The 56086-nt window shown below is 63.7% G+C and carries 52 protein-coding genes (2 of these 52 cut by a window edge); 25 read left to right on the forward strand and 27 right to left on the reverse strand.

Features of this window, described 5'->3' with window-relative positions; all coding sequences use genetic code 11:
- From rsfS to ACZIRK_RS26165, 7 genes are all read left to right on the forward strand, one after another.
- Nucleotides 1–305 carry the 3' portion of a ribosome silencing factor gene (gene rsfS / locus ACZIRK_RS26135; RefSeq protein WP_028166267.1) on the forward strand. The gene continues 46 nt to the left of window position 1, outside the view, so only the last 305 of its 351 coding nucleotides appear in the window; the start codon falls outside the window, past its left edge; its stop codon occupies nucleotides 303–305.
- A gap of 48 nt (nucleotides 306–353) precedes the next feature.
- Nucleotides 354–836, forward strand: coding sequence for a 23S rRNA (pseudouridine(1915)-N(3))-methyltransferase RlmH (gene rlmH / locus ACZIRK_RS26140; RefSeq protein WP_130225355.1), 483 nt, complete (start codon nucleotides 354–356; stop codon nucleotides 834–836).
- A 29-nt stretch (nucleotides 837–865) separates the two neighbouring features.
- The gene (locus tag ACZIRK_RS26145; RefSeq protein ID WP_463328380.1) at nucleotides 866–2242 is read left to right on the forward strand and encodes a murein hydrolase activator EnvC family protein; all 1377 of its coding nucleotides are present in this window, start codon (nucleotides 866–868) and stop codon (nucleotides 2240–2242) included.
- Entirely contained in the window at nucleotides 2239–3603 is a 1365-nt protein-coding gene (locus tag ACZIRK_RS26150; protein WP_028166264.1) for a S41 family peptidase, read from the forward strand. The genes ACZIRK_RS26145 and ACZIRK_RS26150 overlap by 4 nt, the downstream gene beginning before the upstream one ends.
- A 257-nt stretch (nucleotides 3604–3860) precedes the next feature.
- Nucleotides 3861–5057 (forward strand): divergent polysaccharide deacetylase family protein, encoded by a 1197-nt coding sequence (locus ACZIRK_RS26155; protein WP_130225354.1) that lies wholly within the window; start codon nucleotides 3861–3863, stop codon nucleotides 5055–5057.
- Nucleotides 5058–5250: 193 nt separating this feature from the next.
- Nucleotides 5251–5754, forward strand: a complete 504-nt coding sequence (locus ACZIRK_RS26160) for an RNA pyrophosphohydrolase (protein WP_130225353.1) — start codon at nucleotides 5251–5253, stop codon at nucleotides 5752–5754.
- Nucleotides 5755–5756: 2 nt separating this feature from the next.
- Nucleotides 5757–6260 (forward strand): RNA pyrophosphohydrolase, encoded by a 504-nt coding sequence (locus tag ACZIRK_RS26165; RefSeq protein ID WP_130225352.1) that lies wholly within the window; start codon nucleotides 5757–5759, stop codon nucleotides 6258–6260.
- A 140-nt stretch (nucleotides 6261–6400) separates the two neighbouring features.
- Here ACZIRK_RS26165 and glgX read toward each other — a convergent pair whose 3' ends face one another.
- Complete coding sequence (glgX, locus tag ACZIRK_RS26170) at nucleotides 6401–8635, reverse strand: glycogen debranching protein GlgX (RefSeq protein ID WP_130225351.1); 2235 nt, start codon at nucleotides 8633–8635, stop codon at nucleotides 6401–6403.
- A gap of 289 nt (nucleotides 8636–8924) precedes the next feature.
- Here glgX and groL point away from each other — a divergent pair, with 289 nt between their 5' ends.
- From groL to ACZIRK_RS26195, 5 genes are all read left to right on the forward strand, one after another.
- Nucleotides 8925–10547, forward strand: coding sequence for a chaperonin GroEL (gene groL / locus ACZIRK_RS26175; RefSeq protein WP_028166259.1), 1623 nt, complete (start codon nucleotides 8925–8927; stop codon nucleotides 10545–10547).
- A 234-nt stretch (nucleotides 10548–10781) separates the two neighbouring features.
- Nucleotides 10782–11234 carry an Hsp20 family protein gene (locus ACZIRK_RS26180; protein WP_130225350.1) on the forward strand — a complete coding sequence of 151 codons (453 nt, stop codon included), beginning with the start codon at nucleotides 10782–10784 and terminating at the stop codon, nucleotides 11232–11234.
- A gap of 79 nt (nucleotides 11235–11313) precedes the next feature.
- Entirely contained in the window at nucleotides 11314–11811 is a 498-nt protein-coding gene (locus ACZIRK_RS26185) for an Hsp20/alpha crystallin family protein (RefSeq protein WP_130225349.1), read from the forward strand.
- Nucleotides 11812–11888: 77 nt separating this feature from the next.
- Nucleotides 11889–12215, forward strand: coding sequence for a hypothetical protein (locus ACZIRK_RS26190; RefSeq protein WP_130225348.1), 327 nt, complete (start codon nucleotides 11889–11891; stop codon nucleotides 12213–12215).
- A gap of 190 nt (nucleotides 12216–12405) precedes the next feature.
- Nucleotides 12406–13458, forward strand: a complete 1053-nt coding sequence (locus tag ACZIRK_RS26195) for a trypsin-like peptidase domain-containing protein (protein WP_463328381.1) — start codon at nucleotides 12406–12408, stop codon at nucleotides 13456–13458.
- 205 nt (nucleotides 13459–13663) lie between these two features.
- Here the strand turns inward: ACZIRK_RS26195 and ACZIRK_RS26200 are convergent, their stop codons facing one another.
- The 6 genes from ACZIRK_RS26200 to ACZIRK_RS26225 all read right to left on the reverse strand — a co-directional run bounded on the left by ACZIRK_RS26200 (nucleotide 13664) and on the right by ACZIRK_RS26225 (nucleotide 19282).
- The gene (locus ACZIRK_RS26200; RefSeq protein WP_130225347.1) at nucleotides 13664–14071 is read right to left on the reverse strand and encodes a F0F1 ATP synthase subunit epsilon; all 408 of its coding nucleotides are present in this window, start codon (nucleotides 14069–14071) and stop codon (nucleotides 13664–13666) included.
- Between the two features lie 110 nt (nucleotides 14072–14181).
- Nucleotides 14182–15624: a F0F1 ATP synthase subunit beta gene (atpD, locus tag ACZIRK_RS26205; RefSeq protein WP_028166254.1), complete on the reverse strand. Its 1443-nt coding sequence runs from the start codon at nucleotides 15622–15624 to the stop codon at nucleotides 14182–14184.
- A gap of 120 nt (nucleotides 15625–15744) precedes the next feature.
- On the reverse strand, nucleotides 15745–16146 hold the full coding sequence (locus ACZIRK_RS26210; RefSeq protein WP_028166253.1) for an organic hydroperoxide resistance protein: 402 nt from the start codon (nucleotides 16144–16146) through the stop codon (nucleotides 15745–15747).
- A 15-nt stretch (nucleotides 16147–16161) separates the two neighbouring features.
- The gene (locus tag ACZIRK_RS26215; RefSeq protein ID WP_028166252.1) at nucleotides 16162–17040 is read right to left on the reverse strand and encodes a F0F1 ATP synthase subunit gamma; all 879 of its coding nucleotides are present in this window, start codon (nucleotides 17038–17040) and stop codon (nucleotides 16162–16164) included.
- A 152-nt stretch (nucleotides 17041–17192) separates the two neighbouring features.
- The gene (gene atpA, locus ACZIRK_RS26220; protein WP_130225346.1) at nucleotides 17193–18722 is read right to left on the reverse strand and encodes a F0F1 ATP synthase subunit alpha; all 1530 of its coding nucleotides are present in this window, start codon (nucleotides 18720–18722) and stop codon (nucleotides 17193–17195) included.
- Nucleotides 18722–19282: a F0F1 ATP synthase subunit delta gene (locus ACZIRK_RS26225; RefSeq protein ID WP_130225345.1), complete on the reverse strand. Its 561-nt coding sequence runs from the start codon at nucleotides 19280–19282 to the stop codon at nucleotides 18722–18724. Before ACZIRK_RS26225 ends, atpA begins: the two co-directional genes overlap by 1 nt.
- A gap of 621 nt (nucleotides 19283–19903) precedes the next feature.
- Between ACZIRK_RS26225 and ACZIRK_RS26230 the strand changes: the two genes are divergently transcribed.
- The gene (locus ACZIRK_RS26230; RefSeq protein WP_130225344.1) at nucleotides 19904–20404 is read left to right on the forward strand and encodes a septal ring lytic transglycosylase RlpA family protein; all 501 of its coding nucleotides are present in this window, start codon (nucleotides 19904–19906) and stop codon (nucleotides 20402–20404) included.
- A 245-nt stretch (nucleotides 20405–20649) separates the two neighbouring features.
- Here ACZIRK_RS26230 and ACZIRK_RS26235 read toward each other — a convergent pair whose 3' ends face one another.
- Nucleotides 20650–22857, reverse strand: a complete 2208-nt coding sequence (locus ACZIRK_RS26235) for a primosomal protein N' (protein WP_130225343.1) — start codon at nucleotides 22855–22857, stop codon at nucleotides 20650–20652.
- A 156-nt stretch (nucleotides 22858–23013) separates the two neighbouring features.
- On the opposite strand from ACZIRK_RS26235, the gene ACZIRK_RS26240 reads away from it, so the two are divergent.
- Both ACZIRK_RS26240 and ACZIRK_RS26245 read left to right on the forward strand, forming a co-directional pair.
- Nucleotides 23014–23985, forward strand: coding sequence for a tyrosine recombinase XerC (locus ACZIRK_RS26240; RefSeq protein WP_208829777.1), 972 nt, complete (start codon nucleotides 23014–23016; stop codon nucleotides 23983–23985).
- A 146-nt stretch (nucleotides 23986–24131) separates the two neighbouring features.
- Nucleotides 24132–24722 carry a DUF4337 domain-containing protein gene (locus ACZIRK_RS26245; RefSeq protein WP_130231554.1) on the forward strand — a complete coding sequence of 197 codons (591 nt, stop codon included), beginning with the start codon at nucleotides 24132–24134 and terminating at the stop codon, nucleotides 24720–24722.
- Between the two features lie 80 nt (nucleotides 24723–24802).
- Here ACZIRK_RS26245 and ACZIRK_RS26250 read toward each other — a convergent pair whose 3' ends face one another.
- The 12 genes from ACZIRK_RS26250 to ACZIRK_RS26305 form a co-directional block, all read right to left on the reverse strand.
- Nucleotides 24803–25333: a hypothetical protein gene (locus ACZIRK_RS26250; protein ID WP_130231552.1), complete on the reverse strand. Its 531-nt coding sequence runs from the start codon at nucleotides 25331–25333 to the stop codon at nucleotides 24803–24805.
- 74 nt (nucleotides 25334–25407) lie between these two features.
- Complete coding sequence (gene lpdA / locus ACZIRK_RS26255) at nucleotides 25408–26808, reverse strand: dihydrolipoyl dehydrogenase (RefSeq protein WP_463328372.1); 1401 nt, start codon at nucleotides 26806–26808, stop codon at nucleotides 25408–25410.
- 35 nt (nucleotides 26809–26843) lie between these two features.
- Nucleotides 26844–27590: an SDR family oxidoreductase gene (locus ACZIRK_RS26260; protein ID WP_130231550.1), complete on the reverse strand. Its 747-nt coding sequence runs from the start codon at nucleotides 27588–27590 to the stop codon at nucleotides 26844–26846.
- Nucleotides 27591–27661: 71 nt separating this feature from the next.
- Nucleotides 27662–28921 (reverse strand): 2-oxoglutarate dehydrogenase complex dihydrolipoyllysine-residue succinyltransferase, encoded by a 1260-nt coding sequence (gene odhB / locus ACZIRK_RS26265; RefSeq protein ID WP_463328373.1) that lies wholly within the window; start codon nucleotides 28919–28921, stop codon nucleotides 27662–27664.
- A 155-nt stretch (nucleotides 28922–29076) separates the two neighbouring features.
- On the reverse strand, nucleotides 29077–32034 hold the full coding sequence (locus tag ACZIRK_RS26270) for a 2-oxoglutarate dehydrogenase E1 component (protein ID WP_130228375.1): 2958 nt from the start codon (nucleotides 32032–32034) through the stop codon (nucleotides 29077–29079).
- A 136-nt stretch (nucleotides 32035–32170) separates the two neighbouring features.
- Nucleotides 32171–33055, reverse strand: a complete 885-nt coding sequence (gene sucD / locus ACZIRK_RS26275; RefSeq protein WP_028166240.1) for a succinate--CoA ligase subunit alpha — start codon at nucleotides 33053–33055, stop codon at nucleotides 32171–32173.
- Between the two features lie 60 nt (nucleotides 33056–33115).
- On the reverse strand, nucleotides 33116–33595 hold the full coding sequence (locus ACZIRK_RS26280; RefSeq protein WP_130228374.1) for a DUF1579 family protein: 480 nt from the start codon (nucleotides 33593–33595) through the stop codon (nucleotides 33116–33118).
- Between the two features lie 2 nt (nucleotides 33596–33597).
- The gene (gene sucC, locus ACZIRK_RS26285) at nucleotides 33598–34794 is read right to left on the reverse strand and encodes an ADP-forming succinate--CoA ligase subunit beta (RefSeq protein WP_463328374.1); all 1197 of its coding nucleotides are present in this window, start codon (nucleotides 34792–34794) and stop codon (nucleotides 33598–33600) included.
- 129 nt (nucleotides 34795–34923) lie between these two features.
- Entirely contained in the window at nucleotides 34924–35892 is a 969-nt protein-coding gene (mdh, locus tag ACZIRK_RS26290) for a malate dehydrogenase (protein WP_463328375.1), read from the reverse strand.
- A 252-nt stretch (nucleotides 35893–36144) separates the two neighbouring features.
- Nucleotides 36145–37332 (reverse strand): cell division protein ZapE, encoded by a 1188-nt coding sequence (gene zapE / locus ACZIRK_RS26295; RefSeq protein WP_463328376.1) that lies wholly within the window; start codon nucleotides 37330–37332, stop codon nucleotides 36145–36147.
- Between the two features lie 136 nt (nucleotides 37333–37468).
- A complete protein-coding gene (gene thpR, locus ACZIRK_RS26300; protein WP_130228370.1) occupies nucleotides 37469–38005 on the reverse strand; it encodes an RNA 2',3'-cyclic phosphodiesterase in 537 nt (178 codons plus the stop codon).
- A gap of 174 nt (nucleotides 38006–38179) precedes the next feature.
- Nucleotides 38180–38884: an arylesterase gene (locus ACZIRK_RS26305; protein ID WP_130228378.1), complete on the reverse strand. Its 705-nt coding sequence runs from the start codon at nucleotides 38882–38884 to the stop codon at nucleotides 38180–38182.
- Between ACZIRK_RS26305 and ACZIRK_RS26310 the strand changes: the two genes are divergently transcribed.
- The 4 genes from ACZIRK_RS26310 to ACZIRK_RS26325 all read left to right on the forward strand — a co-directional run bounded on the left by ACZIRK_RS26310 (nucleotide 38883) and on the right by ACZIRK_RS26325 (nucleotide 43939).
- Nucleotides 38883–39602 carry an ABC transporter ATP-binding protein gene (locus tag ACZIRK_RS26310; RefSeq protein ID WP_130228369.1) on the forward strand — a complete coding sequence of 240 codons (720 nt, stop codon included), beginning with the start codon at nucleotides 38883–38885 and terminating at the stop codon, nucleotides 39600–39602. The genes ACZIRK_RS26305 and ACZIRK_RS26310 overlap by 2 nt on opposite strands.
- Nucleotides 39599–42169: an ABC transporter permease gene (locus tag ACZIRK_RS26315; protein ID WP_130228368.1), complete on the forward strand. Its 2571-nt coding sequence runs from the start codon at nucleotides 39599–39601 to the stop codon at nucleotides 42167–42169. The genes ACZIRK_RS26310 and ACZIRK_RS26315 overlap by 4 nt, the downstream gene beginning before the upstream one ends.
- 238 nt (nucleotides 42170–42407) lie before the next feature.
- Nucleotides 42408–43199 carry a Bax inhibitor-1/YccA family protein gene (locus ACZIRK_RS26320; protein ID WP_028166231.1) on the forward strand — a complete coding sequence of 264 codons (792 nt, stop codon included), beginning with the start codon at nucleotides 42408–42410 and terminating at the stop codon, nucleotides 43197–43199.
- A gap of 194 nt (nucleotides 43200–43393) precedes the next feature.
- The gene (locus ACZIRK_RS26325; RefSeq protein WP_130228367.1) at nucleotides 43394–43939 is read left to right on the forward strand and encodes a GNAT family N-acetyltransferase; all 546 of its coding nucleotides are present in this window, start codon (nucleotides 43394–43396) and stop codon (nucleotides 43937–43939) included.
- 121 nt (nucleotides 43940–44060) lie between these two features.
- On the opposite strand, the gene ACZIRK_RS26330 is transcribed toward ACZIRK_RS26325, so the two are convergent.
- The 3 genes from ACZIRK_RS26330 to acnA form a co-directional block, all read right to left on the reverse strand.
- Nucleotides 44061–44432, reverse strand: coding sequence for a DUF2794 domain-containing protein (locus ACZIRK_RS26330; RefSeq protein ID WP_130228366.1), 372 nt, complete (start codon nucleotides 44430–44432; stop codon nucleotides 44061–44063).
- A 445-nt stretch (nucleotides 44433–44877) separates the two neighbouring features.
- Complete coding sequence (locus ACZIRK_RS26335) at nucleotides 44878–45636, reverse strand: DUF1223 domain-containing protein (RefSeq protein WP_028166228.1); 759 nt, start codon at nucleotides 45634–45636, stop codon at nucleotides 44878–44880.
- A 160-nt stretch (nucleotides 45637–45796) separates the two neighbouring features.
- Nucleotides 45797–48517 carry an aconitate hydratase AcnA gene (gene acnA, locus ACZIRK_RS26340; RefSeq protein ID WP_130228365.1) on the reverse strand — a complete coding sequence of 907 codons (2721 nt, stop codon included), beginning with the start codon at nucleotides 48515–48517 and terminating at the stop codon, nucleotides 45797–45799.
- A 312-nt stretch (nucleotides 48518–48829) separates the two neighbouring features.
- Here acnA and ccmA point away from each other — a divergent pair, with 312 nt between their 5' ends.
- From ccmA to ACZIRK_RS26365, 5 genes are all read left to right on the forward strand, one after another.
- The gene (ccmA, locus tag ACZIRK_RS26345) at nucleotides 48830–49432 is read left to right on the forward strand and encodes a heme ABC exporter ATP-binding protein CcmA (protein ID WP_130228377.1); all 603 of its coding nucleotides are present in this window, start codon (nucleotides 48830–48832) and stop codon (nucleotides 49430–49432) included.
- Nucleotides 49429–50097, forward strand: coding sequence for a heme exporter protein CcmB (ccmB, locus tag ACZIRK_RS26350; protein WP_130228364.1), 669 nt, complete (start codon nucleotides 49429–49431; stop codon nucleotides 50095–50097). Before ccmA ends, ccmB begins: the two co-directional genes overlap by 4 nt.
- Nucleotides 50098–50169: 72 nt before the next feature.
- Nucleotides 50170–50901, forward strand: a complete 732-nt coding sequence (locus tag ACZIRK_RS26355) for a heme ABC transporter permease (RefSeq protein WP_130228363.1) — start codon at nucleotides 50170–50172, stop codon at nucleotides 50899–50901.
- A complete protein-coding gene (gene ccmD, locus ACZIRK_RS26360) occupies nucleotides 50898–51080 on the forward strand; it encodes a heme exporter protein CcmD (RefSeq protein WP_028166223.1) in 183 nt (60 codons plus the stop codon). Before ACZIRK_RS26355 ends, ccmD begins: the two co-directional genes overlap by 4 nt.
- 44 nt (nucleotides 51081–51124) lie before the next feature.
- Entirely contained in the window at nucleotides 51125–51718 is a 594-nt protein-coding gene (locus ACZIRK_RS26365; protein ID WP_130228362.1) for a DsbE family thiol:disulfide interchange protein, read from the forward strand.
- A gap of 121 nt (nucleotides 51719–51839) precedes the next feature.
- Here the strand turns inward: ACZIRK_RS26365 and ACZIRK_RS26370 are convergent, their stop codons facing one another.
- Nucleotides 51840–52442 carry a septation protein A gene (locus tag ACZIRK_RS26370; RefSeq protein WP_028166221.1) on the reverse strand — a complete coding sequence of 201 codons (603 nt, stop codon included), beginning with the start codon at nucleotides 52440–52442 and terminating at the stop codon, nucleotides 51840–51842.
- Nucleotides 52443–52444: 2 nt separating this feature from the next.
- Nucleotides 52445–53383: a signal recognition particle-docking protein FtsY gene (ftsY, locus tag ACZIRK_RS26375; protein ID WP_130228361.1), complete on the reverse strand. Its 939-nt coding sequence runs from the start codon at nucleotides 53381–53383 to the stop codon at nucleotides 52445–52447.
- Between the two features lie 48 nt (nucleotides 53384–53431).
- On the opposite strand from ftsY, the gene ACZIRK_RS26380 reads away from it, so the two are divergent.
- Nucleotides 53432–54133 carry an RluA family pseudouridine synthase gene (locus ACZIRK_RS26380; protein WP_165435416.1) on the forward strand — a complete coding sequence of 234 codons (702 nt, stop codon included), beginning with the start codon at nucleotides 53432–53434 and terminating at the stop codon, nucleotides 54131–54133.
- Nucleotides 54134–54238: 105 nt separating this feature from the next.
- Here ACZIRK_RS26380 and mtaB read toward each other — a convergent pair whose 3' ends face one another.
- Entirely contained in the window at nucleotides 54239–55504 is a 1266-nt protein-coding gene (gene mtaB, locus ACZIRK_RS26385) for a tRNA (N(6)-L-threonylcarbamoyladenosine(37)-C(2))-methylthiotransferase MtaB (RefSeq protein ID WP_130228360.1), read from the reverse strand.
- Between the two features lies 1 nt (nucleotide 55505).
- On the reverse strand, nucleotides 55506–56086 hold the 3' portion of the coding sequence (dapF, locus tag ACZIRK_RS26390) for a diaminopimelate epimerase (protein WP_130228359.1). It continues 298 nt past the right edge of the window; only the last 581 of its 879 coding nucleotides appear in the window; the start codon falls outside the window, past its right edge — the gene reads right to left on this strand; the stop codon is at nucleotides 55506–55508.

A 56086-nucleotide genomic window follows, 5' to 3' on the forward strand; every position in this document is an offset into this window, starting at 1 on the left:
CCCGCCTCGACGATATGAAGGCGGAAGAAACGGTCACCATCGACCTTCGCGGCAAATCAGCATACTCCGACTACATGGTCATCACCTCGGGCCGGGCCAACCGGCACGTCGGTGCGATCGCGGAGAACGTCACGAAAGCCCTGAAGGAAAACGGCATCAGCAAAATCCATGTCGAAGGCTTGCCCAATTGCGACTGGGTGCTGATCGATTCCGGCGATGTGATCGTGCACGTGTTCAGGCCCGAGGTGCGCGAGTTCTACAATCTCGAGCGGTTGTGGACGCAAAGCCCGGTCGCGGCGGTCTAGATCTCTGAGCCGATGCAAATCGGCCGATGCGCATGCTAACATGCGTTAATGCGGTTAGTTGTCATCGCGATCGGCCGATTGAAGCAGGGCCCGGAGCGGGAACTGGCGGAGCGCTATCGCGAGCGCTTCGACGATATCGGTCGCAAGCTCGGCTTCCGCGGCCTGGACGTTCATGAAATTTCGGAAAGCCGTGCGCGCGACGCCGCCACAAGGATGGCCGAGGAAGCGGCGGCGATCTCGGCGCTGATCCCGGAAAAACACCTGCTCGTGGCGCTGGATGAGCGCGGCGAGAACGTCGACAGCGCGGCTTTTGCCGGGTATCTCGGGCGCTGGCGGGACCAATCGGTCGCCAACACTATTTTCGTCATCGGCGGCGCCGACGGACTTTCGCCTGATTTGCAGCGCAAGGCCAAGCTGCGCGTCGCATTCGGCGCGGCGACTTGGCCGCACCAGATGGTCCGGGTCATGCTTCTGGAACAGATTTATCGGGCGGCGACCATTTTGGCCGGCCACCCCTATCATCGCGCGTGAACCGTCAAGAGAAAGCGCTGAACAATCCGATGCCGTCGCTGCGCGACCTTCACCGTTATCCCGACGCCGCGCACCGCGGCCGGTATCCGGCATCCTGGCTTCCCCTTCCGGTCGTGTTGCTGTCGGCAACCCTTGCCACAGCCGCGATCGCGCAAACACCGCCGCAACAGCAACAGACCGCGGCAACCGCGCCTTCGCCCGATATCATCAAGCAGCGGGAGCAGGAGCTTGAGGCCGCCCGCGAACAGCAACGAAAAGCCACCGAGCTGCAGGAGAAATTGAAGGCCGACATTGCCGCGATCGGTCAGGACCGCAGCAAGCTCAACCAGCAGATCATCGACATTGCGGGCCAAGTGCGCGGCGTCGAAGGCCGGATCGTCGATGCGGAGGCGCGGCTGCGCCCGCTCGACGGCCGCGAGCAGGAGATCCGCGCCTCGCTCGATTCTCGCCGCGCCGAGATCATCGAGGTGCTGGCGGCGCTGCAACGTGCCGGCCGGCGCACGCCGCCGGCGCTCCTGGTGCGGCCAGAAGACGCACTGCAGTCGCTGCGGACCGCGATGCTGCTCGGTGCGGTCGTGCCTGAATTGCGGGGGCGCGCGGAAAAGCTGACCGCCGACCTCGGCGAGCTGGTTGCGCTGCGCAAAACCATCGCCAGCGAGCGCGATGCAATGGCGCGCGACCGCGACAAGCTCAGGGAAGACCAGGTCCGGCTCGCGGCGCTGGTCGAGGAGCGGCAACGCCAGCAGAGCGCGATCGAAAAGGACATGGCAGCGGAAGGCGCGCGGGCCATCGCCCTGTCCAAGCAGGTCGACGACCTGCAGGGCCTGATCGCCAAGATGGAACAGGATCTGAAGAGCGCCGCGAAAGCGGCCGCCACCGCCAACCTCCAGGGCACGCCCGCCGCCCCGAACGGCAAGCCAAATCTGGGCGCTTTGAAGGATTCGGCGCGGCTGAGGCCGGCGGTCGCCTTTGCCTCGGCCAAGGGCCTGTTCGCCTACCCTGTTAACGGTACCAGGATTCGTGATTTTGGCGGGTCTGACGGTGCTGGCGGCGTGCAAAAAGGCATTTCTTTGGCAGCGCTGCCCGGTGCCCAGGTCACAACCCCGTGTGACGGCTGGGTCGTCTATGCCGGACCCTTCCGAAGCTACGGTCAACTCTTGATCCTCAACGCCGGGGGCGGGTATCATGTTTTGATCGCCGGGATGGAGCGTATTTCGGTAAACATCGGCCAGTTTGTACTTACGGGGGAGCCGGTCGCGACCATGGGGTCTACGTCCCAGGTTGCCTCTATTTTCGCTACAAACGCGAGCCAACCCGTGCTCTACGTCGAGTTCCGTAAGGACGGCACTCCAATCGATCCAGGCCCATGGTGGGCCGCAAATGAAGGCGAAAAGGTTCGCGGATGATGCGCAAGACTTCTGTAGTTCTCCTCAGCGCCGCATGCGGTGCAGCGTTGACGCTGTTCGTTACCCAACCGCGCGCCGTGCTGATGGGATCAAGCGCGCGCGCCGCGACCTCGGATACCTACCGCCAGCTCAATCTGTTCGGCGACGTGTTCGAGCGCGTGCGCAGCGACTATGTCGAGAAGCCCGATGACAGCAAGCTCGTGGAATCCGCCATCAGCGGCATGCTGGCCGGGCTCGATCCGCACTCGAGCTACATGGACGCCAAGAGCTTCCGCGACATGCAGGTGCAGACGCGCGGCGAGTTCGGCGGCCTCGGCATCGAGGTCACGATGGAAGACGGGCTGATCAAGGTCGTCTCCCCGATCGACGATACCCCCGCGTCGAAGGCCGGCATCATGGCCAACGACATCATCACCACCCTCGACGACGAAGCCGTGCAGGGTCTGACCCTCAACCAGGCCGTCGAGAAGATGCGCGGGCCGGTGAACACCAAGATCCGGCTGAAGATCGTCCGCAAGGGCCAGGACAATCCGATCGAGGTCACGCTGGTGCGTGACAACATCCGCGTCCGCTCGGTGCGCGCCCGCGTCGAGGCCGACGACATCGCCTATATCCGCATCACCACCTTCAACGAGCAGACCACCGAGGGCCTGAAGAAGGAGATCGCCAATCTCTCTAACCAGATCGGCGACAAGTTGAAGGGCTACATCATCGATCTCCGCAACAATCCCGGCGGTCTGCTGGAGGAAGCCGTGACGGTCTCCGACGCCTTCCTGGAGCGCGGCGAGATCGTCTCGACCCGCGGCCGCAATGCCGAGGAAACCCAGCGCCGCGCCGCCCATGCGGGCGACCTGACCAAGGGCAAGCCGGTCATCGTGCTGATCAACGGCGGCTCGGCCTCGGCCTCGGAAATCGTCGCCGGCGCGTTGCAGGACCACAAGCGGGCGACGCTGGTCGGCACCCGCTCCTTCGGCAAGGGTTCGGTCCAGACCATCATCCCGCTCGGCAGCGGCAACGGCGCGTTGCGGCTGACCACCGCGCGCTACTACACGCCGTCAGGCAAATCGATCCAGGCCAAGGGCATCGTGCCGGATATCGAGGTGCTGCAGGATGTGCCGGATGAACTGAAGGCCCGCACCGACACCAAGGGTGAGGCCTCGCTGCGCGGCCATCTGAAATCCGACGGCGACGAGAAGACCGGCTCGCAGTCCTACGTGCCGCCGGACGCCAAGGACGACAAGGCACTCAAGCTGGCCGACGACCTCCTGCATGGCATCAAGTCCACCGCAAGCTCGGCGCCGCCGCCCGGCGGTGACAAGGCTGCGGTCGACAACAAGCCAGGCAGCAAGGCCGCGAACTGATCGGCCATCGCGAATTCAGACCAAGGGCGGCCCTTTCGGCCGCCCTTTTTATTTGGGAGCCCGTAGTCCCGTAGCCCGCGTGAAGCGCCAGCGTAACCCGGGACCGCTCGTAGACACGGATACAGCCCCCCGGGTTGCGCGGAGCCTGTCATCGGGCGCGCGTTCGCGCGACCCGTTGGCTTCACCCCGGGCTACGGGGTCCAGCCTTCCCCTTGAAGCGGCTGTGCTATCGTCGGCACATCTGATTCGGGGGGTTCATGGCAGAGGCGGCCGACGAACTGAGCGCACCGCTCGGACAGGAAACCGTGGCCAAAAAACGCCGGTTCCAGGTGCCGTTCACGGCCACGCAGGTGCTGGCGGTGATGCTCGGCCTGATCCTGGTCACTTTCGCCGGCATCGCCTTGTTCAACGATGATCCGCTCGGCGGCGAGCCGATCGCCCATATCGCCTTGCGCAAGGCGCCGATGGCGGAGGAAAAACCCGCAGCGGCCGGCCCTGCCGCCGAGCCCATGGCGAAATCGCCGCCCAGGCAGGCTGCCGGCGAGAGCAAGACGGTCACCATCATCGACGGCTCGAGCGGCGCGCGGCATGACGTCGTCGTCAGCGGCGATGCCGCCGACAAGGCCGAGTCCGACGCCGCGCCAGGGCCGATGGCCGGCGTAGACCAGCGCCTCCTGGAAAAATCGCGCTATGGCATGATCCCTGTGGTCGCCGACGGCTTGAGGCCGTTTACGGTCTATGCGGCCGATGCCGACCGCGCCAAGGCGGCAAAAACACCCGTGGTGGCGATCGTGGTCGGCGGGCTCGGCGTCGGCGCCGCCAAAACCACCGACGCCATCATGAAACTGCCGCCGGCGGTGACGCTAGCCTTCACGCCCTATGGCGCCGACCCGACCAAGCTTGCCGAACGGGCGCGTGCGCAGCGCCACGAGATCCTGCTGCAGGTCCCGATGGAGCCGTTCGACTACCCGGACAATGACCCGGGCCCCCAAACGCTGCTGACGACCCTGAACGCGGAACAGAATCTCGACCGGCTTTATTGGCACTTCAGCCGCATCCAGGGCTATGCCGGCATCGCCAATTTCATGGGCGCCCGTTTCGTGGCGACCGATCCGGTGATGCAGCCGATCATGCGTGAAGCAGCCAAGCGCGGCTTGAGCTATTTCGACGACGGCGCCACGCCACGCAGCGTCGCGGCCTCGCTCGCCGCCGGCCAGGCGCTGCCCTTTGCCAAGGCCGATTTCACCATCGATGCGGTTCCGACGTCGGTGGAGATCGACCGCGTGCTGGTCAAGCTCGAGACGCTCGCCAAGGAACGCGGCGTCGCGGTCGGCGTGGCCTCGGCGCTGCCGATTTCGATCGAGCGCCTCGCAGCCTGGACCAAGACGCTGGAGGCGCGCGGTATACTGCTTGTGCCATTGACAACCGCGATGCTGAAATCAAAATCGGGCTAGAACTTCAACCTGATGGCGCGACTTCGGACTTCCGGACCCGCCCGTCTTCCAGATCATGATCCGCCAGGTGAATCGGGTCATGGTCTCGTCTTTTTGTTGGAGCGTGATCTTCCCACGCGAACGCTTTACGTTTGTCGCGAGGGAGAAACGATTTCCGACTGGTTCCGGATCACGCTCTGGGAGTCCTGATCGAATGACGCGTTACGAGGAACTGCCCTACCGGACCTGCGTCGGCGTGATGCTGCTCAACCGAGACGGGCTGGTCTTTATCGGACGCCGCGCCGGCGGCATTGAGCATGTCGACGACACCCACATCTGGCAGATGCCGCAAGGCGGCGTGGATCCCGGTGAAGACGTCTGGGAAGCCGCCAAGCGCGAGCTCTACGAGGAGACCAGCGTCCGATCGGTCGAGAAACTCGGTGAGGTCGAGGACTGGCTGATCTACGATATTCCGCGCACGGTCGCAGGGCGCGCCTGGAAGGGCCGCTACCGCGGCCAGCGCCAGAAATGGTTCGCGGTTCGCTTCACCGGCAAGGACAATGAGATCGACGTGGAAAATCCCGGCGGCGGCCACAAGGCCGAGTTCTCGAACTGGCGCTGGGAGCCGATGAAGAATCTCCCCGAATTGATCGTGCCGTTCAAGCGGCCGGTGTATGAGCGCGTCGTGCAGGAGTTTTCCAGGCTCGCGGGCCGATAGGAATGTCCGAGGAAAAACTATACCGCCCCAATGTCGGGATCGCGCTGTTCAACACGTCCGGCCACGTGCTGATCGGCCACAGATTCAGGGACGATGGTCCGGAAATCATCCTTCCCGGGCTTGAATGGCAGATGCCGCAGGGCGGCATCGATGCTGGCGAGGAACCGCGCCAGACGGTGATGCGTGAACTCTGGGAGGAGACGGGCGCCGTTTCCGCCGACTATCTCGGCGAGACCGATTGGGTCACTTATGAATTCCCGCCCTACAATGGACCGCCGCATCGTCTCGGCAAATTCCACGGACAGCGGCAAAAATGGTTCGCGCTGCGATTCACCGGGCGCGACGAGGAAATCGACCCGCTGACACCGCGCAACGGACAACCGGCCGAATTCGACGCCTGGCGCTGGGAGCGGCTCGACCGCGTCCCGGATCTCGTCGTGCCGTTCCGCCGCGAAGTGTACCGGCATGTCGCCCGCAGCTTTGCCGCCTTTGCGCAAGCGCGCTGAGACCGGATTGCAGAACCTCACCTCGTCTAAAGCGCGATGAGATGAGGATGAATCATTATCGCGCTTTAGGTTATTGTTTGAGCATGATCTTTTCGGAAAACCGCTTCACACTTTTCCGGATCATGCGCTAGGTGAACGCATTACTCGGATAGCGGGAACTCGGCGACATCAAGGATGCTGCCGATGCCATGCCGCAAGCGGCGCACGGCGCTGTCTTCGCTCGCAAGACCGAACGCCAGCATGGAGCGTCCGGTCACGGCGTAGACGTGGCCGAACGGAAAGCTTGGCAGTTGCCCCTCCGGCTGGTTGGTGTCGATCAACCCCTGCCAGTGCTGTCCTTCCGGAACTTCCGGCAGCGTAAAGTTCACGACGTCATAATGGGCGTTGTAGATCAACAGCAGGGTCGCGTCCGATCCGCGACGTTTGATTCCGGTTTCCTGGGCGCGACCATCAAGCAGCATCCCGAAGCAGCGCACATTGCCGTCCTGCCACTGCTCGACGGTCATTTCTTCGCCCGACGGGGCAAGCCAGGTCACGTCCTTGACGTCGAGCTCCTCATTATGCGTGCCGATCAGGAAACGGCTCCGATAAAGGATCGGAAACGCCTTGCGCATCGCGATCAGCTTTCGCGTGAATTCGCGCAAGGCACGTCCTTCAGGCGATATCTTCATCCAATCGAGCCAGGTGGTCTCGTTGTCCTGCGCATAGGCGTTGTTGTTGCCCTTCTGGCTGTGACCGAATTCGTCGCCGGCGAGCAGCATCGGCGTGCCGTGCGACAGGACCATCGTGGCAAGGAAATTGCGCTTCTGCCGCTCGCGTAACGCGACAATCTCCGCATCCGATGTTGGACCTTCGACGCCGTGATTCCACGAGTGATTGTTGGAATGGCCGTCCTGGTTTTTCTCGCCATTGGCCTCGTTGTGCTTGTCGTTGTAGGAGACGAGATCGTTGAGGGTGAAGCCGTCATGGGCGGTGACGAAGTTGACGCTCGCCCACGGTTTGCGGCCGCGCTTGTTGAACAGGTCTCCCGACCCGGTAGTGCGCTTGACGAAATCAGCGACCTGCCCGGCGTCCCCTTTCCAGAAGCGTCGCGCCGTATCGCGGAATTTGTCGTTCCATTCCGCCCAGCCCGGCGCGAACTGGCCGACCTGGTAGCCGCCGGGGCCGATGTCCCATGGCTCCGCGATCAGCTTGACGCTGGAGAGCACCGGGTCCTGCCGACAGGCATCGAGGAAGCTGCCGCCTTCATCGAAGCCGTAGGGTTCGCGCGCGAGAATGGTGGCAAGATCGAAACGAAAGCCGTCGACGCGCATCTCCGTTGCCCAGTAGCGAAGAGAGTCGGCGACCATCTGCAGCACGCGCTGGTGCGATAGATTGATGGTGTTCCCGGTGCCGGTATCGTTGATGTAGTAGCGCTTCTGATCGGGCAGCAGCCGATAATAGTTCGCGTTATCAATGCCCTTGAAGGACAGCGTCGGTCCGAGTTCGTTGCCTTCGGCGGTGTGGTTATAGACCACGTCGAGGATCACCTCGATGCCGTGGGCATGGAACTGGTTGACCATCTCCTTGAACTCGGTCGCCAAGCCAGTCCGCAGGTAGCGCGGATCCGGAGCGAAGAAAGCGAGCGAGTTGTAGCCCCAATAATTGCGCAGGCCTCTGTCGACCAGATAGCTGTCGTCGACGAAAGCATGAATCGGCAACAGCTCCGCGCTGGTGACGCCGAGCGAGCGCAGATACGCCGATACGTTCGGGCAGGCGAGGCCCGCGAACGTGCCGCGATCGGCTTCCGGCACCAATGGATGCAGCTTGGTGAAGCCCTTCACATGCATCTCGTAGATGATGGTGCGCTCCCACGGCGTCGCGGGCTTGCGGTCACGTCCCCAGGTGAAAGCGGGATCGATCACCCGGCACTTCTGCACCAGATGGATATTGTCGCGGTCATCAAACGATTTGTCCTTGTCGGCATCGCCGATCTTGTAGCCGAACAGTTCGGGACCCCATTGCAACTGCCCGACCAATTGCCGGGCGTAAGGGTCGATCACCAGCTTGTTCGGATTGAAGCGATGGCCGGCATCGGGTTCATAGGGACCATGGACGCGATAGCCATAGACCAATCCTGGCCGCGCGGTCGGCAGATAGCCGTGCCAGACTTCGTCGGTATATTCGGGAAGCTCGATCCGCTCGACCTCGGTTTGGCCGGCGTCATCGAACAGGCATAGCTCCACCTTGGTGGCATGCGCTGAAAACAGCGCGAAGTTGACACCCAGGCCGTCCCAGGTGGCGCCCAGGGGAAACGGCCTGCCTTCGCGAACAGCGGAGCGCCGCAGCAACTGGGCTGCCTGCGCGAGCTCACGACCTGCGGCTGATCTATCCATCAGAAGGCCTGCCCTTCGGTGACATAAACGCCTGCACCTCACCATCGTTCCTCTGGTCGGGCGGCCCGGCTCACCCGATCTCCGCCGCCGGAACGGGTTCCCGGCCTCCTGGTCCTGTGACATCATGGAGCAGAGCAACCCTCTCGGCCCAGGCCGGACGGCCGAGGCCGCGCGGAAGGCCGCTTAGAGTACGATCCGGAAAAGCGGATACCGCTTTCCCGAAAATATCGATGCTCAGACAAGGACGAGAGAACGCAGTTGATCCATCAAGGGGAGAGGAGAAAACGTCATGGCCGCGAAAGACGTGAAGTTCTCAACCGAAGCCCGCGAGCGCATGTTGCGTGGTGTAGATCTGCTGGCGAATGCGGTCAGGGTGACGCTCGGACCGAAGGGCCGCAACGTCGTGCTGGAAAAATCCTTTGGAGCACCGCGCATCACCAAGGATGGCGTCACCGTCGCCAAGGAGATCGAGCTCGAGGACAAGTTCGAGAACATGGGCGCACAGATGGTGCGGGAAGTCGCGTCCAAAACCAGCGACATCGCGGGTGACGGCACAACCACCGCCACTGTGCTCGCACAGGCAATCGTCAGGGAGGGCGCCAAATCGGTCGCCGCTGGCATGAATCCTATGGACCTGAAGCGCGGCATCGACCTCGCGGTCGAAGCGATCGTCGCTGACCTCAAGACCCATGCCAGGAAGATCACCTCCAATGATGAGATCGCCCAGGTCGGCACCATCTCCGCCAACGGAGATGCCGAGATCGGCCGCTTCCTTGCCGATGCCATGCAAAAGGTCGGCAATGAAGGCGTGATCACGGTCGAGGAGGCGAAGAGTCTCAACACCGAGCTGGAAGTGGTCGAGGGCATGCAGTTCGACCGCGGCTATGTCTCGCCCTATTTCGTCACCAATGCGGAGAAGATGAAGGTCGAGCTCGAAGAGCCCTATGTCCTGACCAATGAGAAGAAGCTGACCACGCTGCAGTCGATGTTGCCGCTGCTGGAAGCGGTGGTGCAGTCCGGCAAGCCGCTGCTCATCGTCGCGGAGGACATCGAGGGCGAGGCGCTGGCGACGCTCGTCGTCAACAAGCTGCGCGGCGGCCTGAAGGTCGCCGCGGTGAAGGCGCCGGGTTTCGGCGATCGCCGCAAGGCGATGCTCGAGGATATCGCCATCCTCACCGGCGGCACCGCGATCTCCGAAGATCTCGGCATCAAGCTCGAGAATGTCACGCTGAACATGCTCGGCCGTGCCAAGAAGGTCGTGATCGAGAAGGAGAGCACGACCATCGTCGATGGCGCCGGCGCCAAGAAGGACATCGAGGCACGCACTGCCCAGATCAGGACGCAGATCGACGAAACCACTTCTGACTATGATCGCGAGAAGCTTCAGGAGCGGCTCGCCAAGCTCGCCGGCGGCGTCGCCGTGATCCGGGTCGGCGGCGCGACCGAAATCGAGGTGAAGGAGCGCAAGGACCGGGTCGAGGACGCGCTGCACGCCACCCGCGCAGCCGTCGAGGAAGGCATCCTTCCCGGCGGCGGCGTGGCGCTGCTGCGTGCCTTGAAGGCGCTGGACAAGATCAAGACCGCCAATGCCGACCAGAAGGCGGGCGTCGATATCGTCCGTCGTGCCTTGCAGATACCGGCGCGCCAGATCGTCGAGAATGCCGGCGAGGACGGTTCACTGGTGGTCGGCAAGCTCCTGGAGCGCGGCGACTACAATTGGGGCTTCAATGCCGCGACCGGCGAGTACGAGGACCTGGTGCGCGCCGGCGTGATCGATCCGGCGAAGGTGGTTCGCACCGCATTGCAGGACGCGGCATCCGTTGCCTCGCTCCTGATCACGACGGAAGCATTGGTCGCCGACAAGCCGAAGAAGTCCGAGCAGACGCCCACCCCGCCGCCGATGGACTTCTGATCGACAACAAGGGCGGCCCGCGGATAATGCCGCCGGTCGCCTTACGCGATTGGCGAACTTTCCTGAGTGGCCGGAAAATTTCGGACACCCCTCTTGAAAGTTCGCGCCGGTTTTCTAATTCGATTTTGCCGCCAAGAAAGGTGGTGCCGGATGCCAGCTTGGGTCCGGCGAACTGGGCGGCGGACAGTGTCCGACGCTCCTTCGTATCCATCTTGCTCTGAGGAGGACTTGGTTATGAGGACCTTTGACTTCTCGCCCCTGTGGCGCTCCACAGTCGGCTTTGACCATCTTGCGGATTTGCTCGATGCGAGCCTACGGCAGTCCGCCGACGACAACTATCCCCCTTACAATATCGAGCGGTCCGGCGAGGACAGCTATCGGATCTCGCTGGCAGTTGCCGGCTTTGGCGTGAATGACATCACCGTCACCGCCGAGCAGGACATGCTCACGATCGAAGGCAGGAAACCTGAGGGACCGGCGCGCGATTATCTCTACCAGGGCATCGCCGCGCGACCGTTCCGGCGGGTATTCAGCCTCGCTGACCATGTGCAGGTTAGGCAGGCCTCCATCAAGGATGGCCTCTTGATCGTCGATCTCGTCCGCGAGGTGCCGGAATCGATGAAGCCGCGACGCATCCCGATCGCGGGTACGGGCTCCCAAGCAATCGAGCAGAAGCAGGCGGCCTGACTTTGCCTGATGCTTGACGAGGCCACGCGTGGGCCAAGCCGCCCGCGCGGGAGATCGTAGCTGAGACAAGGAGGATAAGATGGCTTTTCGTGATCTCATTCCCTGGTCGAAGAACCAGGAGCTTGCGCCGACGCGCGAGAATTTCGATCCTTTCATCACGCTTCACCGCGAGATGAACCGGCTGTTCGACGACGTGTTCCGCGGTTTCGGCTCCTTCGGTCCCATCAGCAGCCCGCTGTTGGAAGGCCGCTTCGGTTGGCCGAAGATCGAGCTCAGCGAAACCGACAAGGAGCTTACCGTCTCCGCAGAGCTTCCGGGCATGACGGAGAAGGACGTTCAGGTCGAGATCGCCAATGGCGTGCTGACGCTCCGGGGCGAGAAGAAAGCCGAGCGGACGGACAACGGAAAGTACTTCTCCGAACGCTACTACGGCGCGTTCGAGCGGCGGATCGCCCTTGATGGTGTTGCCGAAGACAAGGCGCAGGCTTCCTTCCGCGACGGCGTATTGACGATCACGCTGCCGAAATCGGAGGAAGCGCGCGAGAGCGTCAAACGCATCCCGATCGGCAAGCAATAACATGAAAGGCGGCGCGTCCGGCGCCGCCTTTCAACTCAAACGGTGTCCTTGGAAAGGAGCGTAAAGGAGACACTTCGATGAGCGAGACCAGTGTTAGCGCCGCCACACCCCCCCTCTTCCACCCCGCCGCCCATTGCGACTCACCCGCCCAGGTCCTGGCGGACCCGCGGCTATCCCGATCCGAGAAGCGCGTCATCCTATCGTCCTGGGCATCCGACATGTTCGCGGTGGAATCCAGCCCCAGCCTGCGCGACATCCCGGGGATCGACCACAGCATTCGCCTGGCCGATATCCTTTCCGCGCCGCGGCAGCTAGATGACGACGACGATCCGCCGCCACGCGGCGGCGCTGCGCTGCCGCGGCCTTCGCGAACCAATCTCTCCCATGAGGCCCCGCCTTGTTGACGCCAACTATTTTGGCTTTGGCATGGGTCAATCAGGCGTCCGCGCTGCTGGTGATGCCATGGTTCGCATGGCAGCGGGATTTGCTTTCTCGCGACATCTTGCGCGCCGGATTCCAGCTGGACCGATAGAGAGAGCGGACGTGAAGCGAGCAATATCGACTGCATTCGGCGCCGTGCTCGGCGCGCTCATCATGATCGTGCCGGCGGCAGGTCAGGTCCCGAATCTGAAAACCGGGGGCACGGTGCCGACGCTGGCGCCCCTGGTACGCGAAGTGACTCCCGCGGTCGTCAATATCTCCGTGCATGGCAAAATCCGCGAGGACAACCCGCTTTATCGCGATCCGCTGTTCCGCGAATTCTTCGATGTGCCGAAGCAACTCGAGAAGGAGATCAGCGCAACCGGCTCCGGCGTCATCGTCGACGGTGAGCGGGGCTACATCCTGACCAACAATCACGTGGTGGATCAGGTCTCGGCGGTCCAGATCACAACCAAGGACGGTCGTCAGTTCTCTGCCAAGGTAATGGGCCGCGATCCCGCGACCGATATCGCGGTCCTGAAAATCCACTCCCCGACCGCACTCAAGGCGATTGCACTGGGCGACAGCGATGCGCTTGAAGTCGGCGATTTCGTCATTGCCGTCGGCAATCCCTTCGGCCTCGGCCAGACCGTGACATCGGGGCTTGTAAGCGCGCTCGGCCGCACCGGGCTGGGCAAACAGGGCTATGAGGATTTCATCCAGACCGACGCCGCGATCAACCCCGGCAACTCCGGCGGCGCGCTGATCAATCTGAAGGGCGAACTGATCGGCATCAACTCGGCGATCATTTCGCCGGCCGGCGGCAATGTCGGCATCGGCTTTGCGATCCCGATCAACATGGCACGCCGCGTGATGGACCAGATCGTCGAGAACGGCAAGGTCGTGCGCGGCCGGATCGGTGTCTCGCTGCAGGATATGCATCCCTCGACGGACGGCGGGCGCAGCGAGGGGGCCAGGATCGCCGACATCAGTCCGGGATCGCCTGCGGAGGCCGCCGGTCTGCGCAAGGGCGATGTCGTGCTGCGAGCCGACGATCGTCCGATCCGCAGCGCTGCGCAGCTCCGTAACCGTGTCGGCCTCGCTCGCATCGGGGAGCAGGTCAGGCTGACAATCGAGCGCGGCGGCGGGACCCAGAATGTCACGGTCGCAGTGGCGCCGATGGTGGACGCCAATGCTGCGGTTTCAAGCAGGACGCAGCGCCGTTAGAGCGTTTTCGAGCGAAGTGGATACCGATTCGCGTGAAGAACGCGTCAAAACAAGAATCTAGAGCTTCGGTTCTGATCCAATCAGAACCGAAGCTCTAAGCCCGCGCAATGTTTGGAATTCGGCATCCAAAAACCCTCGTCCGCCACGATGTGACAGACGAAGGTCGTTCAAGTTTTTGTTCGGCCCCGGCGCGGTGCACCGGGGCCTAGTGCATAGCCGTCGCGTTGAGGATGTTCTCGATGCTCTTGAAGTGGTCGAGCCGCTCGATCTCGCGGTCGAGCTCCGAGCCGTGCTTCTCTTTCAGGTTCTCTTCCATCTCCGCGATGGTTTCCCTGAACTCGGCGCGATCGACTTCCTGGATCGAGGTCGCGACATCAGCGAGCACGGTCAGGCGATTGTCGGAGACCTCGGCAAGACCGCCGAGCACCACCATCTTCTGATGCGCCCCGCCGGTCGTGATGGTCAGGATACCCGGACGGATCGCCGCCACGACCGGTGCGTGACCGGCGAGCACGCCGAAATCACCTTCCACGCCGGGAACATCGACCTGATCGACCTCGCCGGAGAAAGCGAGCGCTTCGGGGGAGACGAGGTCGAAGTGGAAGGTGGCCATGGTCTTTCCGTTCTTTCCGCTGTCACCCGCGGGCGTGACCCGCGGGTCCATCGATCAAAGAGTTCTGCCTTGATGGAGTGCCGGGCCAAGCCCGGCAATGACGAGTGTGCTCAAGCTGCTTCGGCAGCCAGCTTCTTGCCCTTCTCGACCGCCTCTTCGATGGTGCCGACCATGTAGAAGGCAGCCTCCGGCAGGTGGTCGTACTTGCCTTCGCACAAGCCGCGGAAGCCCTTGATGGTGTCGGCGAGCTCGACGAACTTGCCCGGCGAACCGGTGAAGACTTCGGCGACATGGAAGGGCTGCGACAGGAAGCGCTCGATCTTGCGGGCGCGAGCCACCGTCAGCTTGTCCTCTTCCGAAAGCTCGTCCATGCCGAGGATGGCGATGATGTCCTGCAGCGACTTATAGCGCTGCAGCACCTGCTGCACCATGCGCGCAGTGTTGTAATGCTCCTCGCCGACGACCAGCGGCGACAGCATGCGGGAGGTCGAGTCGAGCGGGTCCACCGCCGGATAGATGCCCTTCTCCGAGATCGCACGCGACAGCACGGTGGTGGCGTCCAAGTGGGCGAAGGAGGTCGCCGGCGCCGGGTCGGTCAGGTCGTCGGCCGGCACGTAGATCGCCTGCACCGAAGTGATCGAGCCCTTCTGGGTGGTGGTGATGCGCTCCTGCAGCGCGCCCATGTCGGTCGCAAGCGTCGGCTGGTAACCCACCGCCGACGGGATGCGGCCGAGCAGCGCCGACACTTCGGAGCCGGCCTGCGTGAAGCGGAAGATGTTGTCGACGAAGAACAGCACGTCCTGACCCTGGTCGCGGAAGTGCTCGGCCACCGTGAGGCCGGTGAGGCCGACGCGCGCGCGTGCGCCCGGCGGTTCGTTCATCTGGCCGAACACGAGCGCGCATTTCGACTGTACGCTCGGATCGGGATTGCGCGGGTCCGCGTTGACCTTGGACTCGATGAACTCGTGATAGAGGTCATTGCCTTCGCGGGTACGCTCGCCGACGCCGGCGAACACCGAGTAACCGCCGTGCGCTTTCGCAACGTTATTGATCAGTTCCTGAATCAGCACGGTCTTGCCGACGCCGGCGCCGCCGAACAGGCCGATCTTGCCGCCCTTGGCGTAAGGCGCGAGCAAATCGACGACCTTGATGCCGGTGACGAGAATTTCCGCCTCGGTGGACTGGTCGGTATAGGTCGGCGCTTCCTGGTGGATCGCGCGAACGCCTTCGGCCTTGATCGGGCCGGCCTCGTCGATCGGCTCGCCGATGACGTTGATGATGCGGCCGAGCGTACCGACGCCGACCGGCACCCGGATCGGCTCGCCGGTATCGGTCACTTCCTGGCCGCGCACCAGACCCTCGGTCGTATCCATCGCGATCGTCCGCACGGTGGATTCGCCGAGATGCTGCGCCACCTCGAGCACGAGACGGCTGCCGCCGTTCTTGGTTTCCAGCGAGTTGAGAATCGCCGGCAGGTGGCCCTCGAACTGGACGTCGACGACGGCGCCCATAACCTGGGTGACGCGACCGATCTGGTTGGCTGCTGTAGCCATTTACTCTGTCTCCTTCGATCCGAATTTCCAGATCATGATCCGACGGGTCGGATCATGATCGCATCTTTTTTTGCGCATGATCTCTTCGGAAAACCGGTCCCCACTTTTCCGGATCATGCTTTAAACCACGGTCAGCTTGACCGGGATATTACCTTTGGTGGCCTTCGAATACGGGCACACCGTGTGAGCTTCCTCGACCAGCGCCTGGACCTTGGCCTTATCAGCGCCTGGGATTGAAACCTTGAGTTCGACGGCGAGCGAAAAGCCGCCATCGGTATTGAGCGTCACGTCGGCCGTGACCTTTGCCGCCTGGCCGTCGACGCCATGGTTCTTGGCGACCACGAGGATGGCCTGGCCAAAGCAGGCCGAATAGCCCAGCGCAAAAAGCTGCTCGGGATTGTGGCCATCGCCGGCGCCGCCCAATTCCTTCGGCAGCGCCATTGCGAGCGCCAGCCCGCCGTTGTCGAGCACGGAGCGGCCGTTGCGTCCGCCCTTGGTGGTAGCCGATGTGACGTAAGCCATTTCGCGCTCCCTTGGTTAGACCGCCTCGGCGCCGGAAATGATTTCGATCAGTTCCTTGGTGATCATCGCCTGACGGGTTCGGTTGTAGACCAGCGTCTGCTTGCGGATCATTTCACCGGCGTTGCGCGTCGCGTTGTCCATCGCGCTCATCTGCGCGCCGTAGAACGAGGCGTTGTTTTCCAGGAGTGCACGGAATACCTGCACGGCGAGGTTGCGCGGCAACAGGCTGGTGAGGATCTCGTCCTCCTCCGGCTCGTACTCGTAGGCGGTCGCCGGACCGCCGTTTCCGGCCGGCGTTTCCACCACCAGCGGAATGACCTGCTGCGCGGTCGGGACTTGCGCGATCACCGATTTGAATTGTGAATAGAACAGCGTGCAGACGTCGAATTCGCTGGCATCGAAGCGCGCCAACACTTTCTTGGCGATGTCCTCGGCATTGACGAAGCCGAGCTGCCGCACCGCACGCAGGTCGACATGCTCGACGATCTGCCGTTCGAACAGGCGGCGAAGCTGCTCATAGCCCTTGCGGCCGACGCAGAAGAATTTGACTTCCTTGCCCTGACCGAGCAGCGACAGCGCGTGCTCACGCGCCAATCGCACGATCGCGGAGTTGAATGCACCGCAAAGGCCACGTTCGCCGGTGCAGACCAGGAGCAGATGCACCTGGTCCCTGCCCGTCCCGGCGAGCAGCGCCGGCGCGCCGGGCGAGCCTGCGGCGGCGCTGGCGATATTGCCGATCACGGCGCCCATCTTGTCTGCATAGGGCCGAGCGGCCTCGGCAGCGGTCTGCGCGCGGCGCAGCTTTGACGCCGCCACCATCTGCATGGCCTTGGTGATCTTCTGCGTCGCCTTGGTCGAGGCGATGCGGACCCGCATGTCTTTTAGTGACGCCATTCTTCGTCCACCCCGGCGATCCGATCGAGCGATCCGACCGCTAGCCTATCCCATTGTTCTGCCCGGCGCCTGCGCCGGGCATCCGCTTCTCGTCGGCCGGGAGCCGCAGGCGCGAAGACCAGCTCCGCACCCTTGTCCGGCCGCGACGACGTTTAGGCAAACGTCTTGGCGAAACCTTCGACCACGTTCTTCAGCTTGGCGGCAACGTCGTCGTTGAGGTCGCGGCTATCGCGGATCGCGTCGAGGATGTCGGCATTCTTGCCACGCAGCAGCGACAGCAGGCCATCCTCGAAGGCGCGCACCTTGTTGAGCGGCAGCGGATCGAGATAGCCGTTGGTGCCGGCCCAGATCACGCAGACCTGTTCTTCCATCTTCAACGGCGAGAACTGCGGCTGCTTCAACAGCTCGGTCAGGCGCGAGCCGCGGTTGAGCAGGCGCTGGGTCGAGGCGTCGAGGTCGGAGCCGAACTGCGCGAACGCCGCCATTTCGCGGTACTGCGCGAGCTCGCCCTTGATCTTGCCGGCGACCTTCTTCATCGCCTTGGTCTGCGCCGACGATCCGACGCGCGACACCGACAGACCGACGTTCACCGCGGGACGGATGCCCTGGAAGAACAGGTCGGTTTCCAGGAAGATCTGACCGTCGGTAATCGAGATCACGTTGGTCGGGATGTAGGCCGACACGTCGTTGGCCTGGGTTTCGATCACCGGCAGCGCGGTCAGCGAGCCCAAACCGTGCTCCTTGTTGAGCTTGGCGGCGCGCTCGAGCAGGCGGGAGTGCAGATAGAACACGTCGCCCGGATAGGCTTCGCGGCCCGGCGGGCGGCGCAGCAGCAGCGACATCTGGCGATAGGCGACGGCCTGCTTCGACAGGTCGTCATAGATGATGACGGCGTGCATGCCGTTGTCACGGAAAAATTCGCCCATCGTGCAGGCGGTGAACGGCGCGATGTACTGCATCGGCGCTGGATCGGACGCGGTGGCCGCGACGACGATCGAATATTCCAGCGCGCCCTGCTCTTCCAGCACCTTCACGAACTGGGCAACGGTGGAACGCTTCTGGCCGATCGCGACGTAGACGCAATACAGCTTGATATTCTCGTCCGGCTGCGCGTTGAGCGGCTTCTGATTGAGAATGGTGTCGAGCGCGATCGCGGTCTTGCCGGTCTGACGGTCGCCGATGATCAACTCGCGCTGGCCGCGGCCGATCGGGATCAGCGCATCGATCGCCTTGAGGCCGGTCGCCATCGGCTCGTTCACCGACTTACGCGGAATGATGCCGGGCGCCTTGACGTCAACGCGCATGCGCTTGTCAGCCTGGATCGGACCCTTGCCATCGATCGGATTACCGAGCGCATCGACGACGCGGCCGAGCAGGCCCTTGCCGACCGGCGTGTCGACGATGGCGCGGGTGCGCTTGACGGTCTGACCTTCCTTGATCTCGCGGTCGGCGCCGAAGATCACGATGCCGACGTTATCGGTTTCGAGGTTGAGCGCCATGCCGCGGGTGCCGTTCTCGAACTCGACCATTTCACCGGCCTGGACATTGTCCAGCCCGTAGACGCGGGCGATACCGTCACCGACCGACAGCACCTGGCCGACTTCGGTGACCTCGGCCTCCTGGCCGAAATTCTTGATCTGGTCCTTGAGGATCGCGGAAATTTCCGCGGCGCGGATGTCCATCAGCCTGCCTCTTTCATCGCGTGCTTGATCGAATTGAGTTTGGTGCGAAGCGAGCTATCCACCATGCGGCTACCGACCTTGACCACAAGGCCGCCGATGATGGAGGGATCGATCTTCACGTTGAGCGCGACGTCCTTGCCCGTCACCGACTTCAGTGCGGCCTTCAGCGCGTCGAGATTCTTGTCATTGAGCGCTTCCGCGACGGTGACTTCGGCGGTCGCCTCGCCCTTGAAGTTCGCCACCAGCGCGTTGTAGGCGCGGATCACGTCCGCGACCGCAAACAAGCGGCGATTGGAGGTGAGCACTTTCAGGAACTTGGCGGTGATGCCGGAGATACCGGCCTTGTCGAGCACCGCGGAGAGCGCCTTCAATTGCGCTTCGGCGGAAAACACCGGGCTGCGAACGAGGCGCTTCAGATCTGCGCTCTCATCTAGAAGGGCATTGAATTTATCGAGATCGGACTTCACGGCATCGACGGACTTTTCGTCGCGAGCCAGATCGAACAGGGCCGTTGCGTAACGACCGGCAACTCCCGAAACGGACGGATCTTCAGCAGCCACAGACGCGCTCTTTTTTGCTGTCAAATTCGCAAGGGAAAAACCGTCGCCGCTGCAGCGGCGCCTAGCGATCCAAGCCCTTGGAATTCAAGCGGGACTTCGATTTTCGACCGACACGCGGAGTGCCGGGATCGTTAAAATCGCGGCTTTGCTAGCATGGCAGGCGCGCAGGTGCAACACGACGTCACATCTAGGTGATGCCTTGCCGCACGGCCGCAACGAAGCGCCGCGAGGACCTTGCCGAGCAAAATTCTGCGCGCAGGAATTTTCACCGCCAAGCAGGAAGACCGCCGATCGTTCCATTGGCAATCGCAGACCAGGCCGCAGTTCCCGCGACGGAACAAAACCGCCGCTCGCTCTCCATTTCGTGATTACTTGCGGAAACCTTTCCTAGACGTAAATTAAACAGTATTCGTAAGTATTACGACGGTTAAAGTTTGGTTAAATCTAAAGAATAGCTGAAGCTGTCCGGCAGCACTCCGGCAGTAACAAGATATTTCAGTCTGATACATTCCGAATTTACTGCCCAATTCATGCCTCATTGCGAAATCACACGGCCTTGGTCGACGAAGGGACGGGGGTTCCATTTGCCACGTATGTGGCAATACTGTTTGAGGGTCTTGAATGTTGAAATACAAGAAGCCGGCTCGGGGCAACGCAACCCGGCCGTCGCGCGCGGCGCTGGCTGTCGTCGCCGCAACTTTCCTGGTTGGTGGAAGCATCACCGAAGCGTCGGCTAAATCCCGGCACCACCATCATCGCCATCACCATCACCAGGCCCGTGCCGCAACCGACGCGGCGTCGCGCGATGCCAATGCGGCGTTTGCGCCCAGCACCGGCGGGCGGAGCTTCTCGGGCATGGCGTCCTTTTACGGCAACGAGTCCGGCAGCCGCACCGCGTCCGGTCAGCGCTTCAACCAGAACGCCATGACCGCGGCCCACCGCAGCCTGCCGTTCGGCACCAAGCTGCGCGTGACCCATGGCGGCCGCAGCGTGGTCGTCACCATCAACGACCGCGGCCCGTTCATCCGTGGCCGCGTGCTTGATCTCTCCACGGGCGCCGCCCGTGCCATCGGCCTGACTGGTGCCGGCGTCGGCCGTGTCACCGCCGAGGTCGTCTCCTAAAGGCGCCCTTCAGGCGCCGTTTCCGACCAGTTTCGGTAAGCGTTGCGTAGAGTACGGCCGCGGAACTTTCCGCGCACCGATGAGAGCCTGCCGTCAGAAATGACGGCAGGCTTTTTCATGAGTTCGCCGCCGTCATTCCGGGGCACGCGTAGCGTGAGCCCGGAATCCATCGCGCCACCTGCGCGCGCGGTCCGATGGATTCCGGGCTCGCGACTTCGTCGCGCCCCGGAATGACGGCGAGAGGGCTACAAAAAGCTCTGCGGATCGACGTCGACCTCGAGCTTGAGGTTGCCCGTGGTCTTCGGCCCGGCCGCCAGCCATTCGCGCAAGTACTGCGACAGATCGACCGAACGCAGCGACTTCACCAGCAGGCGGAAGCGGTAGCGGCCCTTGATGACCGCAAGCGGCGCCTCCGCCGGGCCGAGCACCTGGATGCGCTCGTCGAGCGGCGCGACCGAGGCCAGCTTGCGCCCAAAGCCTTCCGCCGTGGGCCGGTCGCCCGCCGAGATGATCAGGCTCGCCAATCGCCCGAATGGCGGATAGCCGGTGCGCTCGCGCGATTCGATCTCGCTGGCGTAGAACGCCTCGCGGTCGCTCGCGACCAGCGCCTTCATCACGGGATGCTCGGGCTGATGGGTCTGCAGATACCCGACGCCGCGGCCCTGCTCGCGGCCGGCGCGCCCGATCACCTGGTTGAGGAGCTGGAACGTGCGCTCGGCCGCACGCGGATCGCCATTGCCGAGGCCGAGATCGGCATCGACCACGCCGACCAGATTGAGGCGCGGGAAGTTGTGGCCTTTCGCCACAAGCTGCGTGCCGATGATGATGTCGACCCGGCCTTCGGCGATCTCGTTCAGTTCGCTGCGCATGGTCTCGATCGAGGTGATGAGGTCGCTGGAGAGCACCATGGTGCGCGCGCCGGGAAACAGCGCCGCAGCCTCTTCCTGCAGCCGCTCCACGCCCGGGCCGACCGCCACCAGCGATTCCTCCGCCGCGCAATGTGGGCAGATGTTCGGGCGCGGCATCGAGAAACCGCAATGGTGGCAGACCAGGCGCTGGCGGAAGCGGTGATCGACCAGCCAGGCATCGCAGATGGTGCAGGCAAAGCGGTGTCCGCAGGCGCGGCACAGCGTCAGCGGCGCATAGCCGCGGCGATTGAGGAATAAAAGCGCCTGCTCGCGCCGTTCCACCGCGTAGCGGATCTGCTCGGCGAGCCGCGGCGAGATGAAGCGGCCACGCGAGGGCGGCTCGCGCCGCAAATCGATGGCCTCGATCTGCGGCATGTGCTGGCCGCCGAAGCGCGAAGGCAGCGCAATGCGCTGATAACGCCCCTTGCGCGCATTGACCTCGCTTTCGATTGATGGCGTGGCGGAGGCGAGCACGATCGGGATCTTGGCGATATGCGCGCGCACCACGGCCATGTCGCGGGCATGGTAATGCGCGCCATCGTCCTGCTTATAGGCCTGGTCGTGCTCTTCATCGACGATGATGAGCCCGAGATCGGCATAGGGCAGGAACAGCGCCGAGCGCGCGCCGACCACCACCGGCGCCTCGCCGCCCGAGATCGCCGCCCAATTGCGGGCGCGGGTGCGCGGCGAGAGCTCGGAATGCCATTCCAGCGGACGCACGCCAAAGCGCTGCGCGAAGCGATCGAGGAACTGGCCAGTCAGCGCGATCTCCGGCATCAGGATCAACGACTGCCTGTTACGGCGGATATTTTCGGCGATCGCCTCGAAATAGACCTCGGTCTTGCCCGATCCTGTGACGCCATCGAGCAGGGCCACATGAAAACTGCCGCTCGCCGCCAGCGTCCGCATCGCATCGGCGGCGGCGCGTTGCTGGCCCGAGAAGTCCGGCTGCGCGCAATCCGGATCGGGCATGGGCGGCGCTGGTGGCGGCGGCATCGGCTCGACCGTCAGCGTGCCCTCATCGACGAGGCCGTCGATCACGCCACTGCTCACGCCGGCTTCCCTCGCCGCTTCCGACTTGCCATGCAAGAGGCGGTCGGAGAGCAATTCGATCACCCGATGCCGCGCCGGCGTCATTCGCCGCGGCGGCTCGCCAACCAGCCGTACGCCCAGGCGCATCCGCTCGGGGCCGAGATTTTCGCCCATGCGCAGCGTCATCCGCAGCACCATGCCGCGGGCGGACAGCGTGTAATTGGCCACCCAATCGACGAGCGCGCGCAGCTCCGGTTTCAGCGGCGGCACGTCGAGCTTCTCGCTGACATCCTTCAGCCGGTTGTGCAGCCGCGGATCGGGCTTGGCGTTTTCCGCCCAGACCACCGCCATCACCTCGCGCGCACCGAGCGGTACCGCGACGACATCGCCGGCCTTCAGATCCATGCCGCGCGGCACGCGATAGGAATAGGTCTGGTCGAGCGCGACCGGGACCAGTACATCGACCATGGAGGTCGGCGTGAGCGAGGAAGCGTGGCTGCGCGCGGTGTCCATTCAGGAGATCGTAAGTTCCGATTGCAGGTGAGGGTAGAGCCGCTGGCGCAAGTTAGCGAACGGTAAACGAAAGCGATGCGATATAATGGCTTAAACCATCGCCTCCAAGATCGCCTCCAAGACAGGTCCGTCAAGACAGGTCCATAAGACAGGTCCATGGCCAAAGCGCTTCCCGCCGTTCCCGTGATCGAACTCGACTGCGCCGACGAAACCGTCACGCAGGAGATGGCGCACTGGCTATCGCATCTGCGTGCCGAACGGCGATTGTCGCCGAAAACGCTGGAGGCCTATGCCCGCGACGTCCGCCAATGCCTCGCCTTTCTTGCCCAGCACTGGGGCACGCGGGTAACGCTGCAAGGTTTTGCGGCCCTCGAGGCCACCGATATCAGGGCGTTCATGGCGATGCGCCGCGCCGACGATGTCGCCGGACGCTCGCTGATGCGGGCCCTGGCTGGCCTGCGCTCGTTCGGCCGATTCCTCGAGCGCGAAGGCAAGGGCAAGGTCGGCGCCCTCTCCGCGATCCGCGCGCCCAAGGTTGCAAAGAGCCTGCCGAAGCCGATCCACGTGGCGGCGGCAAAACGCTTCGCCGATGCCGACGAGCGCGCCGGCGAGGAACGCGAGACCTGGATCCTGGTACGTGATGCGGCGGTGATGGCACTGCTCTATGGCTCGGGCCTGCGCATCTCCGAGGCGCTCGGCTTGAAACGTCGCGACGTGCCGAAACCCGGCGAAGGCGACGTACTGGTCGTGACCGGCAAAGGCAACAAGACCCGCATGGTGCCGGTGCTGCAAAACGTGTTGCAGCTCATTGCCGACTACGCGGCGACCTGCCCGCATCCGCTGCCGCCCACCGGCCCGATGTTCGTCGGCGCCCGCGGCGGCCCGTTGAGCCCGCGCATCATCCAGCTCGCCATGGAGCGGCTGCGCGGCGCGCTCGGCCTGCCCGACAGCGCCACCCCGCACGCGCTGCGGCATTCGTTCGCGACCCACCTGCTCAGCCGCGGCGGCGATTTGCGCGCGATCCAGGAATTGCTCGGCCACGCTTCGCTCTCGACCACGCAAATCTATACCGGCATCGATTCGGAACGACTGCTCGAGGTCTATCGCTCCGCGCATCCGCGGGGCTGACTTCGCTCACGTATTGACGCGTTTTTCCTCGTGTGAGGGGCGATGCCGGGTTCATCCTGACACGCTCACGTCACATCCGCTTGGCACTTGCGTAAGCGATGTCGTTTCGGCAATCGTGACGGCGGGTCATATCGGAGAGGGGAATCATGAGCGCACATGAGAGTATGGAGCATGCGGAGCACGCCGAGCATGCATCCGGCGAGAACAAGAAGATCGCGCTGTTGATTGCCGTGATCGCGCTGTTCCTGGCGCTCTCGGAGACGCTGGGCAAGGGGGCGCAGACCGAATCGATCAGCAAGAACGTCGAGGCGTCGAACCTGTGGGCGTTTTTCCAGGCCAAGAGCATCCGCCGCACCGCGGTGCAGACGGCCGCCGAGCAGGGCAAGCTGACCCTTGCCACCACCACAGACGATGCCATCAGGGCGACGATTCAAAAGCAGCTCGATGACTGGCAGAAAACGGCAGCGCGCTATCGCTCCGAACCCGAGACCGGCGAAGGCACCGAGCAGCTCGCCGAACGCGCCAAACATGCCGAGCACCAGCGCGACGAAGCGACGGCAAAATACCACCACTTCGAGATCGCCTCCGCCGCCTTCCAGATCGCGATCGTGCTGGCATCGGCGACCATCATCACAGGCATCATCGCGCTGGCCTGGATTTCAGGCCTGCTGACGCTCGCCGGCATCGTCATCGCCGCGCTGGGCCTGTACTCGCCGCATCTGCTGCATCTGCATTGAGTCACTAACTGCCGCGCCGACTTCACCTCTCCCGAAGGGAGAGGTGAACCGAGCCCGCGGCTAGGGTTTGCGACGAGTCGTCACCGCGCTTGCTGTACGCTCCTGCGGAAGCGGGCGATCAGCCGGATCGTTCGCGCCGACCAGCCGTTACCGTCGCCGCGCAGGGTCTCCACGATGCGCAGCTTGATCGGATCGATCAGCGCGACGGCTTTCGCGCGCATCCTCAGCACGAAATCATAGAGCGCCTCGAACCAGCGCATCTCCAGAAGCTTCGGGCGGGTCACGTCGAAGATAAAAGCGGTGACGCCGACGCCGAGAAACTTCGCGAACAGGAGGGTGCCGATCGCGCTCAGCCAATGTTCGTGGGCGAGCAGCCAAAGGCCGACCAGCTTGAGCGGAAACAACGGGATCACCGGCACGATGAACACGATCAGCGTCATTGCCGGCGACAACGAATCGACCCGATCGGCAAGCCACTGCTTGAACGCGCGCAGCGGGATCAGCGCCACCACGCGCGCCACGATCGGCTCGAGGTGATCCCAAAGCCACGCCTCGATCAGGAAGATGATCGCAAGCAGGACCCAGAAAGGCTGAAGCAGGCGGCGCAGCATCTGTTGTCTCGACCCCGGCCAGATTTTACCTTCGAGCATAATCCTTTACGGACCCTGCTCAGGCCGGGCGTCGATCACATATGGATGGCCCGCTTGCCGACCGCAAGCGCAGCTTCCTTGATCGCCTCGGAGCGGGTCGGATGGGCGTGGCAGGTGCGCGCCAGATCCTCGGCGGAGCCGCCGAATTCCATGAGAACCGCGGCTTCATGGATCATTTCGCCGGCTTCGCGGCCGATGATGTGCACGCCAAGCACCCGATCGGTCTTCGCATCTGCGAGAATCTTGACGAATCCTTCCGTGGTCTGGTTGACCTTGGAGCGGCCGTTGGCGGTGAACGGAAATTTCCCGACGGTATAGGCAATGCCGGCCTGCTTGAGCTCTTCCTCGGTCTTGCCGACGGAAGAAACTTCCGGCGTGGTATACACGACTCCTGGGATAACATCGTAGTTCACATGGCCGGCCTGGCCTGCGATGATCTCGGCAACCGCCACGCCTTCATCTTCGGCCTTGTGCGCCAGCATCGGCCCGGCAACGACGTCGCCGATCGCATAGATGCCTTTCACGGTGGTCGCGAAATGCGGGTCGATCTGCACCCGGCCGCGATTGTCGAGCGCGACGCCGGCTTCCTTCAGGCCGAGGCCATCGGTAAAGGGCACGCGGCCGATCGCAACCAGTACCACGTCGGCTTCGATCGTTTCCGAAGCCCCGCCCGCGGCGGGCTCGACCTTGGCCAATAGAGTCTTGCCCGAGGTATCCACGGCGGTCACCTTGGTGCCGAGCTTGAACGCAAAGCCCTGCTTTTCAAGGATGCGCTGGAACTGCTTGGCGATCTCGCCATCCATGCCGGGCAGGATGCGGTCGAGGAATTCGACCACCATGACCTCCGCGCCGAGGCGCTTCCACACCGAGCCGAGTTCGAGTCCGATCACGCCCGCACCGATGATCAAGAGCCTTTCCGGCACCTTCTCCAGCGACAGCGCGCCGGTTGACGACACGACGCGCTTTTCGTCGATCTCGATGCCCTTCAGCCGCGCGATATCGGAGCCGGTGGCAATGACGATGTTCTTGGTCTCGACCGTCTGCGTGCTGCCATTGGCGGAGACCTCGACCTTGCCCGCGCCAAGAATCTTGCCAGCGCCCTTCAGCACGTCGATCTTGTTCTTCTTCATCAGGAAGTCGACGCCCTTGACGTTGCCGTCGATGCCCTGCTGCTTGAAGTTCATCATCGATGGCAGATCGAGTTTCGGCGCCGATACGCTGACGCCCATCTTGGCGAAGGAATGCGCGGCTTCCTCGAACATCTCGGAGGCGTGCAACAGTGCCTTGGACGGCATGCAGCCAACGTTGAGGCAGGTGCCGCCAAGCGTCGGGTTCTTCTCGACCACCGCGACCTTCATGCCAAGTTGCGCCGCGCGCACCGCGCAGACATATCCACCGGGCCCGGTGCCGATGACGACGAGATCATAAGAAGCCATTTCGAAGATCCTGCTGCTGAAGTCCGTGACAGGTATTAGCGGCCGCCTGAGACATCAAGGATGGCGCTTGTCACATATGAAGCCTCGTCCGACATTAGCCAGACGATGGCGTTGGCGATTTCCTCCGCGGTGCCGACGCGCTTCATCGGCACCATGTGAGCGAGACGATGGGCACGATCGGGCTCACCGCCGGAGGCGTGGATTTCGGTATCGATCAGGCCCGGGCGGATCCCGGCGACGCGGATGCCTTCGGCCGCGACTTCATGACCAAGGCCGATGGTGAAGGAGTCGATCGCGCCTTTCGAGGCGGCGTAGTCAACGTAAGTGTTGGGCGAGCCGAGCTTGGCCGCGACCGACGACAGGTTGACAATGACGCCGCCCTGTCCGCCATTGCGTGTCGACATTCGCTTCACCGCCTCGCGCGCGCACAGAATGCTGCCGGTGACGTTGACCGCCATCATGCGCTCGATGCGCTCGGCCGACATGTCCTCGACCCGGATCGACGGACCGACGATGCCGGCATTGTTGACGAGCGCGCCGAGCGCGCCGAATTCGTCGGCCGCCTTGAACAGCGCAAGAATGTCGGCCTCGCTGCCGACATCGCATTTCACCGCGATCGCCTTGCCGTTGCTGGCCTCGATTGCGGAGACGACTTCGTTGGCCGCCGCCTGGTTGCTGGCGTAGCCGACAACGACGCGAAAGCCTCGCGCCGCCGCGGCGATGGCGGTAGCGCGACCGATGCCGCGGCTGCCGCCGGTGATGACAACGACCTTGTCCGTCACATTCGCCCCTGAACGTTCATGCGACACCGGTCACGACGCCCGAGAAAGTCGGGCGCCGCACGAAAGCAAGCTCAGAGATCCAGCACCAGCCGCGCCGGGTCTTCCAGGCTTTCCTTGACGCGCACCAGGAAGGTCACGGCTTCCTTGCCGTCGATCACGCGGTGATCGTAGGACAGCGCCAGATACATCATCGGGCGGATCTCGATCTTGCCGCCGATCACGACGGGGCGCTCCTGGATCTTGTGCATGCCGAGGATACCGGACTGCGGCGCGTTCAGGATCGGCGTCGACATCAGCGAACCATAGATGCCGCCATTGGTGATGGTGAAGGTGCCGCCCTGCATCTCCTCGATCTTGAGCTGGCCATCGCGGGCCCTGCGGCCGTAATCGGCGATTCCCTTCTCGATCTCCGCGATCGACTTGGTGTCGCAGTCCCGCACCACGGGCACGACCAGGCCCTTGTCGGTGCCGACGGCTATGCCGACGTGGTAGTAGTTCTTGTAGATCAGGTCGGTGCCGTCGATCTCGGCGTTCGCTGCCGGGATCTCCTTCAAGGCCTGCACGCAGGCCTTGGTGAAGAAGCCCATGAAACCAAGCTTGACGCCATGCTTCTTCTCGAACGCGTCCTTGTACTGGGAGCGCAGCGCCATGACGTGGCTCATGTCGACCTCGTTGAAGGTCGTCAGCATCGCCGCCGTGTTCTGCACATCCTTCAGCCGCCGCGCGATGGTCTGGCGCAGCCGCGTCATCTTCACGCGCTCTTCGCGCGCGGCATCGTCCGCCGGCGACGGCGCCCGCACCTGCACCGAAGCCGCCGGCTGAAAGACCGGCGTCGGCGCGGAAGCCGCCCGCTCGATCGCCGCCAGCATGTCGCCCTTGGTCACACGGCCATCCTTGCCGGAGCCCGGCACGGTGGAGGCATCGATCCCGCTTTCAACCGAGAGCTTGCGCACCGACGGCGCCAGCGGCGTATCCGCAGGCAGTGCCTTCGGTGCTGACGGCGCTGGCGCGGCAGCAGCCGGGGGAGGCGGCGGAGGTGCAGCCGCGGGCTTGGCCGGCGCCGGCGCAGCGGCCGGCTTGGCGGCAGCGCCAGCGGCGCCATCAGTGATCTGGCCGAGCAGCGCGCCGACCGCGACGGTTTCGCCGTCCTTGGCGATGATTTCGCCCAGTGTGCCGGCGGAAGGCGCCGGCACCTCGATCGTAACCTTGTCGGTCTCGAGCTCAACCAAGGGTTCATCGACGGCAACGGCATCGCCGGCCTTCTTGAACCAGCGGCCGATGGTGGCCTCGGTCACGGATTCGCCTAGCGTCGGGACGCGAATTTCAGTCATGGTCTCGTTTCCTTAAAACAACCTGTGCGGTCATAAACTCTAGCTGTCATCCTCCGCGAAAGCGGAGGATCCAATAGCCCGCGGCGGCTGCAATCAAGCAGCGGCAGCGCGGGTTACTGAATGCCTCGCTTTCGCGGGGCATGACGGATCGAATGTCAGTTCAACGCCTCGTCCAGGAACGCCTTGAGCTGCGCGAGATGCTTCGACATCAAGCCCGTGGCGGTCGCCGCAGCGGCCGCGCGGCCGGCGTAGCGCGGACGCCTGTTCGGCGCATGGATCTGGTTCAGCACCCACTCGAGATAGGGCTCGATGAAGTGCCAGGCACCCATGTTGCGCGGCTCTTCCTGGCACCACACGATCTCGGCGCCCTTGAAGCGGCCAAGCTCCTGCACCAGCGCCTTCAACGGCACCGGATAGAGCTGCTCGATGCGCAGCAGATAGATGTCGTCGATGCCGCGCTTCTCGCGCTCTTCGTAGAGGTCGTAATAGACCTTGCCCGAGCACAGGATGACGCGGCGGATCTTGGCGTCCGGCTGCAGCTTGATCTTTTCATCCGGCAGCATCTGGGCGTCATCGTAGAGGATGCGGTGGAAGGTCGTACCCTTGGCCAGCTCCTCGAGCCGCGAGACGGCGCGCTTGTGCCGCAGCAGCGACTTCGGCGTCATCATGATGAGCGGCTTGCGGATCTCGCGATGCAACTGCCGCCGCAGCACGTGGAAATGGTTGGCCGGCGTGGTCGGATAGACCACCTGCATGTTGTCCTCGGCGCACATCTGCAGGTAGCGCTCGAGACGGGCCGAAGAATGTTCCGGACCCTGCCCTTCGTAGCCATGCGGCAGCATGCAGACGAGGCCGGACATGCGCAGCCATTTGCGCTCACCCGACGAGATGAACTGGTCGAACACCACCTGGGCGCCGTTGGCGAAGTCGCCGAACTGCGCCTCCCAGATCGCCAGCGCATTCGGCTCGGCGAGCGAATAGCCGTATTCGAAGCCGAGCACCGCTTCTTCCGACAACAGCGAGTTGATGACCTCGTAGTGTCCCTGGTCACCGCCGAGATGGTTGAACGGCGTGTAGCGGCTCTCGTCCTCCTGGTCGATCAAGACCGAGTGGCGCTGCGAGAAGGTGCCGCGCTCGGAATCCTGGCCGGACAGGCGGACGTGATGGCCTTCCTCCAGCAGCGAGCAGAATGCCAGCGCCTCAGCGGTCGCCCAGTCGATGCCGACACCGCTGTCGATTGCCTTCGCACGGTTATCGAGGAAGCGCTGGATGGTGCGGTGGACGCGGAAGCCATCCGGCACCTTGGTGATCTTGCGGCCGATGTCCTTGAGCACGGCGGCATCGACGCCGGTGACACCCCGGCGCGCGTCCTCTTCCTGGTCCGCGATCTTGAAGCCGGCCCATTTGCCGTCGAGCCAGTCGGCCTTGTTCGGCTTGTAGCTGGCGCCGGCCTCGAATTCAGCATCGAGCCGGGCGCGCCAGTCGGACTTGGCCTTCTCGACCTCGCCCTCGGTGACGACACCCTCGGCGATCAGCCGCTTGGCATAGATATCCAGCGTGGACGGATGCGAGGCGATCTTCTTGTACATCACCGGCTGGGTGAAAGCCGGCTCGTCGCCCTCGTTGTGGCCATGCCTGCGGTAGCAGAACATGTCGATGACCACGGGCTTGTGGAACTTCTGGCGGAACTCGATCGCGACCTTGGCCGCGAACACCACCGCTTCCGGATCGTCGCCGTTCACATGGAAGATCGGCGCGTCGATCATCTTCGCCACGTCGGACGGATAGGGCGAGGAGCGCGAGTAGCGCGGATAGGTGGTGAAGCCGATCTGGTTGTTGACGATGAAGTGCAGCGAGCCGCCGGTGCGATACCCCTTGAGGTCGGACAGGCTGAAGCATTCCGCCACCACGCCCTGGCCGGCGAACGCCGCGTCGCCATGCATCAAGAGCGGCAGCACGGAAATACGCATGTCCGGCGGATCGCCATGCTGGTCCTGCTTGGCGCGCACTTTGCCGAGCACCACGGGGTCGACGATCTCGAGATGCGAGGGGTTCGCGGTCAATGACAGATGGATGCTGTTGCCATCGAACTCGCGATCCGAGGAAGCACCGAGGTGGTACTTCACGTCGCCGGAGCCTTCGACGGCGTCGGGATTGGCCGAACCGCCCTTGAATTCGTGGAACAGCGCGCGATGCGGCTTGCCCATCACCTGGGTCAGCACGTTGAGGCGGCCGCGATGCGGCATGCCGACCACGATCTCCTTCACACCGAGATTGCCGCCGCGCTTGATGATCTGCTCCAGCGCCGGAATCAGCGATTCGCCGCCATCGAGGCCGAAACGCTTGGTGCCGGTGAACTTGACGTCACAGAATTTCTCGAAGCCCTCGGTCTCGATCAGCTTGTTCAGGATCGCGCGGCGCCCCTCAGGGGTGAAGCTGATCTCCTTGTCCGGCCCCTCGATGCGCTCCTGAATCCACGCCTTCTGCGCGGCATTGGAGATATGCATGAACTCGACGCCGAGCGTCTGGCAGTAGGTGCGCTCGCAGATCGCGACGATTTCGCGCAAGGTGCCGTATTCGAGCCCGAGCACGTGGTCGAGGAAGATCTTGCGGTCGAAATCGGCTTCCGTGAACCCGTAGGTGCGCGGATCGAGCTCTTCGCGGTCGCGCGGCGCCTCGATGCCGAGCGGGTCGAGCTTGGCGTGGAAGTGGCCGCGCATGCGGTAGGCGCGGATCAGCATCAGCGCACGGACCGAATCGCGCGTCGCCTGGTTGACGTCGGCTGGCGAGAGTTCGGCGCCCTTGGCCTGCGCCTTGGCGGCGATCTTGTTGCCGACGGCCTTCTCGACCTGCGCCCAATTGCCGTCCAGCGCCGAGGTCAGGTCGTCACGCGGCGTTACCGGCCAGTTGGGACGGCTCCAGGACGGCCCTTCGGCGTTCTTCTGGACGTCCGCCGGGGTGTCCTTCAGGCTCTTGAAGAAATCCTGCCAGTCAGTGTCGACCGACGCCGGGTCCTGCTCGTAGCGGGCGTAGAGATCGTCGATGTAGGTGGCGTTGGTGCCCTGCAAAAAGGAGGAAAGGGCAAAAGCGGCGTTCGCGTCCTGGCGAGACATGATAGCGTCCTGGTGATTTTCGGTTCGCGCGCAAGTGACGGCGCAAGCAGCCGGCCCGGAAGGACGGCTGGCTGAGATTAGGATGGTTTACCCTATTTAATCCTAAACTTCGCGCCGAAAAGAACCAAGGACTGAATCAAGACTTCAATTTCTCGGCAAGTGTATGCCCAAGGCGTGCGGGCGACGGAGAAACAGTGATTCCGGCCGCTTCCATGGCTGCGGTCTTGGAACCGGCGTCGCCCTTGCCGCCGGAGATGATCGCACCGGCATGACCCATGCGGCGGCCGGGAGGGGCGGTAACGCCGGCGATGAAGCCGACCATCGGCTTCTTGCGGCCCCGCTTGGCCTCGTCCTTGATGAACTGGGCGGCGTCCTCCTCGGCCGAGCCGCCAATCTCGCCGATCATGATGATCGACTTGGTAGCGTCGTCCTTCAGGAACATTTCCAGTACATCGATGAACTCGGTGCCCTTGACCGGGTCGCCGCCGATGCCGACAGCCGTGGTCTGGCCGAGCCCCTCCTGCGAGGTCTGGAACACGGCCTCGTACGTCAACGTGCCCGAGCGCGAAACGATCCCGACGCTGCCGGGCCGGAAGATGTTGGCCGGCATGATCCCGATCTTGCACTCGCCGGCGGTCATGACGCCCGGGCAGTTCGGCCCGATCAGCCGCGACTTCGAGCCTGACAGCGAGCGCTTGACGCGCACCATGTCGAGCACCGGGATGCCCTCGGTGATGCAGACGATCAGCGGGATCTCCGCATCGATCGCCTCGCAGATCGCGTCCGCCGCGCCCGGCGGCGGCACATAGATCACCGACGCATCGGCGCCGGTCTTCTCGCGCGCCTCGCGCACGGTGTCGAACACCGGCAGGCCGAGATGGGTCGAGCCGCCTTTGCCGGGCGACGTGCCGCCGACCATCTTGGTTCCGTAGGCGATCGCCGCTTCCGAATGGAAAGTGCCGTTCTTGCCGGTGAAACCCTGGCAGATGACCTTGGTGTTGTTGTCGATCAGGATGGACATGTCTTCAGATGCTTTCGCGAAACGCCGGTGACAGGTTTAGTTGTTTGAGCCGGATCAGGCTTAGTGGACACGCCGATACACGCCGGTGAGCACGTCTGCCCATCCTTCCGCGTCGGGCGAGAACTGGATCTTCATGGTGTAGCTGTTGTCGTCGACGACCTCGTAGAGGTGACGCGCGTTGCCGCGCAGCGAGCCCCGAACGAGCGTCAGCGTCTTGCCGACCCAGCTTCCGGACGCCGGCGACGGCGGATAGTAGCCGAGCGAATCGTGCCAGAACAATTTGTAGAGCCGGTCGTCGCGGTCATAGGTGAACAGGGCATGGGTAGCGAATATCTCCTGGCCGTCTCGCGTCTGGCGCGAGTCCTGGATCAGGTAGAAGCCGTTGAGATCGATGCGCGCCACCACATGCGAGGTGGCGGGACCGCCCGGGTTCCAGCGCGACGGGTAGACCACCTCCTCGCCGGCCCATTCACCCGCGAAGACTCCGAGCTTCTTGTGCTCCGGAAGCGGTGACGGTGCGGCGAGATGGTCCTGAGCCATTGCTAGCCTCCCTTGACGGCATTCACGATTTTCTGCGCGGCGTCATCGAGATTGTCAGCGGGCAGGACATTGAGACCGCTATTGTTGATGATCTTCTTGCCCTGCTCGACGTTGGTGCCTTCGAGCCGCACCACCAGCGGCACCTTCAGGCCGACCTGCTTAACCGCAGCGACGACACCCTCGGCGATCACATCGCACTTCATGATGCCGCCGAAGATGTTGACCAGGATGCCCTTCACATTGGGGTCCGCGGTGATGATCTTGAACGCCGCGGCCACCTTGTCGACACTAGCACCGCCGCCGACGTCGAGGAAGTTCGCGGGCTCCATGCCATAGAGCTTGATGATGTCCATGGTCGCCATGGCAAGCCCGGCGCCGTTGACCATGCAGCCGATGGTGCCGTCGAGCGCAACATAGTTGAGGTCATATTTCGACGCCTCGATCTCCTTGGCATCCTCCTCGGTCTCGTCGCGCAGCGCCGCGACGTCGGGATGGCGGAACATGGCGTTATCGTCGAAGGACACCTTGGCGTCGAGCACGCGGAGCTGCCCCTGCTTGGTGACGACGAGCGGATTGATCTCCAGCATCGCCATGTCCTTGGCGGTGAACGCGGCATAAAGCTGGCTCACGAGCTTTTCCGCCTGCTTGGCGAGATCGCCGGAAAGGTTCAGCGCCTTCGCGACGGTGCGGCCGTGATGCGGCATGATGCCGGTGGCCGGATCGACCGAGAAGGTAATGATCTTGTCCGGGGTCGAGTGCGCGACGTCCTCGATGTTGACGCCGCCTTCGGTCGAAACCACGAACGAGACCTCGGAGGTCTCGCGGTTGACCAGGATCGAGAGATAGAACTCCTTGTCGATCTCGGAGCCTTCCTCGATGTAGAGGCGGTTGACCTGCTTGCCATGCGCCCCGGTCTGCACCGTCACGAGCGTCGCGCCGAGCATCTGCTTGGCGAACGCAGCAACCTCGGCCACCGACTTGGCGATGCGGACGCCACCCTTGTCGCCGGCGGAGGCCTCCTTGAACTTGCCTTTGCCGCGGCCGCCGGCGTGGATCTGGCTCTTCACCACCCAGATCGGGCCGGGAAGCGTCTTGGCCGCCACCTCGGCATCCTCAGGCTTCAGCACGGGTACGCCGCGCGAGATCGGCACGCCGACGTCGTGCAGCAATGCCTTGGCCTGATATTCGTGGATATTCATCGGGACGCTCCCCAAAACCCTCTACGGCGAAGTTCTACAGTTCACCTTGGTAGTTGGCATACCACATACCAAAAGAACTGCAACCCAGAAACGCTTTCGGCCCCGATCGGGGCCGAAAACTGAACGAAATCAATGACCGAGCAGATCGGGCGCGATCTTCTTGCAGGCGTCGACCAGACCCTGCACCGCGCCAACCGACTTGTCGAACGCCTCCCGGTCCTTGCCGGCCAACTCGATCTCGACCACGCGCTCGACGCCCTTGGAGCCGATCACCACGGGCACGCCGACATACATATCCTTCACGCCGTATTCCCCGTTGAGGTAGGCGGCGCAAGGCAGCACGCGCTTCTTGTCCTTCAGATAGCTCTCGGCCATCGCGATCGCGGATGCCGCCGGCGCATAGAAGGCCGAGCCGGTCTTCAGGAGGTTGACGATCTCGGCGCCGCCATTGCGGGTGCGGTCGACGATCTCGTCGATGCGCGCCTGCGAGGTCCAGCCCATCTTGACCAGATCGGGCAGCGGGATGCCCGCGACCGTGGAGTAGCGCGTCAGCGGCACCATGGTGTCGCCGTGACCGCCAAGCACGAAGGCGGTGACGTCCTCAACACTGACGTTGAACTCGTCGGCGAGGAAATAGCGGAAGCGCGCCGAATCGAGCACGCCGGCCATGCCGACAACTTTCTTGCTCGGCATGCCGGAGGCCTTCTGCAGCGCCCAGACCATGGCGTCGAGCGGGTTGGTGATGCAGATGACGAAGGCATCGGGGGCATACTTCTTGATGCCGGCGCCGACCTGCTCCATCACCTTCAAATTGATGCTCAAGAGGTCATCGCGGCTCATGCCAGGCTTGCGCGGCACGCCGGCGGTGACGATGCAGACTTTGGCGCCATCGAGCGCCTCGTAGGAATTGGCGCTGACCAACTTGGAATCGAAGCCGTCGACCGGCGAGGACTGCGCGATATCAAGCGCCTTGCCCTGCGGCACGCCCTCGGCGATGTCGAACAGCACGACGTCGCCAAGCTCTTTCAGGCCGATCATGTGAGCCAGCGTTCCGCCGATCTGGCCGGAGCCAATCAAAGCAATCTTGTCGCGCGCCATGGGAAATCTGTCCTTTGAGCACAAAGAGGAGGATGGATAGCAGATCGGATCGCTGGTTATCCCTTTCGAATGATCCATTCAAGTCGCGGCCATGCCCAATTGTCGGGCCGGCCGCGCATTCGCATCAGAGGCATACCAGCGTGCCCCCCGTCATTCCGGGGCATCGCGCAGCGATGAACCCGGAATCTCGCGCGGCCATCTCAAGATTCCGGGTTCGCGCTGACGCGCGCCCCCGGAATGACGAGTGAGGCGCTACGTCTCCACCAGCCCCGTGCTCGCGCCGCTGGCCGTGGAATCCTTTCGCTTCCCGTGCGGAAGCGCCAGATAGGAGGCCGAGCTCATTTCGATCAGGCGCGAGGATGTGCGCTTGAATTCGTTGGCCTCGACACCTTCGGTCGCGAGGTAAAGCGACACCGGGTTGGCTTGGGCAGAGGCCATCAGTTTCACGGCATTGTCATAGAGCGTATCAATCAGCGAGATGAAGCGCTTGGCAGCGTTCCGATCGGCCAGATCCATCACCGGGATCCGATCGATCAGAATGGTGTGATAATCGTGCGCGAGTCTCAGATAGTCGGAGGCAGCCAATGGCCTCTCGCAAATCTCGGCAAAGCTAAAACGCGCCACGCCATGCGACGAGCAGGGCACCTGCAGGATGCGACCCTTGATCGGAATGTCGCGCGGCTTGCAGGGCGCATTGCCGGTCATCCTGGCCCAGGCCGTATTCAGCGCGGCCTCCGCCTCCTCATCGGCCGGCACCAGCCACATCTTCCCGCCGGCAAGTTTTTCCAGACGGAAATCGGTGCGCGCATCGAGCCGCAGCACGTCCATATGCTCGGAGATCTGCGCGATGAAGGGCAGGAATAGCGCGCGGTTGAGGCCGCCTTTGTAGAGATCTTCCGGCGCGACGTTGGAGGTCGCGACCACGACGGTGCCGAGCTCGAACAGTTTGGCGAACAGCCGCCCCAGGATCATCGCATCCGCGATGTCGGTGACGTGGAATTCGTCGAAGCAGAGCAGCCAGGCTTCATCGAAGATCGCTTGCGCGGTGAGCGCGATCACGTCGGCATCGGCGATCTCGCCGCGCGCGATCTGCTGCCGGTAGCCGTAGATCCGCTCGTGCGCCTCGGCCATGAATTCGTGAAAATGGGCGCGGCGCTTGTGCTCGATCGGACACTGCTGGAAGAACAGGTCCATCAGCATGGTCTTGCCGCGACCAACCTCGCCATGGACGTACAGCCCGTGCGGCGGCTCGTTCTTGTCGCCGCCGAACAGCCGGCCGAACAGGCCCTGCTTGCGCGAGGGCTTATAGCTTGCAAGGCGGTCCTCGAGCGAGCCGAAAGCGTCGGCGACGCGGGCCTGCTCCGGATCGGCTTCGATCGCCCCGGAGTCAACGAGAGCCTGATAATGCGCGCGGAAGGAACTCGGCGAGGTGGAGAGCATGCCCCTTTCCGCCCTATGGGACGAAAAATTGCAAGCCGTGAATGACGCCGGGGCTATGACAAATTCTAACGGCGGTCATGCCCCGGTGGTTGGCCCGGAGGAATCCCCACGTCGCCATCTACGCCCTGACCGGCGCTCACGCGCTCAGCGCGTATGAATCCTCGACCACATAGGGTCCGCCGCCGGTGGAGGCGCGCGAGGAGAACAGCACGAAGCGCGAAGCCAGGAAGGTGCGGCTCGGGAAGTAGCCGCGCACCGAGAGATAGTCGGCGACGTCCTGGCTCGAAGCGTCATGCAACCGCGCCAGCGTGACATGCGGCGTGAATTTGCGCCCTTCCGGATCGAGCCCGATCCGCTGCATCAACCGCTCAAGCTCGGCCTGCAGGTCGATCAACGGCTTGCTCGGCTCGACGGAGGCAACCACGGCGCGCGGCTTGCGTCCGCCAAAGCTCGACAGCCCCTGCAGCTTGACCTCGAACGGCTTGCGGTTGATCCGCAGCAACATCGACGCGATCTCGTTGGCGGAGACGCCGTCGATATCGCCGATGAAGCGCAAGGTGACGTGATAATTTTCGGGATCGATCCAGCGTGCGCCGGGAAGGCCGCCACGCAAGCTGGAAAGGGTCTGGCCGATTTCGGCCGGGATTTCCAGTCCAGTGAACAGACGCGGCATCGCAAGATCCTCGATGCAGAGCGTGAGCTCGAAGAGCCCTCGCTGAGAATAGCCCGGCAGCGAATCACCGGTGATTATTTGTACCCGACTTATATGACTCTGCGAAGCAGGCGACATTAACAGCTCGTAAACCTACGGAGAAACCGCAGGCCAGGCTTGTCCACTGCCTGTTTTTCAACTCCGCTGCCCGGAGATCGTGCCAACAAATGCCTCTACGGTGGGCAGCATATTTTTTACGATGATGTCGATGCCATCAGCGGTCGGATGCATGCCGTCGGCCTGGTTGAGCTTCGCATCGGCCGCGACACCCTTAAGAAAGAACGGGTAAAGCGGCACGCCGAAAGATTTCGAAAGCTCCGGATAGATCGCATTGAAGCGCGCCGCATAGTCGCTTCCGTAGTTGGGCGGCGCAAGCATGCCGCAGATGAGCACCGCCACTCCGCGCGCCTTCAGCCGCGACAGAATGTCGGAGAGAGCGGCACGGGTCACCGCAGGATCGGTGCCGCGCAGCCCGTCGTTGGCTCCGAGTTCGAGGATGACGGCGTCGGTTCCCTCGGGCACCGACCAATCGAGCCGCTCGCGGCCGCTGGAGGCGGTATCGCCGGACACCCCGGCATTGATCATATCGACCCTTATCCCCTTGGTCTCCAAAGCCTTTTGTAGTTTCGCGGGGAACGCGGCATTGGCCGGAAGACCAAGCCCGGCGCTCAAGGAATCGCCCAATACCACCATCTTGATCGGTTTGGCCGCCCCGGCCGATTGTCCCTGTGCAGTTGCCGTAGCCACCGTCATCAAGGCCACAATCAACACAAGTATGTGCGCGAGGGTCGCAATCCGACCCTCGACCCGCGCGGCGGAAGTGCCATATGACCGAGCCATGGACAGTCTCATAGAATCCTCTTCGCTCTCCGGCGTCGCGCCGGACTCCGTTTCCATTTCCAACGTCAACCTCTCGCTCGGCACCGGTGCGGCCCGGGTTCATATCCTGAAGGATATCAGCCTTCGTGTGGCATCGGGGGAAGCGATCGGACTGATCGGGCCGTCAGGCTCGGGCAAGTCGACGCTGTTGATGGTGATGGCGGGATTGGAACGTCCTGACAGCGGTGAGGTGGTAGTCAATGGCACGCCGTTCAATACGCTGGACGAGGACGCGCTGGCGCGTTTCCGAGGCCGCCAGGTCGGTATCGTCTTTCAGTCGTTCCACCTGATCCCCACCATGACGGCGCTAGAAAATGTCGCGGTGCCGCTCGAACTTGCCGGCAATCCCGACGCCGCCGAGCGCGCCGCCGCGGAACTGACATCGGTCGGCCTCGGCCACCGGCTGCACCACTATCCGACGCAACTCTCCGGCGGCGAGCAGCAGCGCGTGGCGCTCGCGCGTGCGCTGGCGCCCGATCCCGCGATCCTGGTCGCGGACGAGCCGACCGGCAATCTCGATGAGGCAACGGGCAAGCAGATCGTCGACCTCCTGTTCACCAAACATGCCGAGCGCGGGATGACGCTGGTGCTCGTCACCCATGACTCTTCGCTGGCGCAGCGCTGCGACCGCGTGGTGCGGCTTCGTTCGGGACGGATCGACGGACAGTCCGCAACATGAGCATTGCTGTCGAGGCTGCCACGACGAGCCGCGCACCGTCGCTTGCGCTCCGCTATGCGCTGCGCGAGTTGCGCGGCGGCCTGCGCGGCTTCTACGTCTTCATCGCCTGCATCGCGCTCGGCGTGATGGCCATCGCCGGCGTCGGCTCGGTGGCGGCAAGCTTGAGCGAAGGGCTTACACGCGAGGGCCGGACGCTGCTTGGCGGCGACGTCAGCTTTTCCCTGATGCAGCGCGAGGCCAAGCCGGCTGAAATCGCGTTCCTGCGCACACATGGCGACGTCTCAGTCGGGGCAACGCTGCGCGCGATGGCGCGCAATCCGGCGGGCACGCTGGCGCTGGTCGAACTCAAGGCCGTCGACGGGTCTTATCCGCTGCTCGGCGAACTGACGCTCAATCCGAAGATGCCGGTCTCCGACCTCTTCGCCGAACGCAATGGCGTGTTCGGCGCCGGCGTCGATTCGACCTTGCTGGCGCGGCTTGATCTGAAGCTCGGTGACGACGTCAGCATCGGCGGCGCGACGTTCCAGATCCGCAGCGTGGTCGAGGCCGAGCCGGACAAGCTCGTCGGCGGCGTTGGCCTGGGCCCCCGCTTCCTCGTCAGCGAGGCGGGCCTGCGCGCAACCGGGTTGCTGCAGCCCGGCAGTCTGGTGCGCTGGATCTACCGCGTGAAGCTGCCGGGCAACGCCAATGACGACCGCGCGACCACGACGTTCATCGATGGCGCGCGCAATGCGCTGCCCGAAGCCGGCTGGGAGATCCGCAGCCGCGACAACGCCTCGCCGCAACTCGAACGCAATATCAACCGCTTCACCCAGTTCCTGACCCTGGTCGGGCTCGCCGCGCTGCTGGTCGGCGGCGTCGGCGTCGCCAACGCCGTCAAGAGCCACATTGACCGTCGGCGCGACGTCATCGCCTCCTTCAAGGCGCTCGGCGCCACCGGCCGCGACGTCTTCACGATCTATCTGACCCAGGTGATCGTGCTCGCCACCATCGGCTCGGTGATCGGGCTGGCGCTCGGCGCGGCCCTGCCCTTCGTCATCGTCGGCGTGTTCGGGAAGCTGCTGCCGCTGCCGGTGATCCCGGCGCTGCATCCCGATGAACTCGCATTGTCGTTCGTCTACGGTCTCCTGACCGCGCTCGCGTTCGGGCTGTGGCCGCTCGGCCGGGTGCACGACGTGCCGGTCGCGGCGCTGTTCCGCGATACGGTCGCCAGCGAATGGCACCGGCCGCGCTGGAGCTATCTGGCGCTGATGGGCGCGGTGATCGCGCTATTGATCGCGGTTGCGGTCGGACTTTCCTACGACAAGCGCATCGCCGCCGTGTTCGTCGCCTCCTCTATCGCAGTCTTCGTGCTGCTCCGTTTGATCGCCGCCGGGTTGATGGCGCTGGCGCGCCGGCTGCCGCGTAGCCGCGTCACCATGGTACGGCTGGCGGTCGCCAACATCCACCGGCCAGGCGCGTTGACGCCATCGGTGGTGCTTTCGCTCGGCCTCGGGCTCGCCGTGCTCGTGACCATCACCCAGATCGACGGCAATCTGCGCCGGCAATTCCTCGCCGCCCTGCCCGACCGCGCCCCCTCGTTCTTTTTCATTGATATTCCCTCCACCGAGGCCGACCGGTTCAGCGCTTTTCTGAAGCAGACCACGCCGGACGGAACGGTCGAGGACGTGCCGATGCTGCGCGGGCGCATCGTTGCCGCCCGCGGCGTCAAGGCGGACGAGTTGAAACCATCGGTCGACGCCGAATGGGTGCTGCAGAGCGACCGCGGCCTCACCTACACCGGGGAGGTTCCCAAAGGCTCGAAGGTCGTCGAGGGCGAATGGTGGGGCGCCGACTATCACGGCCCGCCGCTGGTCTCGATGGAGAAGAAGATCGCCGACGGGCTGAGGCTCAAGATCGGCGACGAGATCGTCGTCAACGTGCTCGGCCGCGACATTTCGGCGAAGATCGCCAATCTCCGCAACATCGACTGGCAGGGGCTCGGCATCAATTTCGTGCTGGTGTTTTCGCCCAACGCCTTCAAGGGCGCCCCGCACAGCCATGTGGCGACCCTGACGGAGGCGCATCCGTCCCCTTCCGACGACGCCCGCATCATCAAGCAGGTCGCCGACGCTTTCCCGATGGTGACGAGCGTCCGGGTCCGCGAGGCGCTGGAGACCATCGGCAGCGTCGTCACCAATCTCGTGCTGGCGATCCGCGGCGCCAGCGCGGTGACGCTGATCTCGGCCATCCTGGTGCTGGGCGGCGCGCTCGCCGCCGGCCACCGCCACCGCGTCTATGACGCAGTGATCCTGAAGACGCTCGGCGCCACCCGCGCCCGCCTGCTGGGCGCCTATGCGCTGGAATATCTGATGATCGGCTTCGCCACCGCGCTGTTCGGCGTGTTCGCCGGCTCGATCGCCGCCTGGCTGATCGTCACCCGGCTGATGACGCTGAGTTTCGTCTGGGAGGCTGGCAGCGCCGCAGCGGTGGTGGTCGCGGCGCTGATCGTCACCGTCGGGCTCGGGCTGGCCGGCACGCTGCTGGCCTTGAACCAGAAGCCCGCGGCCGTGTTGCGGAATTTGTGACAATTTGAAGCGGGGAACGAGGCCGGTTAACACCGGCTTTGCCTTGAAATAAGGGCCAGAGCGACATTCAGCCGCGCGTGGAAGCTTGCGGCGGTTGTGTTAGTTTCCCACATACGCCTTGGGTCGGATGGGCGGTTTGATGACACGGATTTTAATGTCCGCAGGCCGCGCTATCTGAGATAGATTATACTCGGTCCCGCAAATCCCTTGCGACCGGAACAACCACGGGAATTCGACCATGTCGGACCTAGACCGTAACTATGCCTCTCCCTTCGGCCGGGCCGCCGGTCGCATTGACACTGCGACGGTCGACGCCGGTCTGCGCGCCTACATGCTGCGCATCTACAACTACATGTCGATCGGCCTCGCGATCACGGGCCTGGCCGCGCTCGGCGTCTATATGGCGGCGGTGACGGCGGATCCGTCCGCAGCCGTCGCAAAGTTCGGCAACGCCTATCTGACGCAGTTCGGCTATGCGATGTTCGTCAGCCCGCTGAAGTGGCTGTTCATCCTCGCACCGCTGGTGATGGTGTTCGTGATCTCGGCCGGCATTAACCGGCTTCAGCCCGCGACTGCTCAGCTCCTGTTCTGGGTGTTCTCGGCGCTGATGGGCCTCTCGCTGTCGTCGATCTTCCTGGTGTATACGCACACCTCGATCGTGCGGGTGTTCTTCATCACCGCGGCGACCTTTGGTGCGCTTAGCCTCTACGGCTACACCACCAAGCGTGACATGAGCGGCATGGGCTCGTTCCTGTTCATGGGCCTGATCGGCATCATCATCGCCAGCCTGGTCAACCTGTTCCTGGCGAGCTCGGCGCTGCAGTTCATCGTTTCGGTGGTCGGCGTGCTGGTGTTCGCGGGCCTCACCGCTTGGGATACCCAACGGCTGAAGAACGACTACATCTACGGCTACGCCTCGCAGGGTGGCGCGATTGCCGAGCGTGCGGCGATTACCGGCGCACTCTCGCTCTACCTGAACTTCATCAACCTGTTCACGCTGCTCCTGCAGCTCCTCGGACAGCGCGACTAAGCGCCTCCGGCAGTACCAACGATCGAAGCCCCGGCCTCACCGCCGGGGCTTTTCGTTTGCGCACTCAGTCCCCTACCCGGGCTCGTTCCCGAGCATCCACCATTGACGAGAAAGGCGTGGATGGCCGGGTCAAGCCCGGCCATGACAGATAAGGAGAGCGTTGCTCCCGGGAAACCTGCTGCTATCTTGCCGCCATGTCCGCCGTCGAGATCAGGCCCGCCACCGAGGCCGACCTTCCCTCCGTCACTGCAATTTACGAGCACGCGGTGCGCTTCGGCACCGCGACGTTCGAGCTGGTCCCGCCGGACCTGGCGGAGATGACGCGCCGCTTCAGGGCGCTGACGGATGGCGGCTTTCCCTATTTCATCGCTGCCCTTGACGGAGGCGTGGTCGGTTATGCCTATGCCGGCGCCTACCGCCCGCGTCCGGCCTATCGCTTCACGGTGGAGAATTCGATTTATCTGGATCCCTCGATCCACCGCCGCGGCGTCGGCCTGCAACTGCTGCAGCGGCTGATCAGCGAATGCGAGGCGCGCGGCTACCGGCAGATGATCGCGGTGATCGGGGACTCCGCCAACGCCGGCTCAATCGGCGTTCACCTCAAGACCGGCTTCACGCTGATCGGAATCCATCCGAGCGTCGGCCTCAAATTCGGCCGCTGGCTCGACACGGTGATGATGCAGCGCGCGCTCGGCGACGGCGCGACCACGATACCGACCGAGGATCCGGGCCGGCGTTAATTCTCCGTCATTCCGGGGCCCGCGTAAGCGCGAACCCGGAATCCAGAGGTTGATGAGAGCGCAATTTGCCGCACGAGATTCCGGGTTCGCTTCGCGCCCCGGAATGACGGACGCCGCGGCCTTAAACAACCGCCAGCTTGCGGTCGATCACGAGCAGCACGCGCTCCAGCTCATGGCCACGGCGCAGGATCAGGCCGGTCGCAGAGATCACGCTGTACATGCCCTGCTTGCGGGCGAGCCGCGGGTCCTTCTCGATTCGGTAGATCGGGACCTCGGAGGAGCGGCGGAACACCGAGAACACGGCGCGATCCTTCAGGAAGTCGATGGCGTAATCCCGCCACTCGCCATCGGCGACCATGCGGCCATAGAGATTGAGGATGCGATTGAGTTCGAGACGATTGAACGTGACGCGGTTCTGTAGCGGGCTGGCAGCGACGGGCCGCGCCGCCGCGCGAAGCCCGCTTGGATCGCTGTCCTCCGATATCAATATCATCAAGCGCCTCCTGTCATGCGGCTGACATGATTGCGCTAACCGGGCAGCGCCGCAAGGGTTCAGAGCCGCCGTGCGACGAATGGGAAGATTTTCCAGGAGTCACAGTATCGTTAGAAAGAATCTTATTGCTGCCCCACTTCCGCCCACCGCCCGCCCCGCTGCCCTGCGAAAAGGAAATCCTGCGTTGGCCCGGTTCTTTCGGTTCCGGATTCCTCAGCCCCCAGCCCCCCGGGGCCGTCGGGACCGGGCCTGTTCGCAGGGGAGTTAACTCCCTTTTGACTGGGCCAACGAGAGTTGGTCCTTTTCTTTTTTGGGGGTCCCTCACGACACGTCATTCCGGGCACGCGACAGCGTGAGCCCGGAATCTGGAGGTTGATGGCGAGAGATTCCGGGTTCGCGCGATGCGCGCGCGGAATGACAGGATGTGGCGGGTTTGATTTAGACCTTACCGCAGCGGCGTCATGGCCGCGCCGAGCATGGGGCCCGGCTTGTCGCGATTGCCGTCCTGGACATAGACGACGGCGGCATCGACGCCTTCACGCGAGATGTTCTCGATCGGCACAGTCCAGCTTCCCGCGCTGCCATTCCAGTCGCCGACCTTCAACAGGTTACGCACCACGTTGTGATAGGTGATCTCTTGCCCGCGATTCTCGCCGCGCCCGATCGAGATCGGCACCGCCTTGGAGATCGAGCAGATCCAGACTTCGCCATGCTTGACGCGCGGCCCATTGCTCGCCGCCACCGAGACATTGATCTGCTTGCCGGACAGCGACATCGTCACCGGCACCGACATCACGCCCTCGGTCGCGGTATCCTTGATCGCAGTCTCGATGCCGACGCGATCGCTGCCGATCACCTTCGCCGAGCCGTTAACGATGACTTGCGGCGTATAGACGTCGCGGTCGCCGCGCACATGCGAATAGGCTTTCTGGCGCGCGCTGAAGCGCGAATCAGCCAGCGTGTCCTTCCAGCCGAGATAATCCCAGTAGTCGATCGGCATGCTGAGCGCGATGACATTCGGGTCCTTGGCGAGTTCGCCGATGATCTTGTCGGCGGGCGGGCAGGACGAACAACCCTGTGAGGTGAAGAGCTCGACGACCGCACGCGGATCGGCGTGGGCGGGTCGGATGATCGCGATAATGGCGCAAACACTGAGCGCGCCGGACCAAAGCGAAAGACGATTATAGGCCATCATCGCTGTCATTCTGAGAACCGATCGTGATGATTTCCATCCGTACTTGTACGGGGCATGAGAGACGACCCTGAAGAGCATGCCCCTGACGTGCGAAAGCGGCCTTTTTCATAGGCCGCCCGCATTTTCCTAGCCATTCACGTAGCAGTGAGGCACCGATCACAAATCCGCGTTAGGCCGCGAGCTTGCGCAACACGTAGTGCAGGATGCCGCCGTTGCGATAATAATCGAGCTCATCGAGCGTATCGATGCGGCAAAGCAGCGGGACATGCTGCACTTTGCCATCGCTGGAGGTGACGTCCGCCGTCAGCATCTGGCGGGGCTTCAAATCGCCCTGCAAGCCACGAATCGTGACCTTCTCGTCGCCCTTGATGCCGAGCGACTGCCATGACGCGCCCGGCTCGAAGGTGAGTGGCAGCACACCCATGCCGACCAGATTGGAGCGATGGATGCGCTCGAAGCTCTGGCAGATCACCGCGCGAACACCGAGCAGGCGGGTGCCCTTGGCCGCCCAGTCGCGCGATGAGCCGTTGCCGTACTCGGCGCCGGCGAACACCACCAGCGGCACGCCTTCCGCTTGGTACTTCATCGCGGCATCGTAGATCGACATCTGCTCGCCGTCGGGCCAGTGCTTGGTGTTTCCGCCTTCCGGAATATTGCCGTCGGCACCCTTGAGCATGAAGTTCTTGATGCGGATGTTGGCAAAGGTTCCGCGCATCATGACCTCATGATTGCCGCGCCGCGTACCATACTGGTTGAAGTCGGCCGGCCGCACCTGATGCTCGCTCAGGAATTTGCCGGCGGGCGACGTCAGCTTGATCGAGCCGGCCGGCGAGATGTGGTCGGTCGTGATCTTGTCGCCGAACATGGCGAGGATCCGCGCCTCGACGATGTCGGTGATCGGCTCGGGCTCCTTCTTCATGCCCTCGAAATAGGGCGGGTTCTGCACATAGGTCGAGCTCATGTTCCAGCGATAGGTCTCGCTCTCGACCGTCTTGATCTTGCGCCAGTTGGTGTCGCCCTTGAACACGTCGGCGTATTTCTTCTTGAAGATCGACGCGGTGACGAACTTCTTCATGAAGGCGTTGATTTCCTTCGCGGTCGGCCAGATGTCCTTCAGGTAGACCGGCTTGCCGTCCTTGCCCTCGCCGATCGGCTCGACCGCGAGATCCTTGGTCACGGTGCCTGCCAGCGCGTGCGCTACGACCAGCGGCGGCGAGGCGAGATAGTTCGCCTGCACGTCAGGACTGACACGGCCCTCGAAGTTGCGGTTGCCCGACAGCACGGCGGCGGCGACGATGCCGTTGTCGTTGATCGATTTCGAAATCTCTTCCGGCAGCGGGCCGGAATTGCCGATGCAGGTGGTGCAGCCGAAGCCGACCAGGTTGAAGCCGACCTTGTCGAGATCGGCCTGCAGGCCGGAATTGGCGAGATATTCCGCCACCACCTGGCTGCCCGGGGCAAGCGAGGTCTTCACCCAAGGCTTCGCCTTCAGGCCCTTGGCGACCGCGTTGCGTGCCAAAAGGCCTGCGCCGATCAGAACGCTCGGATTGGAGGTGTTGGTGCAGGAGGTGATCGCCGCGATCACGACGTCGCCGTGGCCGAGATCGAAGTTGCGGCCCTCGACCTGATAGCGCTTCTCCGCATCATCGGCCTTCTTGTATTCGCTGGCGAGCGCCGTTGCGAAGCCGGTCGCGACCGCAGGAAGGGCGACGCGGCCCTCTGGGCGCTTCGGCCCGGCCATCGACGGCACGACATCCTTGAGATCGAGAATCAGCTTTTCCGTGAACACCGGATCGGTCGATTTCGCCGTGCGGAACAGGCCCTGCGCCTTGGCATAGGCGGCGACCAGCGCGACACGGTCCGCCTTGCGGCCGGAGGTCTTGAGATAATCGATGGTCGCGGCGTCCACCGGGAAGAAGCCGCAGGTCGCGCCATATTCCGGCGCCATGTTGCCGATCGTCGCCTTGTCCGCGACCGAAAGATAATCGAGGCCAGGGCCGAAGAACTCGACGAACTTGCCGACGACGCCCTGCTTGCGCAGCATCTGCGTCACTGTCAGCACCAGGTCGGTCGCGGTGACACCTTCCTTGAGCTGTCCCTTGAGCTTGAAGCCGACCACTTCGGGCAGCAGCATCGACAAGGGCTGGCCGAGCATGCAGGCTTCCGCCTCGATGCCGCCGACGCCCCAGCCGAGCACGGCAAGGCCGTTAACCATCGTGGTGTGCGAATCAGTACCAACAAGCGAATCGGGATAGGCGACCTCGAAGGTGCCGGTCTTCTTGCCGACCGTCATCTTCTCCTTCTTGGTCCACACCGTCTGGGCCAGATATTCGAGATTGACCTGGTGGCAGATGCCGGTACCAGGCGGCACCACCGAGAAGTTCGAGAATGCCTTCTGGCCCCATTTCAGGAACTCGTAACGCTCCTGATTCTGCTTGTATTCCTCGACCACATTCTTGGCGAAGGCCTTGTTGTCGCCGAAGAAGTTGACGATCACGGAGTGGTCGATGACGAGGTCGACCGGCACCAGGGGGTTGATCTTCTCCGCATCGCCGCCGAGATTCTGCATCGCGTTGCGCATCGCCGCGAGATCGACCACAGCCGGAACACCCGTGAAATCCTGCATCAGCACGCGCGCGGGGCGGAAGGCGATTTCATGCTCGAGCTTGCGCTTCCTCAGCCATTTGCTGACTGCGACGATATCTTCCTTCTTGACGGTGCGGCCATCCTCGTTGCGCAGAAGGTTTTCAAGCAGCACCTTCATCGAGTATGGCAGCTTCGAAATGCCCTTCAGACCGTTCTTCTCTGCCGTAGGCAGGCTGTAATAGACGTAGGTCTTGCCACCGACCTTCAGGGTCTTGCGGCATTTGAAGCTGTCGAGCGATGTCATGCGAGGAAATCCCACTTATTCCGTTATACCCGGCAAGGGTATTTTTATACCGGCAGCGGCGAGGTCGGCTTCCCGCTTGCGGAGGCCGATGGTGTGCTGCATCAAGTTCCGGGGCTTATAGAATCTTTCTAGAAGCGCCGCCACACCGACGAGCGCGCCACAGCCTTGCGCCACCCAAAAATTCTCAACGGCTAGCGAAAGATTTCTTTGAGCATGATCCAAAAAAGTGGGGACCGGTTTTCCCCGCGACAAACGCGAAGCGTCTGCGCGGCGATCGTGCTTGGACAGATCTAGAGGGCCGTGAAGGACATGATGCGGCTCTCAGGACAAAACTTGCGATGCGTGCGGGGCGGCCGCGAAGTGTTTTCCGGATTAGGCTTTGCAGCATCATCCGGCGAAGCGCTTGCCATCACCGGCCCCAACGGCTCGGGCAAGACCTCGCTGTTGCGCGTGATCGCCGGCCTCTTAGTGCCGTCGGACGGCTCGATCACGCTCGATGGCGGCGAGGCCGAACTGACGGTGGCCGAGCAGGCGCACTATCTCGGCCATCGCGACGCGCTGAAGCCGGGCTTAAGCGTGCTCGAAAATCTTTCCTTCTGGCGGGATTTTCTCGGCGGCGAATCGGATGACGCCGGCCGATGCCTCGCCTCCGTCGGTCTTGACCATGCGACCCATCTGCCCGCCGCCTACCTCTCCGCTGGCCAGCGCCGACGGCTGTCGATCGCGCGGCTGCTGGTCGCGCGACGGCCGGTCTGGCTGCTGGACGAACCGACCTCCGCGCTCGACACCAAAGGCCAGGACCTCTTCGTCACTTTGATGCGCGATCATCTCGCAGGCGGCGGCATCCTGATCGCCGCCACCCACACCCCGCTCGGCATCGATGTCGGGGAAATGCGGATGGGGGCCGCGTCATGACCGCGCTCTCGGCACTGATTCGGCGCGACATCCGGATTGCGCTGCGCGTCGGCGGCGGCGCGCTGATCGGCGTGTTGTTCTTCCTCACCGTCACCGTGCTGATGCCGTTCGCGGTCGGGCCGGACCTCGCGCTGCTGACGCGGCTGGGACCCGCGATCCTCTGGCTCGGCGCGCTGCTGGCGAGCCTTCTGACGCTGGACCGGCTGTTCATGGCCGACCACGAGGACGGCTCGCTGGATCTCATCGTGATGAGCCGGACGCCGCTGGAACTCGCCTGCGCGGCGAAGGCGCTGGCGCATTGGCTTGCTGCCGGCCTGCCGCTGATCGTGGCGACGCCCGTGCTCGGGCTGCTGCTCAATCTCGATGGCACCGCGACCTTGGCGGTGGCGCTGACGCTGCTGGCGGGAACCCCCGCGCTCACCTTCACCGGCATGATCGGGGCGGCGCTCGCCGTCACGTTGCACCGCGGCGGGCTGCTGCTGGCCGTGCTCGTGCTGCCGCTATCGATTCCGGTGCTGATTTTCGGCGTCGCGGCCTCGCAAGCCGCGATCACGGGCCCGCTGTCGTTCGGAACCCCATTCTCGATCCTGTGCGCGCTGTCGCTGGTGAGTTTCGTGGTCGGGCCTTTTGCCGCAGCCGCCAGCCTGCGGCATGGGCTGGATTGAGGTCAATCAACTCTTCACGAGAGGTTTTGGGCCAATTGCTTGCGACGCCGGCCGCGACTATCAGAGAAAGCCATGAGCCTGATCGACCTTGCCAACCCCACGAAATTCCTCGCGCTGACCGCGCGCGTGCTGCCGTGGCTGGCGGGCGCGACCGCGATCCTGCTGCTGATAGGGCTCTACCAGTCCGCGATGGCGCCGGACGATTACCAGCAGGGCGCGACAGTCAAGATCATGTTCATCCACGTGCCGAACGCGTGGCTGTCGATGTTCGTCTGGGGCATCATGAGCATCGCCTCGCTCGGCACGCTGGTCTGGCGACATCCGCTCGCTGACGTCGCGGCAAAGGCTGCAGCCCCGATCGGCGCCGCCTTCACCTTCCTCGCCCTCGTCACCGGCTCGCTATGGGGCCGGCCGATGTGGGGGACCTATTGGGAATGGGACGCCCGGCTCACCTCGGTCCTGATCCTGTTTTTGATGTATCTCGGCCTGATCGCGCTGTGGCGCGCGGTGGAGGATCCCTCGCGCGCGGCGCGCGCCGCTGCGGTGCTGACGCTGGTCGGCGCGATCAACATCCCAATCATCAAGTTCTCGGTCGACTGGTGGAACACGCTGCACCAGCCGGCATCCGTGATCCGGATGGGCGGGCCGACGCTGGATAATGCCTTCCTGATTCCGCTCCTGGTGATGGCGGTCGCATTCTCGCTGCTGTTCATCACGCTGCACCTGGCGGCGATGCGGAACGAAATCCTGCGCCGCAGGGTGCGCAGCCTGCAGATGATGCAGGCCAATCAAAAGGCGGCATGATGGCAGCGCTCGGCCCCTACGCCTCCTTCATTGCGACATCCTACGGGCTGGTAGCAGCCGTGGTGGTGCTGCTGATCGTCTGGATCTTTCTCGACTACCGCCAGCAGACGGCGCGGCTGCGCGAACTCGAGGCCAGCGGCATTGTCAGGCGCTCCGGGCGCAGCGCGGCGGAGATCTAGAGCATGATCCGGAAAAGGGGAAATCGGTTTTCCGAAAAGATCTCATGAGCGAACCCATTGCCGAAACCGCGCCGCGGAGCCGGCGCTGGCTGGTGGCGCTGCCGCTGGTGGTCTTTGCCGCCCTCGCCGCGCTATTCCTGCTGCGGCTCTATGGCGGCGATCCCTCGAGGATTCCATCGGCACTGATCGGCCGGCCGGCGCCGCAAACCGCGCTGCCCGCGCTCGAAGGGTTGACCAGAGATGGCGCGCAGGTGCCCGGACTCGATCCCGCCGCCTTCAAGGGCAAGGTCAGCCTCGTCAATGTCTGGGCGTCCTGGTGCGTGCCGTGCCATGACGAAGCGCCGCTCTTGACCGAGCTCGCCAAGGACAACCGGCTGCAGCTCGTCGGCATCAACTACAAGGATGCGCCCGACAACGCCCGCCGCTTCCTCGGCCGCTACGGCAATCCGTTCAGCATCGTCGGCGTCGACGCCAACGGCCGCGCTTCGATCGAATGGGGCGTCTATGGCGTGCCCGAGACCTTCATCGTCGGACGCGAGGGCACCATCGTCTACAAGATGGTCGGACCGGTGACGCCGCAGAATTTCGACAGCGTGCTCAAAGTCGAGATCGAGAAGGCGCTGAAGGCCGGGACGTAGTTTTCTCCGTCATTCCGGGGCGTGCGTAGCACGAGCCCGGAATCCATTGGCCCGCGAGCGCAAATGGCAAAATGGATTCCGGGCTCACGCTACGCGTGCCCCGGAATGACGGGCGGAAAGACTACCCCTTGCTGACGTCCCCGGCCTCCGCCTCGCTCCGTTCCAGCGAGACCGGCTCGAGCTGGTAGCGCTTGATCAGCGGCATCTGGGTGACGGCAAACAGCATCGTCAGCGGCACCATGCCGAACACCTTGAAGGTGACCCAGAAATCGGTGGTCTGGGTGCGCCAGACGATCTCGTTCACCACGGCCATCGCCAGGAACCACAATGCCCAGCGGAAGGTGAGGATGCGCCAGCCATGCGGGGTGAGGTTGAACATCTGATCGAACATGATCGCGATGAAGGAACGGCCGAACAGCAAGCCGCCGCCCAAAATCGCGGCGAACAGCGTGTAGACGATGGTCGGCTTCATCTTGATGAAGGTCTCATCGTGCAGGATCAGCGTCAGCGTGCCGAACACGACGACAACCACCGCCGTGACGATCGCCATCAAGGGCACATGCCGCGTCACGAGGTAAGCCGCGATGATCGCAATCACCACGGCCACCATGAATACGCCGGTGGCGATGAACAGGTTCGACTTGGCATTGACGAAGAAGAAGATGAGCAACGGACCAAGCTCGGTTGCGAGCTTGAACAGAGGATGCGGTGCTTTCTTGTCCATTACTACTCGATCCCTGCGATCGCCCTGGCGAAATCGCGCGCGGTGAAGGGGGCAAGATCATCGACGCCTTCGCCGACGCCGATGAAATGCACCGGCAATTTGTGTTTCTCCGACAGCGCCACCAGAATGCCGCCCCGCGCGGTGCCGTCCAGCTTCGTCATCACGAGGCCGGTGACGCCAGCAGTACGGTGAAAGGCCTCGACCTGCGACAGCGCATTTTGTCCCACCGTGGCGTCGAGGACCAGCAGCACCGCATGCGGCGCCGTGGCATCGACCTTCCGGATCACGCGCACGACCTTTTCGAGCTCGTTCATCAATTCGGCTTTGTTCTGCAGCCGGCCGGCGGTATCGATCAGCAGCAGGTCGAGCTTCTGCTCCTTGGCCGCGCTGAGCGCATTGAAGGCGAGGCTCGCGGAATCCGAACCCTGGGCACCGGCGATGACGGGCGATTTGGTCCGTTCGCCCCAGATCTTGAGCTGCTCGATCGCGGCGGCGCGGAAGGTGTCACCGGCGGCCAGCATTACCTTGCGGCCTTCGGCGGAAAACTTCGCCGCGAGCTTGCCGATGGTCGTGGTCTTGCCGGAGCCGTTGACGCCGACCACGAGGACGACGAATGGTTTTTTCGCCGCATCGATCTCGAGCGGCTGGGCCACCGGCGCCAGCACCTTCTCGACCTCGGTTGCGACCACGGCCTTGACCTCGTCGGCGGAGATCTCCTTGTCGTAGCGTCCGGCGCCGACGGCGTCCGCGATGCGCACGGCGACATCGGTCCCGAGATCGGCGCGCAGCAGCACATCCTCGATATCATCGAGCATGGCGCGGTCGAGCTTGCGCTTGGTGACGAGGCCGGCAACGGCAGTGCCGATCGAACTCGAGGTCCGCTTCAGCCCGTTGGAGAGCCGCTTCCACCAGCTCAGTTTGGGTGCAGTGGTATCGTTCATGGCACGGGTGTGTTAGCCGTTTCGCCCCGCAAACGAAAGTCTCGACGCGTGAACGATGTTCCACAATTGACGCCGGCGGAAATCGAGGCCCGCGTGCTCCATCGCGACGGCCTGATGCTGGTGATCGACAAACCGGCCGGAATTCCGGTGCATCGTGGCCCAAAAGGCGGCGCCAACCTGGAAGCCTCGTTCGACGCGCTGCGTTTCGGCCTGCCGCGGCCGCCGGTGCTCGCCCATCGGCTGGACCGGGACACCTCGGGCTGCCTCGTCCTTGGGCGGCATCGCAAGGCGACCGCCTCGCTTGGCCTGTTGTTCAAGCACGGCAAGATATCAAAGACATATTGGGCCGTGGTCGAAGGCGGACCTGCCGAAGAGCAAGGCACGATCGATCTGCCGCTCGGCCGCAAGAACGCCGAACGCGGCTGGTGGCAGAAGCCGGACCCGGAAGGTCAAAAGGCCGTGACGAACTGGAAAGTCCTCGGCCGCGGCGACGGTCTCGCCTGGCTCGCGATGGAACCGGTCACCGGCCGCACCCATCAATTGCGCGTGCACGCTTCCGCCATGGGCTGGCCGATCTTTGGCGACAACATCTACGGCAACGGCCCGCGCTTCGGCGAGCCGCGCCTGCATCTGCACTCGCGCGAATTGGTGATCCCGATCTCGAAGAACAAGGACCCGGTGCGCGTGATCGCGCCGGCGCCCGAGCACATGCATGAGCGACTGCGGGCGTGCGGGTGGAGTGGGGAGTAGATACAGGGCTCGTCATGGCCGGGCTTGTCCCGGCCATCCACGTCGTGCCGTTTGAGAAAAAAGCAAGACGTGGATGCCCGGGACAAGCCCGGGCATGACGGAGAACTAGATAGTCAGCCTCGCACCATCGTGGCCACTGATCGCAAGCGCCCGCACCGCGCCCGGCGTTTCGCCACTGATCGCGACTGGCAAAAAGTGCTCCGTGCGGCCTTGCCTGTCGCTCTCGATCAGGACCTGACGCGTCGCACCGACTTCGGCGGCAAGCCGCTTGCGCAACGCCGCGTCCCCCACGGCGCGCAGTCGTCGCGCACGTTCCTTGATCTCTCCGCCTGCCACCTGCGGCATTCGGGCGGCCGGTGTGCCCGGGCGCTTGGAATACGGAAACACGTGCAGGAAAGTCAGGTCGCATTCCGCGACCAGATCCTGCGAGCGCGCAAACATGTCTTCCGTCTCGGTCGGAAAGCCCGCGATGATGTCGGCGCCGAACGCCATATCCGGCCGCAGCCGCCGCACCTGCGCGCAGAACGCAATCGCGTCCTGACGCGAGTGCCGCCGCTTCATCCGCTTCAGGATTAGATCGTCACCGGACTGCAGCGACAGATGCAGATGCGGCATCAGCCTGTCATCGTTGCCGATCACGTCGAGCAGATCGCGATCGGCCTCGATGGAGTCGATCGAGGAAATGCGCAGGCGCTGCAACTCCGGCACGTGCTTCAGGATCTGCCGCGTCAATGTGCCCAACTTGGGCGTGCCCGGCAGATCGGCGCCATAGCTGGTGAGGTCAACGCCGGTCAGCACGATCTCGACATGGCCGCGTTCGACCAGCGCGCGGACCTGATCGACCACCGCGCCCATCGGCACCGAGCGCGAATTGCCGCGGCCGAACGGGATGATGCAGAAGGTGCAGCGATGGTCGCAGCCGTTCTGCACCTGCACGAACACCCGCGGCAGGCCCTTCTGAAAACCTTCCAGCAGATGCGGCGCCATTTCCCTGACCGCCATGATATCGGCGACCGCGATCTTCTCGCTCGGTGCGACACCAAGGCCCGCATCGAACACCGCGCGTGCATCCTGCCAGGCTGCGCTTCGCGTCTTCTCATCATTGCCGATGACGCGATCGACTTCCGCCATGTCAGCGAACATCTGCGCTTGGGTCTGCGCCGCGCAGCCGGTGACGACGATGCGCGCTTCGGGGCGCTCGCGCTTCAACCGGCGGATCGATTGGCGCGCCTGCGCCACCGCCTCATTGGTAACCGCGCAGCTATTGATGACGATGGTGTCGGCAAGACCGGCGTTGTCAGCCTCGTGCCGGATCAGCTCCGATTCGAACGCATTCAGGCGACAGCCGAAGGTGATGACGTCGACGGTCATCTCAGGTGACGCTGGCGCTGGCGAACAGCGCAGGATCGAAGCGGCCTTCATATTCGAAGGTCGCCGTCCCCGTCATCAGCACGTGGTCGTCGCGCTCGCGCCATTCGATATTGAGCTTGCCTCCGGGCAGCGTGATCTCGACGGTACGACTGGCGCGCTTCAGCCGCGCCGCCGCCACCGCGGTCGCGCAGGCGGCCGAGCCGCACGCCTTGGTCAGGCCCGCCCCGCGTTCCCAGGTCCGGATCGTGATGTGGTCGGCATCGACGATATGGGCGAGCGTGATGTTGGCGCGCTCCGGAAAGATCGGATGATTTTCCAGAAGCGGCCCGAAGCCGGAAAGGTCATAGGCGTTGACGTCTTCCACCCAGAAGATCGCGTGCGGATTGCCCATGCTGACGACCGAGGGCGAATGCAGGATCGGCGCATCGATCGGTCCGATCTGCAATTCGATATAACGGGTGTCGCGAAACTCCTCGGCCAGCGGAATGTCCTGCCAGCCGAATTTCGGCGTGCCCATGTCGACGGTGTAGAGATCGGGCGCCGGGCCCTGCCAGCAATTGAGCAGCCCCGCCCGGGTCTCGA

Source organism: Bradyrhizobium sp. Leo114 (genome assembly GCF_055229415.2).

What these genes read in the sequence shown, in the direction of transcription:
- rlmH (WP_130225355.1), top strand. Translation starts at nt 354, where the DNA reads ATGCGGTTAGTTGTCATCGCGATCGGCCGATTGAAGCAGGGCCCGGAG.
- ACZIRK_RS26145 (WP_463328380.1), top strand. Translation starts at nt 866, where the DNA reads ATGCCGTCGCTGCGCGACCTTCACCGTTATCCCGACGCCGCGCACCGC.
- ACZIRK_RS26150 (WP_028166264.1), top strand. Translation starts at nt 2,239, where the DNA reads ATGATGCGCAAGACTTCTGTAGTTCTCCTCAGCGCCGCATGCGGTGCA.
- ACZIRK_RS26155 (WP_130225354.1), top strand. Translation starts at nt 3,861, where the DNA reads ATGGCAGAGGCGGCCGACGAACTGAGCGCACCGCTCGGACAGGAAACC.
- ACZIRK_RS26160 (WP_130225353.1), top strand. Translation starts at nt 5,251, where the DNA reads ATGACGCGTTACGAGGAACTGCCCTACCGGACCTGCGTCGGCGTGATG.
- ACZIRK_RS26165 (WP_130225352.1), top strand. Translation starts at nt 5,757, where the DNA reads ATGTCCGAGGAAAAACTATACCGCCCCAATGTCGGGATCGCGCTGTTC.
- glgX (WP_130225351.1), bottom strand. Translation starts at nt 8,635, where the DNA reads ATGGATAGATCAGCCGCAGGTCGTGAGCTCGCGCAGGCAGCCCAGTTG.
- groL (WP_028166259.1), top strand. Translation starts at nt 8,925, where the DNA reads ATGGCCGCGAAAGACGTGAAGTTCTCAACCGAAGCCCGCGAGCGCATG.
- ACZIRK_RS26180 (WP_130225350.1), top strand. Translation starts at nt 10,782, where the DNA reads ATGAGGACCTTTGACTTCTCGCCCCTGTGGCGCTCCACAGTCGGCTTT.
- ACZIRK_RS26185 (WP_130225349.1), top strand. Translation starts at nt 11,314, where the DNA reads ATGGCTTTTCGTGATCTCATTCCCTGGTCGAAGAACCAGGAGCTTGCG.
- ACZIRK_RS26190 (WP_130225348.1), top strand. Translation starts at nt 11,889, where the DNA reads ATGAGCGAGACCAGTGTTAGCGCCGCCACACCCCCCCTCTTCCACCCC.
- ACZIRK_RS26195 (WP_463328381.1), top strand. Translation starts at nt 12,406, where the DNA reads ATGATCGTGCCGGCGGCAGGTCAGGTCCCGAATCTGAAAACCGGGGGC.
- ACZIRK_RS26200 (WP_130225347.1), bottom strand. Translation starts at nt 14,071, where the DNA reads ATGGCCACCTTCCACTTCGACCTCGTCTCCCCCGAAGCGCTCGCTTTC.
- atpD (WP_028166254.1), bottom strand. Translation starts at nt 15,624, where the DNA reads ATGGCTACAGCAGCCAACCAGATCGGTCGCGTCACCCAGGTTATGGGC.
- ACZIRK_RS26210 (WP_028166253.1), bottom strand. Translation starts at nt 16,146, where the DNA reads ATGGCTTACGTCACATCGGCTACCACCAAGGGCGGACGCAACGGCCGC.
- ACZIRK_RS26215 (WP_028166252.1), bottom strand. Translation starts at nt 17,040, where the DNA reads ATGGCGTCACTAAAAGACATGCGGGTCCGCATCGCCTCGACCAAGGCG.
- atpA (WP_130225346.1), bottom strand. Translation starts at nt 18,722, where the DNA reads ATGGACATCCGCGCCGCGGAAATTTCCGCGATCCTCAAGGACCAGATC.
- ACZIRK_RS26230 (WP_130225344.1), top strand. Translation starts at nt 19,904, where the DNA reads ATGTTGAAATACAAGAAGCCGGCTCGGGGCAACGCAACCCGGCCGTCG.
- ACZIRK_RS26235 (WP_130225343.1), bottom strand. Translation starts at nt 22,857, where the DNA reads ATGGACACCGCGCGCAGCCACGCTTCCTCGCTCACGCCGACCTCCATG.
- ACZIRK_RS26240 (WP_208829777.1), top strand. Translation starts at nt 23,014, where the DNA reads ATGGCCAAAGCGCTTCCCGCCGTTCCCGTGATCGAACTCGACTGCGCC.
- ACZIRK_RS26245 (WP_130231554.1), top strand. Translation starts at nt 24,132, where the DNA reads ATGAGCGCACATGAGAGTATGGAGCATGCGGAGCACGCCGAGCATGCA.
- ACZIRK_RS26250 (WP_130231552.1), bottom strand. Translation starts at nt 25,333, where the DNA reads ATGCTGCGCCGCCTGCTTCAGCCTTTCTGGGTCCTGCTTGCGATCATC.
- lpdA (WP_463328372.1), bottom strand. Translation starts at nt 26,808, where the DNA reads ATGGCTTCTTATGATCTCGTCGTCATCGGCACCGGGCCCGGTGGATAT.
- odhB (WP_463328373.1), bottom strand. Translation starts at nt 28,921, where the DNA reads ATGACTGAAATTCGCGTCCCGACGCTAGGCGAATCCGTGACCGAGGCC.
- ACZIRK_RS26270 (WP_130228375.1), bottom strand. Translation starts at nt 32,034, where the DNA reads ATGTCTCGCCAGGACGCGAACGCCGCTTTTGCCCTTTCCTCCTTTTTG.
- sucD (WP_028166240.1), bottom strand. Translation starts at nt 33,055, where the DNA reads ATGTCCATCCTGATCGACAACAACACCAAGGTCATCTGCCAGGGTTTC.
- ACZIRK_RS26280 (WP_130228374.1), bottom strand. Translation starts at nt 33,595, where the DNA reads ATGGCTCAGGACCATCTCGCCGCACCGTCACCGCTTCCGGAGCACAAG.
- sucC (WP_463328374.1), bottom strand. Translation starts at nt 34,794, where the DNA reads ATGAATATCCACGAATATCAGGCCAAGGCATTGCTGCACGACGTCGGC.
- mdh (WP_463328375.1), bottom strand. Translation starts at nt 35,892, where the DNA reads ATGGCGCGCGACAAGATTGCTTTGATTGGCTCCGGCCAGATCGGCGGA.
- zapE (WP_463328376.1), bottom strand. Translation starts at nt 37,332, where the DNA reads ATGCTCTCCACCTCGCCGAGTTCCTTCCGCGCGCATTATCAGGCTCTC.
- thpR (WP_130228370.1), bottom strand. Translation starts at nt 38,005, where the DNA reads ATGCCGCGTCTGTTCACTGGACTGGAAATCCCGGCCGAAATCGGCCAG.
- ACZIRK_RS26310 (WP_130228369.1), top strand. Translation starts at nt 38,883, where the DNA reads ATGGACAGTCTCATAGAATCCTCTTCGCTCTCCGGCGTCGCGCCGGAC.
- ACZIRK_RS26305 (WP_130228378.1), bottom strand. Translation starts at nt 38,884, where the DNA reads ATGGCTCGGTCATATGGCACTTCCGCCGCGCGGGTCGAGGGTCGGATT.
- ACZIRK_RS26315 (WP_130228368.1), top strand. Translation starts at nt 39,599, where the DNA reads ATGAGCATTGCTGTCGAGGCTGCCACGACGAGCCGCGCACCGTCGCTT.
- ACZIRK_RS26320 (WP_028166231.1), top strand. Translation starts at nt 42,408, where the DNA reads ATGTCGGACCTAGACCGTAACTATGCCTCTCCCTTCGGCCGGGCCGCC.
- ACZIRK_RS26325 (WP_130228367.1), top strand. Translation starts at nt 43,394, where the DNA reads ATGTCCGCCGTCGAGATCAGGCCCGCCACCGAGGCCGACCTTCCCTCC.
- ACZIRK_RS26330 (WP_130228366.1), bottom strand. Translation starts at nt 44,432, where the DNA reads ATGATATTGATATCGGAGGACAGCGATCCAAGCGGGCTTCGCGCGGCG.
- ACZIRK_RS26335 (WP_028166228.1), bottom strand. Translation starts at nt 45,636, where the DNA reads ATGACAGCGATGATGGCCTATAATCGTCTTTCGCTTTGGTCCGGCGCG.
- acnA (WP_130228365.1), bottom strand. Translation starts at nt 48,517, where the DNA reads ATGACATCGCTCGACAGCTTCAAATGCCGCAAGACCCTGAAGGTCGGT.
- ccmA (WP_130228377.1), top strand. Translation starts at nt 48,830, where the DNA reads ATGCGGCTCTCAGGACAAAACTTGCGATGCGTGCGGGGCGGCCGCGAA.
- ccmB (WP_130228364.1), top strand. Translation starts at nt 49,429, where the DNA reads ATGACCGCGCTCTCGGCACTGATTCGGCGCGACATCCGGATTGCGCTG.
- ACZIRK_RS26355 (WP_130228363.1), top strand. Translation starts at nt 50,170, where the DNA reads ATGAGCCTGATCGACCTTGCCAACCCCACGAAATTCCTCGCGCTGACC.
- ccmD (WP_028166223.1), top strand. Translation starts at nt 50,898, where the DNA reads ATGATGGCAGCGCTCGGCCCCTACGCCTCCTTCATTGCGACATCCTAC.
- ACZIRK_RS26365 (WP_130228362.1), top strand. Translation starts at nt 51,125, where the DNA reads ATGAGCGAACCCATTGCCGAAACCGCGCCGCGGAGCCGGCGCTGGCTG.
- ACZIRK_RS26370 (WP_028166221.1), bottom strand. Translation starts at nt 52,442, where the DNA reads ATGGACAAGAAAGCACCGCATCCTCTGTTCAAGCTCGCAACCGAGCTT.
- ftsY (WP_130228361.1), bottom strand. Translation starts at nt 53,383, where the DNA reads ATGAACGATACCACTGCACCCAAACTGAGCTGGTGGAAGCGGCTCTCC.
- mtaB (WP_130228360.1), bottom strand. Translation starts at nt 55,504, where the DNA reads ATGACCGTCGACGTCATCACCTTCGGCTGTCGCCTGAATGCGTTCGAA.